This is a genomic window from Cobetia sp. 5-11-6-3 (genome assembly GCF_013374055.1).
GTDB classification, from domain to species: Bacteria; Pseudomonadota; Gammaproteobacteria; order Pseudomonadales; family Halomonadaceae; genus Cobetia; species Cobetia marina.
This window is the reverse complement of sequence record NZ_BLWJ01000002.1, coordinates 230169-287839: the sequence shown is the minus strand read 5'-3', so window position 1 is coordinate 287839 and position 57671 is coordinate 230169. Positions and strand designations below refer to the sequence as shown.

Below are 57671 nucleotides of genomic sequence, written 5' to 3'. Positions count from 1 at the left end.
CTTCAACCGTATCCCCCAGCCACTCACGGACCGTCTCGCGGGCACCGCCCAGGGTCTCGCGAGCGTGCCCGACATCCACCGCCAGCAGCTCGGCCATCGCCATGAAGTGGCTGCTGACATCGGGGTTATGGGCCTCGGCTGGCATGTCGGCGGCGAGCAGCTCCACCACCATCGCGCGCGCCGCGCCCGCCCGCTCAGAGCTGGTACTGCGCACCACCATGCCCGCGCGCGCCTCACGGATGCAGCTGGCAGCAAGGGTGCGCTCGCCGTCGATCTCGACCATGCAGGCGCGACAGTTGCCATCGCCGCGATAATCCGGCGCTTCGCTGTAGCAGAGGTGGGGAATCGTCTCGCCGGCACGCCTGGCGATCGTCCACAGCGTCTCGCCGGGATAGGCCGTCACCTCGGCACCATCCAGCGTGATGGTGAAGCCATCCTCGCGCAGCGGCTGATCATCCGAAGGCGAGTTGCCGAGTCCTGTCAGCGCGTTCATGCCTCACCTCCCGTGGCGTCAGCCGGATGGCTCGCCTGGCTCGTGGCGATCAAGCGCACCCCGCTGCTGGCGAGGGTCTCCCGGAAATCCTTGAGCAGGCCGAGCACCGGATTGGGCGCGGCCTGCCCCAGCCCGCAGATCGAGGCATCCATCATCACCTGCGACAAGCGCGTCAGCAGCGTCTCATCCCACTCATCGCCGCTCAGCGCCGCCAGCATCTGGCGCGTGCCGACGCGACACGGCGTGCACTGGCCGCAGGACTCGTCCATGAAGAAGCTCATCAGATTGCGTGCCACCGCCGCCAGGTCGTCCTTATCCGACAGCACCACCACCGCGGCCGAGCCGATGAAGCAGCCGTGGGCCTGCAGGGTGTCAAAGTCCAGCGGCAGGTCCGCCTTGCTGGCCGGCAGAATGCCGCCGGAGGCCCCGCCGGGCAGATAGGCACGCAGACGATGGCCGTCGGCCATGCCGCCGCCATATTCCTCGACCAGCTCGCTTAGCGTGATGCCAGCCGGTGCCAGATACATGCCCGGGCGTCTGACGCGCCCGGAGAGCGAGAAGCTGCGCAGTCCCTGACGTCCCTGACGCCCGGCCGCGACGTAGTGGTCATGGCCTTCACGATGGAGCCGCGCGATCCAATAGACCGTCTCGACGTTGTTGACCAGGGTCGGGCGGCCGAACAACCCGCACTGGGCCACGAAGGGCGGACGCTGACGCGGCTTGCCGGGCTTGCCTTCCAGCGACTCGATCAGCGCCGATTCCTCGCCACAGATATAGGCGCCAGCGCCACGCCGCAGCTGGATATAGCCCGGCGCGACGAGGCCTGCGGCTTCCAGCTCCGCGATGCACTCGCGCAGCACGGCATTCAGGGTCGGGTACTCGTCGCGCAGATAGAGGTAGAGCGCTTCGGCCTCGATGGCATGCGCACTGGCCAGCGCGCCCTCGAGGAAGGTGTGCGGCTCACGCTCCAGATAGCAGCGGTCCTTGAAGGTGCCGGGCTCGCCTTCATCGGCATTGATCACGCAATAGCGCGGCCCCGTCTCGGCGCGCACGAAGCCCCACTTGCGAAACGTCGGGAAGCCCGCTCCACCCAGGCCACGCAGACCGGCCTGTTCGATCATCTGCGCCAGGTCATCGATGCTGACCTCACCGCCCTCCAGCGCGGCGAGCAGCCCATAGCCGCCACTGGCGCGATATTCCGCCAGCCGCGGATAGTCGAGACTCGCGGCCGGCGCGGCATGCACATGGCCCTCGGCGATCGCCGCCGTGACACCTTCCACGCTGGCATGGCCGAGATGACAATGCCCGACCTCCGCCACCGGCGCACTGTCGCAGCGCCCCATGCAGGGTGCCCGCAGCACGCGCACCTGTTCGGGGTCCAGCCCGGAGGCGAGGCCTGCGCGCAGGGCCTCGGAGCCGGCCAGCTGACAGGACAGCGAATCACAGACGCGCACGGTCAGTGCCGCAGGCGGCATCTCGCCATCGCGCACCACGGTGAAATGGGCATAGAAGGTGGCCGTCTCGTAGACCTCGGCCATCGGCAGGCGCATCCACTCGGCCAGCGCACGCAGATGGGGCAGCGTCAGGTAGCCGACCTCATCATTGAGCACATGCAGATATTCGAGCAGAAGGTCACGCTGCGCCGGGGCATCACCCAGCAGGCGCTGCACCTCGGCCCAGGCCTCGGCATCCAGCGGGCGGCCGCGCAACTGGCTGCGCGAACGGCGACGAGCGACGGGGGTCGGCTCGGTCAGGGTCTCAGGCGTCATGGCGGCACCACATTGTTATCGTTATGAACTGGCGGATCGTGCGGTCGAGACAACGGCCTGGCTGGACCGTGGACGCGTCTGCGTGAAGGTGGGCGCTGTCCGGCAGGTCCGTCACGCCGGGCAGGTTCCTTCACTGTAGATCGCAATCTACAAAGCGGGCAGAGCCGCGACAACCGCCTCCCCCGCCGAATCGCCTCGCATGTCAGTCACGCACATGTCGGCGTCGTATCCAGCTAACTCACCCTCGCCCAGCCCTCACACAATCACCGAGGCCCGACGGCGACCTGTCCCGCAGTCAGACTCGACACCGCGCTCCGGCTTGCCACTCCACCCCCTTCCCTCATCGCAGCCACGGGAGACACCCGCGACAACGCCTCGACTCGCCCCACCCGCCCTGCTCGGATGGCGACACCAATAACAACATGAGGTCACCACATGTCATCGAATCCGTATGACACGGACTACGAGATCGGCCAGGACAATGTCCAGGTCATGGGTCTCGATGTGCATAACCCCGTCTTCGCGATCAGCGCCGTGCTGATCGTCAGCTTCATCCTGTTTGCCATCGTCTTCCCTGCGGGCGCGGAAAGTGCCCTGGGCGGCGCCAAGGCCTGGTCCATCGCACATGGCGACTGGCTGTTCATGCTGGCCGGCAACCTCTTCGTGCTGTTCTGCCTGCTGCTGATCGTGCATCCGGTGGGCAAGCTGCGCCTGGGCGGCCAGAAGGCGACTCCCGAGTTCTCGACGCATTCGTGGTTCGCGATGCTGTTCGCCGCCGGCATGGGCATCGGTCTGATGTTCTGGAGCGTCGCCGAGCCGGTGGCCTATTACACCGACTGGTACGGCACGCCGCTGAATGCGCCTGCCGGCACGCCGGAGGGCGCACGCGCCGCGCTGGGCGCCACCATGTATCACTGGGGCCTGCATCCCTGGGCCATCTACGCCGTGGTGGGTCTGTCGCTGGCCTTCTTCACCTACAACAAGGGCCTGCCGCTGACCATCCGCTCGGCGTTCTACCCGATACTCGGTGAGCGCACCTGGGGCTGGATGGGGCATGTCGTCGACATTCTGGCCGTGCTGGCGACCATCTTCGGGCTGGCGACGTCGCTGGGGCTGGGCTCCGCCCAGGCGGCCTCGGGGCTGGATTACCTGTTCGGCATCGGCGATGGCCTGCCGACCCAGATCGCGATCATCATCCTGGTGACCCTGGTCGCCATCTACTCGGTCAGTCGCGGCCTGGATGGCGGGGTGAAGCTGCTCTCCAACATCAACATGATCATCGCCGCCGTACTGATCATCTTCATCCTCATCTTCGGGCCGACGCTGGCCATCCTCACGGGACTTGGCACCACGACACTCAGCTATGTGCAATACCTGCTGCCGCTGTCCAACTGGATCGATCGCCCGGACGAGAGCTGGTTCCACGGCTGGACCGTCTTCTACTGGGCGTGGTGGATTTCCTGGTCGCCGTTCGTCGGCATGTTCATCGCGCGTGTCTCGCGCGGCCGCACGGTGCGCGAATTCGTCACCGCCGTGCTGCTGGTACCGACACTCGTCACCATCGTGTGGATGTCCGTCTTCGGGGGCACGGCGCTGGAACAGGCCATCAATGGGGTCGGCGCGCTGGCCAACGGCATCGATTCCGTGTCACTGGCCATGTTCCAGATGCTCGACAACCTGCCGCTATCCGGCGTGGCGTCCTTCATCGCCATCCTGCTGGTGCTGGTGTTCTTCGTCACGTCCTCGGATTCCGGCTCACTGGTGATCGACTCGATCACTGCCGGCGGCAAGGTGGATGCGCCGGTCAGCCAGCGAGTCTTCTGGGCGGCGATGGAGGGACTGATTGCCGGTGCCCTGCTGTACGGCGGGGGAAGTGCCGCACTCGGCTCATTGCAAGCCGGTGCCATCGCGACAGGCTTGCCGTTCACGCTGGTGCTGCTGGTGATGTGCTATTCGCTGTTCCGTGGTCTGATGCAGGAAAGGAAGGCGCAGGACGCGCTCGCCCGTCCGGTCACCGGTGCCTGACATGCGGCGCTGACGGATCATGAGCACAAAAAAACGCCGCCCCCGGCAACCGGGGGCGGCGTTTTCATTGGATGACCCGAACGTCATCCAGGCAAGATCAGGAGTTTTCCTGAGCCAGCTTCTGCACCTTCTTCATCAGGTCCGGGTTGTTCTGCACCGCTTGACCGATGGAGTTGAAGGTCGCGACTTCCAGACCGGAGTCCTCGACCGCGCTGACCATCTCGTCATTGGCTTCCTGACGGACGCTCTGCTTTTCGGTCTCGTCGTCAGCTTCCTGCAGCTTGCCAGCGAAATCCTGGGAAATGCGTGCGATCTCCTGAGAGGCGGCAGCGAACTGTTCCAACTGCGCATCGCTGAAGTCACCGGCCTGAGCCTGTGTCGCCTGAGCAGGAGCCTGACCCTGGGCCGGTGCGTCAGCAGCGAACGCCGGCGCAGACATCATGCCCGCAGAGATCAGGGCAGCCGTCATGTATGCAGTCATCCGTTTCATTGCAACCTCCAGTCATTCATTGATCATCAAAAAGTGATTACACCAACTCAGACGGACACCACGGCCGGATGTTCAATCTTTCGTGTAACTGTTTGAAAAACATTCAGATAACTCTGGATACAACTGTCGCAAACGAGCAACGCAAAGACCACCAAGCCCCGCATGGCAGGCCTCCTGCGAGCTGGACACCCATACAAGCATCGAGTTGCCCGAGAAAGATCATGCAGACACTTTCCCTCATCTGGCAGCCATCCTGTCAGACAGCAGGCGTCATGTCCGTGCAGCTACCGCTGATATATCGCCCCGTGCAGTACCACACAAACCGCCTGCACAAGGTCGGCAAACTGGTGCAGACTGACATAACCTGACATCAGGCCCCTGCGTTGCGGTCCCATGCCGGACTGTCCTGCATTCTTGCCCCACGCCGCCGGAGGACTGTCATGTCCCGATATACGCCGTCTTCGCCCTCGCGCCGCTCGTTGCCGCGCCACATCGCTGTCCGGGCAGCATTCGCCCGAGGAGTGAGTCTGTGCCTGCTGGCCGGACTGTTCACCAGTCTCCCCGCCCAGGCCCTCAGCCTGCTGGATGAGAATCCGGAGCTGAATGCGCCCGCCGAGACTTCCGCAGGTGCACCGCCACCGCCCTCTCCTCCAGACACGGTAGATACCACCATGACCGCCGCCAACGTCGACCCCGCCGCCAATCCGCTGCTGAGCGAGACCTGGAACCGTCGCTCGCTGGTACTGGTCGCGCCAGATGAACAGGACCGTGAGCTGGAACGCCAGCGCGATGAGCTGCGCGCTACGCGTGGCGAGATGCAGCAGCGCGATGTCACGCTCTATACGCTGATGGGCACGCGCGGCATCCATGATGGCGTACCGATGAGCTTCGAGGAGGTTCGTGCCCTGCGTGATGCCATGCAGCTGCGCGAGGGCGCGCCCTTCACCGTCATCCTGATCGGCAAGGACGGTGGCAAGAAGATGCAGCTGGAGGGGTTCGTCGCACCGGACCAGATCTATCAGGTGATCGACAGCATGCCGATGCGCCAGCGCGAAGCCGGCGAGGCCACCCGTCAGACCTCCTCGGGTAGCGAGGAACATACCTCGCCCGCGCCGTTGGATGACGAGGATTGGCAGTGGGATGAATGACACGCCTGAACGACGAAACGCCTCTGCCAGCCGAGCTGACAGGGGCGTTTTCATGTCTGCGCAGCTTCAGCGCAGCACGCCTTCCTCACGCAGCAGCTTGAGGATTTCCGCTGCGCCCTCCTCCGCACTCACGCCATCCAGACGCTTGCCGCTCCCCCCTTCGGCCTTGGCGGCCGCGGCCTTGAAGCGGTCCCGCGCGCTGGTCGCCTTGATGCGCTTCAAGCGCTTGGGTCGCTTGCGAGCCGGGGCCACGCCGAAGGCCTCGGCCACCGCGTCATGGGCAAGCTCACCGCTTGCCAGTGAGGCAAGTTCACCCCGCCGCGCCTGCGCGAAGGCCGACTGACGTGCCGCCGGCGCGGCGGCATCGACGCTGACAAGTGCCGGAAGCTTCACCCGCAGTCGCCGCCGCTGGCCACGCGGCAGGGCCTGCAAGGCGGTGAGATGCGCGCCATCGCAGCTCTCGATCGCAACGATACCCTCCACCAGCGGCCAGCCGAGGCTTTCCGCCAGCAGATGCGGCAGCAGGCCACTGCCCTCGCCGGTCTCACTCTGGCCACCGCACACCACCAGCTGCGGTGCCGCCTGCTTGAGGCGCGTCACCAGCAGCGGCCAGACATCGATGACCGGTTGATCGGCAGCCGCCGCCTGCGGATCGACAGCCGTGAGCGACGAATCGACAGCCTTGAGCGGTTCAGCTTGAAGAGAGTCAGGCGTCACCAGCGTCAACGACTCCAGCCCCATGCCCAGATAGCCACGCAGCGCCTGGTCCTGCTCGCTGCCAGGCGCGATCTTGCTGCCACTGGCGTGCCAGGCGCTGAGGCTGACGGCACCGGGTGCCGACTGGCGCTCCAATGCCAGACACAGCTCCAGGGCGCGGGCATCCTGCTCGGCGCGCCGCAGACGCCCCGAGACCGGGTGCTGCCCCAGCGATACCAGACTCACGACCTCAAGCGGTTCCGAGGCCTGCTGCGCAATGGACGAATGATCTGCCTTCATGTCCTTCTCCTTTCTCCTGTCGCAGGCGCGAGTTCAGGCCGCGTCGGCGGCAAGCGTGGCGGATGACGGGCTGGATGACGGGTTGGAGGACGGGTTGGAGGACATAGTGGGCGCAGTAGACGACTGACCCGCCGCCGAGGCACCACCTGCCGCCTGGGCGTCACCACCGGCACCGCGTTCGGCCTCGAGCTGCTGACAGAGACTGGCGAGGATCGCCCCGGCATCGCCGATCACCGACAGATCCGCGCGCTTGACCATGTCACAGCCGCCATCGAGATTGATCGCCACCACCTTGTCGCAGCGCTGGATGCCCTGCAGATGCTGGATGGCCCCCGAGATGCCCACCGCCACGTACACCCGCGCCGTCACCCAGGTACCGGTGGCGCCGACCTGACGGGCACGCGGCATGAAGCCGTCATCCACCGCCACCCGCGAGGCGCCTTCGGTGGCCCCCAGCAGGCTGGCGGCACGGTGGAAGCCATCCCAATCGCGAATGCCGTTGCCCGCCGAGAGAATGAATTCCGCCTCGCCCAGCGCGATTGCGGAGGGATCGACGGCCACCGGGCCCAGATCCTCGATCACGTCTGGTATGGCGCGCGCGGTGCTGTCCGCCTCCCACTCAAGCGGCAGCGCGGCGTGGCGCACATCTTCCACCGGCTCGGCGCATTCCGCCTCGCACAGCAGGATACGGGTCAGCGGACGGGTCAGGTCCTGCTGACCATTGCCGCTGCGCCCGGTGACGTTCACCTCGGCAAGCTCGCCACGCCCGATGGCGGCAAGCTCACCCTCGAGCTGATAGACATTGCCGCTGGGCCGCGCCAGCGCATCGCCCTGGCACAGCAGACGCGCCCCGAGACGCCGGCCGCGCTCACCGCCGCCAGTGCGGGATTCCGGCAGCAACCACAGCCGTGGTGCCAGGCGTGTATCAATGGCCTCAAGCTCCGCCAGCTGGGCCAGCGGCGCGTAACCATCGTGGACACTGTCGGCAAAGTGCAGCCAGCGATCGGCACCCGCCGCACCGAGTCCGACACTGTCGGCGGCGTCACCCTCCTCGCGCAAGGTGCCGAAGGTGACGGCCAACACCGCCCCCAGATGGGCGGGGTCGGCATCGGCGATCTGACGCGCCAGCCCCAGCACATCGCGGTCGTGGCTCGAGAGTCGCCCGCCGGTCATGTCCGGCACCACCGCGATCAGGAAGGCGGGTGATGCGATCTCGACCAGCGGCAGCACGCGCGCCTTGGCAACGACGGCGGCCTGACCGGCACCTGCCGCGGCAGGCCCGGAGCGGCCACTGCGGTCGATGCGTTTGCGGCCATTGGCGGCGATGAAGTGGCCGACGTGGGGATTGCGACGCATCACGCCCTTCGGGCCCATCCAGCGTTCCTGAGGAGTGGCCGCGCCTCGGCCCAGCGCCTGCAGCGCGCTGAGATGCTGCGGGTGCAGACGATTGCGTGCCTGCTGCTCCAGGCGCGGGTCACGGCGTGGCAGTGGCTCGCGCTCGGATGGGTGTGGATGCTCGGTTGCTTGTGGATCGACGGGGATTGTCATGCCGCCACCTCCGCGTCAGTGGGCTGCGTGGTCGACGCCGCCAAGCCTTGCGTGGACAAGCCCTGAGTGGACGCATCCGCTACCAGCGCCCGCGCCATCAGCTCCGCCAGATCCAGCACCTGGGGTTCGGCTTCACCCGCCGGCGCCACCACGCCTTCCAGCATCGCGGTGCACTGCGGGCAGCCCACCGCCACTACCTCGGCGCCGGTCTCGCGCACGTCGCCCATGCGCATGTCGGGGATACGCTGCTTGCCGGGAATGTCCGTCACCGGCGCGCCACCGCCGCCACCACAGCAGCGTGAGCGGAAGCCGGAGCGCTGCATCTCGCGCACTTCCAGTCCCAGTGCCGCCAGCAGGGTACGCGGCGCCTCGAATTCCCCGTTGTAGCGGCCCAGATAGCAGGGGTCATGCCAGGTGACCGAGCCGAGCGTGGCCAGTCTGGTGGCATCGAGACTCAGACGACCTGCCGCCAGCAGCTCGTTCATGTAGCTGGTGTGGTGATTGACGAGGTAGTCGCCACCGAAGGCGGCATATTCACGTCCCAGCACATGGAAGCTGTGCGGATCACAGGTGATGATGCGCGCGAAGCGGTACTTCGACAGGGTGGCGATATTGCGGGTGGCCAGCGACTGGAAGGTCGCCTCGTCACCCAGACGGCGTGCCACGTCGCCACTGTCACGCTCCTCGGCACCGAGGATGGCGAAATCGACCCTGGCCGCGCGCAGCACCTGCACGAAGGCGCGCAGCGTGCGCTGGTTGCGCATGTCGAAGGCACCATCGCCCAGCCACAGCAGCGCTTCCACCGGACGTGGATCACGCGCCGCTTCCCGAGCGGCCTGAACCTCGGCGATGCGCGGCAGGTCGAGATCCGCCGCCCAGTGCAGACGCGCCTCGAGCGCGAAACCGCCCGGATTGTCGGTGGCGATCAGATTGTCGAGCACCTCGACGCCCTTGCCTGGGGTCGCGCCCTGCTCCAGCGTCATGTGGCGCCGCATGTCGACGATGGCATCGACGTGCTCGATCATCATCGGGCACTCCTCGACGCAGGCACGACAGGTAGTGCAGGCCCACAGGGTTTCCGGCTCGACCAGTACCGTGAATTCGTGGATCAGCTTGTCGGCGTCTGCCGGCTTGCCCGCAGCGCCCGGGGCCGCCTTGATCTGGATCGGCCCAGAAGTCGCTGCCTGACCTGCCGGGCGAGCATGCGGAGAGGCCCCGACGATGACCTGTTGCGGGCCGCCGCCATGCTGGCCGGGCGCGCGCTTCGGCTCATCGCCCGGATAGGGTGAACCGGCGTAGGCGGCATCGCTGCCCCCCGCCATGCCCACCACCATGTCCTGAATCAGTTTCTTGGGATTGAGCGGCTGACCGGCCGCGAACGCCGGACACACCGCTTCACAGCGCCCGCATTGCACGCAGGCATCGAAGCCCAGCAGCTGACGCCAGTTGAAGTCGGACGGCTTGCCGACGCCCAGCGGTGCCTCGGGATTGGAAAGATCCAGCGGCAGCAGCGCGCTGTCGCGGATGCCGGCACTGTCACGGGTGCTGAAACGCGCCGGACGCCGATGGAAGGCCAGATGCAGCGCGCCCGCGAAGGCATGCTTCATCGGCCCGGTAATGCGCGAGCCACCGCCGGTCATGCCGACGATCATCTCGAGCAGCCCCCAGGCGATCCCCGCCACCAGCACCAGCCCGAGGATACCGCCGGAGATCATGCCGCCGACGCCTTCCGGCAGCACCAGTGACAGACTCATCACGAACAGGCTGGCAGAGAACACCAGCAGGCTTTTTGGCAGACGCATCCACGGACCACGCGACAGGCGCGCCGGCGGGTCGAGACGACGACGACGCACGAACAGCGCACCAGCGAACATCGCGCCACTGGCCAGCAGCAGCAAGACGCCCAGCCAGGCGGAGTCGATGCCGAAGCCGTAGACCACCACTATCAGCAGCGCCGCGGCCACGAAGCCACCTCCGGTGGCGACGTGGGTATTGGCCATGTAGCGGTCCCGCGCGACCACGTGGTGCAGGTCCACCCCGTAGCGGCGCGGCACCTTGGCCAGGCTCGCGATCAGCTCTCCCACGCTCATGGACGTGGCATCCGCCCGCCCCTGGCGCCACAGGCCGATGCGCTTGACCGCACCGATGGCGGCCAGCGCCAAGGCGGCGAAGATCAACACCGACAACACTGTTTCGTTCATAGCCAAACCTCCCACCGATGTGTCAGACGCGATCAGAAATCCTTGCACAGGCGCAGGGCGTCATAGATGGCGGCGTGGGTGTTGCGCGGTGCATTGCAGTCGCCGAGACGGAACAGCAGGTAATCATCCCCGTCGGTGGCCTGACTCAGGCACGGCTGCGGCTTGATGGCGTAGAGCGACTCGACGTCGATCTGGCCCTTGTTGAGCGAGCCGTCCTTGAAGGCGTAGTAGAGCGCTTCATCCGGGCGCACGCCGTTCTCGACCACGATCTGGTCGACGACGCGTTCTTCCAGCGTGCCGGTGTATTCATTCTCGAGCACCGCCACCAGCCCCTCGCCTTCGCGGTAGACCTCATGCAGCACCATGTCGGAGGTCATCACGACTTCCTTGGCATACAGGCTGCGGTAATAGGTCGGGAAGGTGGTACCGCCGACCGCCGCCCCCGGCTTGATGTCATCGGTGACGATCTCGACCCTGGCGCCCTTGGTGGCCAGATAATCGGCCACCGAGACACCGGAGAATTCGCAGATGCTGTCGTAGATCAGCACGTTGCTGCCCGGCGCGACACGCCCGTCCAGCACGTCCCAGGAAGAGACGATCAGGCTCTTGGCCGGGTCCTCGTCGTAGCCCCAGGATTCGAACTGCTCCATGAACGGACGGCCGCCCACCGCGAGGATCACCACGTCAGCACGCAGGTCACGGATGGTGGCCTCATCGGCGCGGGTGCCCAGGCGCAGGTCGACCTTCAGACGTGCCAGCTCCAGCTGATACCAGCGGGTGATACCGGCGATCTGGTCACGCTGCGGCGCCTTGGAAGCCGTGGTGATCTGGCCACCCAGCTCTTCCTTCGCCTCGAAGAGCGTCACGGCATGGCCACGCTCGGCACACACGCGGGCCGCTTCCATGCCGGCCGGACCGCCACCGACGATGACGACCTTGCGCACCGGGCCGCTGGTCTTCTCGATCTCGTGCGGCAGGCCCATGTATTCGCGTGACGTCGCGGCATTCTGGATGCACAGCACGTCCAGCCCCTGGTACTGGCGGTCGATGCAGTAGTTGGCGCCGACGCACTGCTTGATCTGGTCGAGCTGACCCATCTTGATCTTGGCAATGATGTGCGGGTCGGCGATGTGCGCGCGGGTCATGCCGACCATGTCGACATAGCCGCCTTCCAGGATGCGCTCGGCCTGATTGGGGTCCTTGATGTTCTGGGCGTGGATCACCGGAATCTTGACCACTTCCTTGATGCCGGAGGCCAGGTGCAGGAAGGGTTCCGGCGGGTAGGACATGTTGGGAATGACGTTGGCGAGGCTGTTGTGGGTATCGCAGCCGGAGCCGATCACGCCGAAGAAATCGAGCAGACCCGTGGCGTCGTAATAGGCCGCGATCTGCTTCATGTCGTCATGCGACAGGCCATCGGGATGGAATTCATCACCACAGATGCGCATGCCGACCACGAAGTCGTCGCCGACCTCGGCGCGCACCGCCTTGAGCACCTCGATACCGAACTTCATGCGACCCTCGAAGCTGCCGCCCCACTCATCGGTGCGCTTGTTGACGCGCGGGCTCCAGAACTGGTCGATCAGGTGCTGGTGCACGGCGGACAGCTCGACGCCGTCCAGGCCGCCTTCCTTGGCACGCCGCGCCGCCTGGGCGAAGTCGGCGATGATGCGCTGGATCTCCTCCACCTCGATGGTCTTGCAGGTGGAGCGGTGCACCGGCTCGCGGATACCGGACGGCGACATCAGCGAGGTCCAGTCGAAACCGTCCCAGCGTGAGCGACGGCCCATGTGGGTAATCTGGATCATGATCTTGCCGCCATGCTTGTGCACGGCATCGGCCAGATTCTGGAAATGCGGGATGATGCGGTCGGTCGACAGATTGACGGAGCTCCACCAGCCCTGCGGGCTGTCGATGGAGACCACCGAGGAGCCACCACAGATGCACAGGCCACACCCGCCCTTGGCCTTCTCTTCGTAGTAGCGCACGTAGCGCTCGGTGGTCATGCCGCCATCGGTGGCATACACCTCGGCATGGGCGGTACTGACGACGCGGTTGCGGATGGTCAGCTTGCCGATCTCGATCGGCTGGAAGAGTGCGTCGAATGCCATGGTGAAAGCTCCTCGCCGGGGAGAGCGCCGCCTTGTCACGCCGGCCTGGCCTGCCCGCCGCCTCGAGTCGGGGCTCGTGGCGGCGGGCGGCGTCAGGCGTCTTGCATGTCAGGAAAGGCGGCGCTCAGGCGTTGCGTTGTCGTTGTTGTGTATGTGGTGAGTGTCGTGACAGAGAGAGGATCGGGCAGCCGGTTTTTGCTTTTGCCTTTTGCCTTTTGCCTGGTCCGGACCTGGGCCGGGCCTGGGCCTTGACCCGAGCCATGGAATAGAGAGTGGCGGATCTGAAAACGTCACACTGTTCCGGGAGCGACCTCGAAATACCCCACATCACAGCCTTCCTCACCACCGCTCTGGGTCTGGACGGCGACGGTGCGCAGCTCGCTGCCACGCGCGGCCAGAATCTGGTCCATCGCGCCGGCGAACCAGCCGGTGAACATGTACTCAAGCTTTGTGCCGGTCTTGCCCTGCTGATAGACGAAGCAGGAGTGCTCCAGGCGTACCTTGCAGGTGCCGCGCTCCAGATCGATCTCCTCGGTGATGAACAGACCCCAGCCGCGCTGCGATAGACGCTTCATGTAGTGCTCGAAGACTTCCACGCCGACCAGGCCGTGCAGCTCGGCTTCCTTCTCGCACCAGTGCCAGGCGCTCTTGTAGCCGGCGTGATAGAGAATCTCGGCGTACTTCTCCACGCCCAGCGCCTCTTCCACCGCGACATGGTTGTTGATGAAGAAGTGACGCGGCACGTACAGCATCGGCAGTGCGTCGGAGGTCCAGACGCCGGTCTCGCTATCCACCTCGATCGGCAGTTCAGGGGCCATCTTGCTCATGTCGGTGTCCTCAAAAGGGGCTGAAAGGGAGATGCAAAAGAGAGTTCAAGAAAGAGATCAGGAGAGAGATCACGAAAGTGCGATCAAGAAAGAGCGAACCAGAAAAGGCCCAGGCAGGCAGACTCAGCCGCCCCAGACGTTTTCCAGCGTGCGCAGCCAGTTCTCGCCCATGATCTTGCGCACCTGGTGCTCGCTCATGCCGCGACGCAGCAGCGCCTCGGTCAGATTGGGGAACTCGCCGATGGTGCGGATGCCTTCCGGATTGACGATCTTGCCGAAGTTGGTCAGACGACGGGCGTAGCCCTTGTCGTGGGTCAGCCACTCGAAGAAGTCCTGACCGTGACCCTGGGTGAAATCGGTGCCGATGCCGATGGCATCCTCGCCGACCAGGTTCATCACGTATTCGATGGCCTCGACGTAGTCATCGACGGTGGCGTTGACGCCGGCCCGGAGGAAGGGGGTGAACATGGTGACGCCGACGAAGCCGCCGTGTTCGGCGATGAAGCGCAGCTCGGCATCGGACTTGTTGCGCGGGTGGTCCTTGAGACCGGCCGGCGCGCAGTGGGAGTAGCAGACAGGGACTTTCGATTCGAGGATGACTTCCTCGGAGGTCTTCGAGCCGACGTGGGACAGGTCACACATCACGCCGACGCGGTTCATCTCGGCGACCATCTCGCGCCCGAAGCCGGACAGGCCGCCATCGCGCTCGTAGCAGCCGGTACCGACCAGATTCTGGGTGTTGTAGCACATCTGCACGATGCCCACGCCGAGCTGCTTGAAGACATCGACATAGCCGATCTGGTCTTCATAGGCGTTGGCATTCTGGAAGCCGTAGATGATGCCGGTCTTGCCCGCGGCCTTGGCGGCGCGGATGTCGGCGGCGGTGCGCGCCACGCAGACCAGGTCACTGCTCTCGGCGATCAGCTGGTTGCTCTTGACGATGTTGTTGACGGTCGCCTGGAAGCCTTCCCAGACCGAGACGGTGCAGTTGGCCGCACTCAGACCGCCCTTGCGCATGTCCTCGAACAGCTCGCGCTGCCACTTGGCGATCACCAGACCATCGATGACGATGCTGTCATCGTGCAGGGCGCGGGCCGCATCGGACCCACCGAAGGAGGAGGAGAATTCGGACATCATGTCGCTCCGGCGCTGGGCAGGCGGCTCTGGAAGTCAGGTCACTGCCCGTACCCGGCGGACAGGGTCTGCCGGAACACGATCTCCAGCAGGCTGTGCCAGCATAGTCCTGCCCTCTTCCCCCTCTGACGCCAGATACGACGCGTGGCTACCGAATCGCGTCAGGACTGTCGTTTCTGAAACGACGACGCCCCGACTCGAGAGAGCCGGGGCGTCGTGGGACAGCCGATGGTGTACCGTCAAGCCGGTCAGTGCGCGGGGGACAGCTCCTTCAGCGAAGGCAGCAGGTCCCAGCTCAACCAGCCACGCGGCTGTTCCAGCCGCTTGAGATAGCCCATGCCGAGATTGTTCATCTGGCGCCGCGTCCAGCTGGCACGCCGCTGGATATAGGCCGAGGGCTTGCCGGCATTGAAGCGGATCGGATTGGGCAGTACCGCCGCCAGCAGGCTGGCCTGGTAGGCGGACAGGCTGGCGGCATCGGTATTGAAGTGATGTTCGGCCGCAGCCTCGACACCGAACACCCCCGGCCCCCACTCGGCGACGTTCAGATAGACCTCGAGAATGCGCTCCTTGGGCCAGATCACCTCGATCAGGATGGTGAACCAGACCTCCAGCCCCTTGCGCACCCAGCTGCGCCCGTTCCACAGGAAGACATTCTTGGCGGTCTGCTGGCTGATGGTACTGGCGCCACGCAGACGCTCACCGGCCAGGCGCGCATCGATGGCCTTGACGATCTGATCGACATCGAAGCCGTAGTGATCGGGAAATTTCTGGTCTTCCGAGGCGATCACCGCCAGCCGGGCATTGCGGGAAATCTCCTCCATCGGCACCCAGTCATGCTGGAGCGCCATCGGCGCCCCCGAGACCAGGCTGTAGCCCCACTTCTCCAGCATCACCATCGACACCGGCAATGGCACGAAGCGCAGCAACACCACCAGGCCGACACAGGCCACCATCCAGCAGGCGACGATCTTGAATGCCCACACCGCCAGCCAGCGCAGACGCTCCATCGGGCGCATCTTCACGGACCCCGCCGGCCTGCGTGTCGCGCCGCGGCGTGCCGATTGCCCATCGCGGGTCTTCTGCCCCTGTGTTCGTGCCATCCCTCGCCGTCCCCTGTCGCGCGTGTCGTGGCTGATCACGACGGGACATCCCGTCTCCCAGCCCTTGTTGTCAGCTACTGCCTCATGCAGCGCTCGAGTGTACCAGAGCCCGCCGATGGCTCCTGTGAAAACCAAGATGCCCCGGCCGAAGGGCAGGGGCATCGAGGGGTCATCCCGTCACGCAAGTGTATGGCGATCAGAGCCTGACGCTTGCGTAGGTTGGCTCGCCACGCGCATTGGCCAGCGCCAGGATCGCCGAGGATACCGGCGATTCGGCGGCGGTATGCAGCGGCGAGGAGGCAGTCGTCTGGCTCAGCGACTGATGGATGGCACCATGCAGTACGCCTTCCAGACTGGCCACGCCGTGCAGCTGATGATCGACATCGGCACGACACGGCACGTCAGACACGCCGGGCTGACGCTCACCACCGATACGCTCATCGCGCGGCGGCATGCCGAAGTACTCGCGGTAGCATTTGGAGAAGTGCGGCGTGGAGACGAAGCCACAGGCCGAGGCCACCTCGATGATCGACAGCGCCGTCTGCTTGAGCAGCTGACGCGCCCGCGTCAGGCGCAGCTTGAGGTAGTAGCGCGACGGTGAGCAGTGCAGATAGCGCTGGAACAGGCGCTCCAGCTGACGGCGCGAGACATCCACGTAGTGGGCCAGCTCGTCCAGACCGATGGGCTCCTCCAGATTGGCCTCCATCAGCGCGACGATTTCCAGAAGCTTGGGCTGGGTGGTGCCCAGCACGTGCTTGAGCGGGACACGCTGCTGGTCCTGCTCGCCGCGCACGCGGTCACAGATGAACATCTCGGAGATGCCCGCCGCCAGCTCGCGGCCATGCTCGCGAGCGATCATGGTCAATACCATGTCCATCGGCGCGGTGCCGCCCGAGGCGGTAGCACGCTGCTGGTCGATGGAGAACAGCCGCGTGGTCAGCGGTACGCGCGGGAAGGCCTCCTGCATGGCCGCCAGACACTCCCAGTGAATGCTGGTCTCGTGACCTTCCAGCAGCCCGGCCTGCGCCAGCGCCCAGCTGCCGGTACACACGGCGCCCAGCTGACGGCCAGCGCGCGCCTGGGCCTGCAGCCAGCTGACATGCGGGCGCTGCACCGCCCGCTGGATACCGACGCCGCCACAGACGATGGCCATGTCCAGCGCCGGACAGGTCTCGGCCGACACATCCGGCGTGACCTGCAGACCATCGCTGGCACGCACGGGCATGCCTTCCAGGGTCACGGTGTACCAGCGATACAGCTCACGTCCGGCCAGCTGATTGGCCATGCGCAGCGGTTCCACCGCCGAGGCCAGCGAGATGAGCGTGAAGCTGTCGAGCAGCAGGAAGCCGATGGTCTGCGGCTGGCGTGTCTCGCCGGCCTGAGGGCCCAGCGAGAGAGCCCCCGCCCGGCGGGAATCGGAGGAAAAGCCGGATGTCATGTGAGAGCGATCGTGCGGGCGATCAATGCGGCCACTGGTCAGTGCCATGGGGAACTCCTTCTTGCTATCTGCCTGAGTTGCAGACCGGAGCATGAATGCCCTCACCCGGATCAGTCGGCGATCAGGGGGCCCGCGATATTGTCGTTGTTGGCACTCAGCAGGGAATCGACCGGAAGGTTGGCGATTCCAGCAGTGATGACAGCCATCATCGTGATCTCTCGCTTGAGCGACTCGGGATACGACCCGAAGGAGTCCGATAACGTCAGGGGTGTCGTGAATCACTGCTTGGACGTCGTGCGTTGTCCACCTCTCGACAGTAAACCATCGCCCTGATACCGCGCAGCGATTAAATCGCCGCTGCACGGCAAATCATCGTTGCTGTACGGCACAGAATAACGCCGTGATTGGCTGACATCGATGCGATATAACCGCGAGCCACGAAAACCGCCCTTCATAGCGAAAGGTTCTGAAGGGTGGTGTCGCTCATGACGGAAAAACGACAACCCCGACATCCTGTGATGGATGCCGGGGCTGTCGTTTCTGTCTTTCACGCAGGTTCTCTGCTCGGGGAGCGATCCCCTGTGGCTGGCAATGTCACATCACAGCTCGAGGCTTCAGACTCACCTCAAGAAAGAAGGTGCTTCGCATGCCTTTTCATCTCTACCGGCCACCACACTCACACCTCAAAGGAGGTGTTTCGCATGGTAGGTCAGATGCTCATCGATGAAGCTGGCCATGAAGAAGTAGCTGTGATCGTAGCCGGGCTGGCGACGCAGGATCAGCGGGTGGTCCTGCTCGGCGCAGACCGCCTCCAGACGCTCCGGCTTGAGCTGCTCTTCCAGGAACTGGTCATTCTCGCCCTGCTCGACGAACAGCTCCTGACGCGCGGCACCGCTGTTGCCCGCCTGCTTGACCAGCTCGCAGGTATCCCACTGCGCCCACTGGGTGCGGTCATCGCCGAGATAGCCGCTGAAGGCCTTCTCGCCCCACGGGCAGGCCATCGGATTGGCGATCGGCGCGAAGGCGGAGACCGAGCGATAGCGCCCCGGATTCTTCAGCGCGCAGATCAGCGCGCCGTGGCCGCCCATGGAGTGACCGGAGATGGACTCGCGTTCGCCATCCACCGGGAAGTGACGCTTGACGAGCGCCGGCAACTCCTCGGTGACGTAGTCGTACATGCGGTAATGGCGCGCCCACGGCTCGCGGGTGGCATTGACGTAGAAGCCGGCACCGCTGCCGAAGTCATAGCTCTCGTCTTCGCCGGGCAGGTCCACGCCACGCGGGCTGGTGTCCGGGCAGATCAGGGCGATGCCCAGCTCGGCTGCCTTGCGCTGCGCGCCGGCCTTCTGCATGAAGTTCTCGTCAGTGCAGGTCAGCCCCGACAGCCACCACAGCATCGGCACCGGGCCCTGTTCGGCCTGCGGCGGCAGATAGATGGCGAACACCATGTCGCAATCCAGACTGCCGCTGCGGTGACGGTAACGCTTGAGCCAGCCACCATGCACCTTGTTGGCGCTGACCAGCTCGAGTTGTTCGGTCGCGGTCATCATGCTCTCCCTTGTGATATCGCCTCATGAAGACGGCGTCGGCAAGCCGACGCCGTTTCACGCTCCGAGCCCGCCCAGGCATCACGCTTGCCTGCCCGGCCCGGAGGCGTTTCAGCCAAAGATCGCTCGCGGATCAGAAGCTCAGCACGGTACGGATCGACTTGCCTTCATGCAGCAGGTCGAAGGCCTCGTTGATCTTCTCGAACGGCATCTGGTGGGTGACGAAGTCGTCGAGGTTGATCGCGCCATCCATGTAGCGCTCGACGTAGCCCGGAAGCTCGGTACGGCCCTTGACGCCACCGAAGGCGGAGCCTTTCCAGACGCGCCCGGTCACCAGCTGGAACGGACGGGTGGCGATCTCTTCACCGGCACCGGCGACGCCGATGATGATGGATTCGCCCCAGCCCTTGTGCGCGCACTCGAGCGCGGCACGCATGACCTTGACGTTGCCGATGCACTCGAAGGAGTAATCGACGCCGCCGTCGGTCATGTCGACGATGGCTTCCTGGACCGGCACGGACAGCTTGCTCGGGTTGACGAAGTCGGTGGCGCCGAACTTGCGGGCCAGATCGAACTTGTCCTCATTGATGTCGATGGCGATGATGCGCGACGCCTTGGCCATCACCGCGCCCTGGATGGCGGCCAGACCGATGGCACCGAGACCGAAGATGGCCACGGTGGCACCCGGCTCGACCTTGGCGGTGTTCATCACCGCACCGATACCGGTGGTGACGCCACAGCCCAGCAGGCAGATCTTGTCCAGCGGCGCTTCCTTGGACACCTTGGCCAGCGAGACTTCCGGCACCACGGTGTACTCGGAGAAGGTAGAGGTGCCCATGTAGTGGTGCAGCATCTTGCCATCGAGGGAGAAGCGCGAGGTGCCGTCCGGCATCAGGCCGCGACCCTGGGTGGCACGCACGGCGCTGCACAGGTTGGTCTTGCCGGAGAGGCAGAACTTGCACTTGCCACATTCGGCGGTATAGAGCGGGATGACGTGGTCGCCCGGCACCAGACCGGTGACGCCCTCGCCCACTTCCTCGACGATACCCGCGCCTTCATGGCCCAGCACGGACGGGAACAGGCCTTCGGGGTCTGCGCCGGACAGGGTGTAGGCATCGGTGTGGCAGACGGCGGTATTGACGATGCGTACCAACACCTCGCCGGCCTTAGGTCCTTCGACATCGATCTCGACCAGCTCCAGCGGCTTGCCGGCTTCCAGCGCAATCGCAGCACGTGATTTCATTAATATCTCCTCGGAGCAACAATGGCGGTAGACTGATCCGTGGCATTCTCCCGGCGAGCCTGTCGGTGACCCCTTGCTCACAAGGGGCTCACGCGGGGGGACAGGCAAGGAGCAATGCATTGCCGCAACGCGTGCGGTGCCATCAGTATGCAACACAGTCTACGCAGTGACCTTGGCGGGATTAAGCCGTCAGCACTCAGATGATTATTGTCACTCAACAACAATGATGAGGAGCGGGCATGCAGCGTTGGGACCGCATCGAAGCCTTTGTGGAAGTCGTCAGAATCGGCTCGTTTTCCGGTGCCGCCCGTCATCTCGGGGTCTCCAGCTCACATGTCAGTCGCCTGATCAGCCAGCTGGAAGCCCAGCTTGATACCCAGTTGCTCTATCGCACGACCCGTCAGACGCGTCTCACCGATGCCGGACAGGTGTATTACGAGCACTGCCATCACCTCTTCGATGGCTTCCGCGCCGCCGAACAGGCCATCGGCGACTTCCATGCCCGTCCCAGCGGCGTGCTCAAGCTGACCAGCGCCACCACCTTCGGTGAGCGCTACGTCGCGCCACTGGTCAACGACTTCCAGCTGATGCACCCGCAGCTGGAGGTGCAGATGCACTTCACCAATCGTCCGGTGGAATTGATCGACGAGGGCTTCGATGTCGCCATTCGCATGGGCGTGCTCAAGGACTCCTCGCTGATCGCGCGGCGACTGGTGGACCGCCAGGAGTATGTCGTCGCCTCGCACGACTACTTTCAGCGTGCGCCGCGCCCGCACACGCTGGCGGAGCTCTCCAGCCACCGCTGCCTGGCGGGCTCCAAGCGTGAATGGCTGTTCGAGGTCGAGGGCCAGCGACGCGAGGTGCGCATCTCCGGCAGCTGGCAGGCCAATTCCGGGCCGGCACTGCTGGACGCCACGCTCAAGGGCCTCGGGCTTGCCCAGATTCCCGACTATTACGTCGCGCCTCACCTGGCCAGTGGCCAGCTGATCTCGGTGCTGGATGAGTATCAGGTGCGCGATACCGGGGTGTGGATCGTCTATCCCCGCCACCGCCATCTCTCACCCAAGGTGCGCCAGTTCGTCGACTTCATGGTCGAGCGCTTCGAGGACGGCATCCCCGGCCTGGTGGGCTGACGGCCAGGGCGCGAATGCCTCAACCGGCCGTCACTTCCCCTTGCCACGACGACAGACGGGCTGCCGATGGGCAGCCCGTCTGTCGTTGCACGTTGCGTTGCGAGCTATCCGCCAGCGGCATCAGGCACGCTGTGCGCCGCCACCCGGTATCGCCTCCGGCAGGTGCACCGGAGGCGCCTTGACCAGCAGCTTGCTGGCCACGAAGTAGACCAGCGCCCCCAGCAGCGAGCCGGTGAACCAGCCGTAGTCGTAGAACCAGGAAAGCCCGGGCTGCGAGAAGCTGATCACCGTCAGCCCCACCGGCACGAAGAAGGCGATGAAGCCCGCTGGATTGAAGGCCGGGTAGGTGCTGCCATCCAGATAGAGCGCCGGCAGATCGAAGGACTGGCGACGGATCACGAAGTAGTCGACGATCATGATTCCCGCGATCGGCCCCAGCAGACTCGAATAGCCCAGCAGCCAGTTGGAATAGAGGCTCTCGAGGCTCACGTCGGAGACGATCCAGCCCATCTTCTTGATCAGCTCGAAGCCCATCAGCAGCACCCCGACCAGCCCGGTGAGCAGCACGCCGCGCGTCTGGTTGATGAATTTCGGCGCGATGTTCTGGAAATCATTGGTCGGCGAGACGATGTTGGCGGCGGTGTTGGTGGAGAGCGTCGCGATGATGATCAGCACCATGGCGATGGCGACCCAGCCGGGGCTGTCGATGCGACCGATCAGGTTGACCGGGTCGGAGATGGTCTCCCCCACCAGCGAGCTGGAAGCGGCCGTCAGCACCACGCCGAGCGCCGCGAAGAAGAACATCGTCAGCGGCAGGCCGATGATCTGACCGACGATCTGGTCCTTCTGGCTCTTCGCGTAACGACTGAAGTCCGGGATGTTCAGCGACAGCGTCGCCCAGAAGCCGACCATCGCGGTCAGGCCCGCCATGAAGTAGCTGGCCACGCCATCGCCTTCGGGACGATTCGGTGGCTGGGCCAGCAGTTCGCTGATCGAGGTATGCGGCAGCGCCCACACCATCAGGCCGACCCCCACCGCCAGCAGCAAGGGCGCGGAGAGCGTCTCCAGCCACTTGATGGATTCCGCGCCGCGAATCACCACGAACAGGTTGAGCGCCCAGAAGATGAAGAAGCCGATGACCTCGCCTACCCCGCCCAGTGCCTTCCAGTCGGCCGAGAGGCTCGACAGCAGCAGGTGAATCGCCAGGCCGCCGAACATCGTCTGGATACCGAACCAGCCACAGGCGACCACCGCCCGAATCATGCACGGCACGTTGGAGCCGATGATCCCGAACGATGAACGCAGCACTACCGGAAAGGGAATCCCGAAACGCGTGCCGGGGAAGGCGTTCAGCGTCAGTGGAATCAGTACCACCAGATTGGCGACCAGAATCGTGATCAGCGCCTCGCCGACACTCAATCCGAAGTAGGCAGTGAGCACGCCGCCCAGGGTATAGGTGGGTACGCAGATCGACATGCCGACCCACAGCGCGGCGATATTCCAGCGCGACCAGGTGCGCTCAGCGCTCCTGGTCGGCGCGATATCCTCGTTGTAGCGCGGGCTGCGGGCGACGTCCTGCGCCACCACCAGCTCGATCATTTCCTCATTGCTGCGCACCATGTGCGAGCGAGTCTGTGTCGGGGCCATGAGTCCTCACCTGTTCAGCTGTTGTTATTGTTGAGGGTGATGCACGTCGCTTGTCCTGGCTTTGCGCTCTGTGGCGCGTCTTGCCGTCTTTGAAGATCCGTCCCTTCCTTCACCCTCCTGATTCACTTTTCACCCTGTTTCAGCCAAGGGATGCTCGAATTACCCATCATCATGAAGCGGTACCTTTCATGGGCAAATCGCATGCCGATGGCGGCATTATTGCCGTCAAATCAAACCTGTCGCGCAAGACAACTTGAGAGGCAATGGCGCGGGTTTGACCGTCTGATGCCCATCAGGTGGCGACACGCCGTGTTCGCGCCAATTGTCAGTATGGTCAGGTTCCAAGCTGGTGCAAGGCGGTCTTGCACAGGGCGCATACAGACGATCACAAGCCACTGATGCGCATTGAGTTTCCCTTTGAAAATCGCGTGAACCACGCTGATTCTCCTGGCACCACAATGGTGAATTCATGCGAAATCTTGACCGAAAATCCTTTTATAACAACAAGATAAATTCACGAGACTTTATTTGACACTTCGTCTTGCCGAACGCGGGAACACTGTCTAATGTTCATTAAGCTGACTGGCGAGACAGGATTTGCATCGGACCTTCCCTGACCCACGATACCTGCCGCCGGCATGCAGACTTTCCGGACAGGCGGAGTGATTTTCCAGAACCCATTTCGCGCCATCCCGGTTCACCCGCTCTGCCCACCAGCACTCATTGAAGACAACAACAACCGGCGCCAAGCCGCCCGATGAGGATGACATGTCGAACGACTCCCGCATCTCCTATACCGAGGATGCCGGCAAGCTGCGCTGCGCCGTCATCCAGATGGGACTCAACGTCTCCACCGACCTCGAGCCCGCACAGATCCGCGATGCCATGAACGAGGCCCACCTGCCGCTGATCGACCAGGCCGGTGAGGCAGGCGTCAAGATCCTGTGCTTCCAGGAAGTCTTCAATCAGCCCTATTTCTGCCCGAGCCAGGATGCCAAGTGGTATGCCGCCGCCGAGCGCGTGCCCGACGGCCCCACCGTCACCCTGATGCAGCAGTACGCGAAGAAGCATCAGATGGTGATCATCGTGCCCCTCTACGAGGAAGTGCAGCCGGGGGTGTACTACAACACCGCCGCCGTCATCGATGCCGACGGCAGCTATCTGGGCAAGTATCACAAGACCCACATCCCGCAGGTGGCGGGCTTCTGGGAGAAATTCTTCTTCAAGCCCGGCAAGTCCGACTGGCCGGTCTTCGACACCGCCTACGGGCGCATCGGCGTCTACATCTGCTACGACCGCCACTTCCCGGAAGGCTGGCGCGCATTGGCGCTCAACGGCGCCGAGATCATCTTCAATCCCTCCGCCACCGTCGCCGGCCTCTCCCAGTATCTGTGGGAGCTGGAACAGCCCGCCTCCGCCGCCGCCAATGGCTGCTACATCGCCGCCATCAACCGTGTCGGCCATGAACAACCCTGGGATATCGGCGAGTTCTACGGTTCCTCCTACTTCGTGAATCCACGCGGCCAGATCGAAGCCCAGGCCAGTGCCACCGAGGACGAGCTGTTGATCCACGACCTCGACATGTCGATGGTGCGCGAGGTGCGCAACAACTGGCAGTTCTTCCGCGACCGCCGTCCGGACGCCTATACCCGCCTCACCGATGGTGAATGACGGCCAGCACGATAACGACAACGACAACACGACCTGACACTCAATGCCGGACAAGGCCGCGCGATGCGGCCGGGAGAGATTCATGGCAATCCTGATCAAGGGCGGCAGTATCCAGACCCACGAAGAGCGCTACACCGCCGATGTGCTGTGTGACGGCGAAACCATCACCGCCATCGGCACCGACCTCGAGGTACCGGACGACTGCGAGGTGATCGACGCCAGCGGCTGTCTGGTGATGCCCGGCGGCATCGACCCGCACACCCACATGCAGCTGCCCTTCATGGGCACCGTGGCCAGCGAGGATTTCCAGAGCGGCACCGCCGCGGCGCTGGCCGGCGGTACCACCATGATCATCGATTTCGTGATTCCCTCCCCCCAGCAACCGCTGATGGAGGCCTATCACACCTGGCGCGAGTGGGCCGAGAAGTCGTGCTGCGACTACAGCTTCCACGTCGCCGTCACCTGGTGGGACGAGAGCGTCAGCCAGGACATGCAGACGCTGGTCTCCGATTACGGGGTCAACAGCTTCAAGCACTTCATGGCCTACAAGAACGCCATCATGGCGCCAGACGACACCCTCGTCTCGAGCTTCGCGCGCTGTCTGGAGCTGGGCGCGATTCCCACCGTGCATGCCGAGAACGGCGAGCTGGTCTATCACCTGCAGCAGAAGCTGCTGGCCGATGGCATCACCGGGCCCGAGGCACATCCGCTGTCGCGTCCCCCGCAGGTCGAGGGCGAGGCCGCCAGCCGCGCCATCCGCATCGCCGGCACTCTGGGCACGCCGGTGTATCTGGTGCACGTCTCCACCGCCGATGCGCTGGAGGAGATCCGCTACGCCCGCGAGCACGGTCAGCCGGTCTACGGCGAGGTGCTGGCAGGCCATCTGCTGATCGATGAAGCGGTCTATCAGAACAAGAGCTGGGAATTCGCGGCAGGCCACGTGATGAGCCCGCCGTTCCGCTCGCTGGAACATCGTCAGGCGCTGTGGGGCGGCATCCAGTCCGGTGACCTGCAGACCACCGCCACCGATCACTGCTGCTTCTGCGCCGAGCAGAAGGAGATGGGCAAGGACGACTTCTCGAAGATTCCCAACGGCACCGCCGGGGTCGAGGATCGCATGGCGATGCTGTGGCACGAGGGCGTCAACACCGGGCGCTTCTCCGCCGAGGACTTCGTCGGCCTGACCTCCACCAACGCCGCCAAGATCTTCAATCTGTACCCGCGCAAGGGCGCGATCCGGGTCGGCAGCGACGCCGATATCGTGGTCTGGGACCCTAACGCCGAACGCACCATCTCGGCGAAGACTCACCACCAGAACATCGACTTCAACATCTTCGAAGGCCGCACCGTCAAGGGTATCCCGCGTCACACCATCAGCCGCGGCGACTGGGCATGGCGCGATGGCGAACTGCATGCCAAGCGCGGTCACGGCCAGTACGTCGAACGCCCGCCCTACCCCAGTGTCTTCGACCAGCTCAAGGCCCGCGCCGAGAGCAATGTCGTCACCGCCGTGGATCGAAGCTGACGGCTGACGAACGACTCGAACAAGACAAGACCGGCACGACTGAACGACACGACTGACCGACGGCCTGGCAGCGCACCTGACGCGCTGCCGGTCCCGAAGCGCTGCCAATCAAGGCGTTGCCAACCAAGCCGCGCAACCTGACTCGCCTGCAAGACCAACAACAACGACCCCGCGCCTGAGCGCGGGCAGGAGCCACACCGTGACGACATCCTCCACTCCTTCCCACTGGGCCCCGTCCGGGCTCGCGGAAGAGGCGCTGAGTGCGCGCTTCACTGATCTGCATCCGGCGCTCACCAAGCGTCAGGCCTTCATCGAGAGTTCGCGTTGCCTGTACTGCTATGACGCGCCCTGCATCAAGGCCTGCCCGACCAGCATCGACATCCCGACCTTCATCCGCCGTATCCACGATGACAATCTCGAAGGCGCCGCCAGCGAGATTCTCGATGCCAATATCCTCGGCGGCAGCTGCGCCCGCGTCTGCCCCACCGAGATCCTCTGCGAGCAGTCCTGCGTGCGCAATCAGGGCGATGAGTGCCAGCCGGTGCTGATCGGTCTGCTGCAGCGTCATGCACTGGACAACGCCCAGTTCGAGACCCACCCGTTCACGCGGGCAGCCAGCACCGGCCGGCGCATCGCCGTGGTCGGTGCCGGGCCTGCCGGGCTTTCCTGCGCCCACCGCCTGGCGCGTTTCGGCCACGACGTGGTGATCTTCGAGGCCGAGGAGAAAGCCGGTGGCCTGAATGAATACGGCATCGCCCGCTACAAGCTGACCGATGACTTCGCCGCCCGCGAAGTCGAATTCCTGCTCGAGATCGGCGGCATCGAGATCCGCCACGGCCAGCGCCTCGGCGACAACCTGGCACTGGCCGCCCTGACACGCGAGTTCGACAGCGTCTTCCTGGGCCTGGGCCTTGGCACCAGCCATGCCCTCGGCCTGACCGGCGAGGATGCCAGCGGCCTGATGGCGGCCACCGACTTCATCAAGGTGCTGCGTCAGAGTGGCGAACTGAACGCCCTGGCAGTACCGAGGCACGCGGTGGTGATCGGCGCGGGCAACACCGCCATCGACATCGCCGTGCAGGCCAAACGCCTCGGCGCGCAGACGGTGGACCTGGTCTATCGGCGTGGCGAGGAGCAGATGTCCGCCACCCATCACGAGCAGGAAATCGCGCGTGCCAATGGCGTGATGATCCACACCTGGGCGCGCCCGCTGGCCATCGATGTGGCAAGCGGCAGTGAGGGTGGTGATGCCGCGCTCAGTGCGATGCAGTTCGCGCGCACGCGGGTCGAGGATGGCCGACTCGTCGATACCGGCGAGACCTTCACCCTGGCCTGCGATGGGGTCTTCACCGCCATCGGCCAGGGCTTCGATGACGCGAGCCTGAGCGATGCGCATGCCGCGGGGCTGGCCCGCGAGGGGGCGAAGATAGAGGTGGACGAGATGCTGCGCACCAGTCTGCCGGGCGTCTATGCCGGGGGTGACTGCATCGCTCGCGGACAGGATCTCACCGTTCAAGCCGTCGCCCACGGCAAGCTGGCCGCCGAGGCCATCCATCACGATCTGATGCTCAAGGTGGAGGCCGCCTGATGACTATTCATACCCCGCTCAATGATGACAACGCGCGCCCGGCAGGCTCTGGTTCAAGTTCTGCAGCGGCTGACGATCACGTCGCCAGCTACAAGGCCGATCTGTCGGTCAACTTCGCCGGCATCCGTGCCCCCAACCCCTTCTGGCTGGCCAGCGCCCCGCCCACCGACAAGGCCTACAACGTGGTACGCGCCTTCGAAGCCGGCTGGGGAGGCGTGGTCTGGAAGACGCTGGGGGAAGACCCGGCGGCAGTGAACGTCTCCTCGCGCTATTCGGCGCACTATGGCCCGAATGGCGAGGTCAGCGGCTTCAACAACATCGAGCTGATCACCGACCGCTCGCTGGAGATCAACCTGCGCGAGATCACCCAGGTCAAGAAGGACTGGCCGGACCGCGCACTGATCGTCTCGCTGATGGTGCCGTGCGAGGAAGAGGCCTGGAAGACCATCCTGCCGCAGGTCGAGGCTACCGGCTGTGACGGCATCGAGCTCAACTTCGGCTGCCCCCACGGCATGCCGGAACGCGGCATGGGCGCGGCGGTGGGCCAGGTGCCGGAGTATGTCGAGCAGGTCACGCGCTGGTGCAAGACCTACAGCTCGCTGCCGGTGATCGTCAAGCTGACCCCCAACATCACCGACGTGCGCGAACCGGCCAAGGCGGCCTGGCGTGGCGGCGCGGATGCCGTCTCGCTGATCAACACCATCAACTCCATCACCCATCTGGACCTCGACCGCATGGTCGCGCATCCCATCGTCGGCGACCGCAGCACCCATGGCGGCTACTGCGGCAGCGCCGTGAAGCCCATCGCGCTGAACATGGTGGCCGAGATCGCGCGCACGCCGGAAACCGCCAACCTGCCGATCTCGGGTATCGGCGGCATCTCCAACTGGGAAGATGCCGCCGAATTCATCGCCCTCGGCGCGGGCAGCGTGCAGGTGTGCACCGCGGCGATGCTGCACGGCTTCCGTATCGTCGAGGAGATGAAGGACGGCCTGGGGCGCTGGATGGACAGCAAGGGCTATCAGCGGATCGAGGAGTTCTCCCGCGCGGCGGTGCCCAACACCACCGACTGGAAGCAGCTGGACATGAACTACCAGGTGATCGCGCGGATCGACCAGGACAAGTGCATCGGCTGCGGACGCTGCTACATCGCCTGCGAGGACACCTCGCACCAGGCCATCCTGCATCTGGCCAGGGACAACGGCACCGCCCGCTATGAGGTGAAGGACGCCGACTGCGTGGGCTGCAACCTGTGCGAGATCACCTGCCCGGTCGAGGACTGCATCACCATGGAAGTGCAGGACACCGGCAAGCCGTACATGAACTGGATGGAGGACCCGCGCAACCCGCATCGCGCGGCGTGACCCTGACGTTGCAGACAAGATCCGGATGATCCGCACAGATTCCAGCGCATGACACCACGTTCAGTGGCGTGAAAACAGAAAGGGGCTGCCAGCAATGGCAGCCCCTTTTCAATGGCTTCATGACCCATCAATGATGATCATTGTTAGCTTCAGGATAATTTGATCATGACATCACCTGCTGACTCAGGCGGACAAGCCAACGCCCTTCAGCAGCACCCGCGTCACGTTCTGCACCGCCTGCTCGAATTCGCGATCACTCAGCGCCTTGCCCTGATTGAGTACCGCGATCTGGTGGTCGAAGTCGGCGTAGTGCTGGGTGCTGGCCCAGATCATGTACAGGTAGGCGGAAGCATCGACGTTGTCGATGCGCCCCTCGCTGATCCACTGGCGCAGGCGTGACTTCTTCATCTCGGCCCACTCGTCGAGCCACACCGTCAGCTCCTCGCCCAGCACCGGCGCGCCCTGCATGATCTCGCTGGCCCATACCTTGGAGCCATACGGACGCTGGCGCGAGTGCATCATCTTGGCGCGAATGTAGGTGGAGAGCACCAGCTGCGGGTCGTCATAGGCCTCGAAGCACAGCGCATCTTCCTTCCACAGCGCCAGCAGACCATCGAGGACCGCGCGATACAGCGATTCCTTGGTGCTGAAGTAGTAATGCAGATTGGACTTGGGCAGCTCTACCTCGGCGGCAATATCGACCATGCTGGCGCCGACATAGCCCTTGAGAGCGAAGATCTTTTCGGCGGCAAGCAGGATGCGGCCGACATTATCCTTGCGAATCTGAGACTTGCGAGTGGTCATGCGATCCCCTGACGCGGTGCTGGCAGTGGGATGAGAATATCATAACCGCACTGCCAACATGCCTGAGCCGACAGGTTTCGCGCTCGCGGGCGTCTCTTCTCTACCCCCTCACCCCTCACCTCTCGCCTCTTGACTCGCTTCCCACTGCTCACCCCTCGGCTTGTCGCCTCACGCTTCAGCGCGCGCCAGCGGTGTCATTCGAAGACCGCCCCATCGATGAAGCCATCCGCCGGCATCGGCACCTGCCCTGCCTCGCCGCTCAGCCACCAGGGCGCCGGATGCGTGCCTTCGCTGCGCTCATCCGCCACCGGCACCACCATGCCCAGCTTGCGGGCTGCGCTGCGGTAGAGGTCCGGGCGTACGCAGCGTGCCAGGGTCGCTTCGAGGTCATTGTCGCTGACTCCCTCGAGATGCCCCCAGCGCTGCATCTGGGCAGCATACCAGCGGGTCTGCGAGCGCCACGGGAAGTTGGCCGCGTAGCGATGGAAGATGGTCCAGCCGGGATTTTCCCGCTGGAACGCCTCCACCGACTGCTCGACATCCACGTCGCGCAGTCCACGCGCCACCACCGAAAGCGGCACTTCCTGCATGCCTTCATCATGCAGCCACTGCGCGGCCTGCTCACGGTTGCCCGGGCGGTCCAGCCAGGCACAGGCCTTGAGCAGCGCGCGAATCAGCGCCTGATGCGCCAGCGGGTGCTGCTCCGCCCAGTCCTCGCGCACGCCCAGCACCTTTTCCTGCCCGAAGCGCCAGATATCATGACTGCCCGCCACCACCTGCCCCATGCCCTGCACGGCGGCCAGACTGTTCCAGGGTTCTCCGACACAGAAGCCGTCCAGCGCGCCACTTGCCAGCTGCGCGGCCATCAACGGCGGGGCCACCGCACGCATCTCGATGTCGCGATTCGGGTCGATCCCGCCGGCCGCCAGCCAGTAACGCAACAGATAGCGGTGAGAGGAGAAGGGATGCACGCTGGCAAGCTTGAGCGCCGCCTCCCCACGCTCGCGGCGCTTCTGCACGTGCGCCGCCAGCGCCCGAGACACCGCCAGCGGAGAGCCCAGGTCATGCCCCTCCTCGGCCAGCGCCGCCATCAGGGCCCGCGACAGGGTGATGGAGTTGCCGCCCAGATTGAGCGTCATCGCGCTGATCACCGGTGTGGCGCGGCCATCCAGCCCCAGGGTCGAGGTCAGCGGCATCAGCGCCAGCATCTGCGCGCCCTGCAACACGCCGGTCTGCAGGTCATCGCGCAGTGCCGCCCACGACGGCTGCCACTTGAGCGTCACGGCCAGCCCCTCCTCACGGAAGAACCCCTGACGCTCCGCCACCACCAGAGGAGCCGCGTCATTGAGCGGCATCAACCCCAGCGTCAACTGATGACCATTGAGAAGAGAATCACTGAGCATCACATCCACCTTTTGAACGATCGAAAGAGAAGGACATCACGAGACTCGGCTCAGTGCCGACGCGACGCCTTGAGCAGCTCATCGGCCAGCTCGTGCAATGCCAGACGCCGATTCATCGCGGTCTTGCGCAGGTATTGGTAGGCCGCATCCTCCCCCAGTCCGCGACTCTCCATCACCAGCGCCTTGGCGCGATCCACGCTGCGCCGCTGTATCAGAGTGGTCTGGGTGCGATTGAGCTCGCCCTTGAGGGCACGGTGAGCCTCGAAGCTGGTGATGGCCACCTCGACCATGCTGCGCACCATCGCCGGCATGACGTGATCCACCACGTAGGCGGACACGCCGGCGCCAGCCGCCTGGCGCACCAGGTCCGGCGCGTCCTCACTGGCCAGCATGATCATCGGCTTGGGATAGTGACGCCCCAGCTGGCCGAGGTGCTCGAGGGTGTCACGGCTGGGCAGGTCGGCGTCGATGATCACGGCATCCGGCTGATGGTGCTGCACCAGCGCATGCAGGTCCTCGTGTTCATCGACCCGCAGCGCCACCTCGAAGCCGGCGCTCAACAGCGCCTGCTCCAGAGCGGCGGAACGCTCGCTGCGCACATCGACGATCAACACGGTCACGGGCATATCAGGCTTCCTTGGCAGTGTGTCAGGCGGTGGTGCCGGGGTGTCAGGCGACGCCTCGAGCGATCAGGCACCGACGTCCGAGATCAACGACGACGGCGTCTTCGCAAGCGGGAGTCAGGATGGCGTCACGCCTCTGACACTGCAGGATTCATGCCACAAACTGGTGCAGCGCTGGCCTTAAAGGCCTTCCGCAGTGCGCAAGGGCGCGCCCGGCTGCACAGCAATGATGCATGGCGTGATCTGGCGATCTCTCGCCCGCCACGTGCGCCAGACTGGATCATCCTCACCCCGCCGCGCACCGCCACTGGGCATCGCCCTGCTTACTCCCCACTGCTGTCTTGCCCGACATGATGATTCCAAGCCCTTGATATGACGGGGGTTGGACGCACAACACCCCCGCAAGTGGCGCGCTACTTGCTTTGAGTCAGGCAATGGCAGACAAGCGTGCCATGCATCATCCATGACGTGGACCAGGCTCCCGGGAGTACGAGTGCGTCGAACCAGGCCCCTCAATGACGAGGCGCCCCGCTGTCGTTCACAGCTGTTCGACCACCCGTCGTGCGCCGAGACCCTGGCGTCCGGCACCGACGCTGTACCAGGAGCCCACTCATGGATATTCGCAACAAGGCCAGCCGTATCCGGCTGTTCAGCTTCAATACCCCGCAGATGCGCGCCTTCCACATGTCGTGGTTCGCCTTCCACGTCTGCTTCTTCGGCTGGTTCGGCATCGCGCCCTTGATGGCCGTGGTGCGCGATGACCTCGGCCTGACCAAGACCCAGATCGGCAACACCATCATCGCCTCCGTCGCCATCACGGTGATCGTGCGACTTGCCATCGGCGTGCTGTGTGATCGCATCGGGCCACGCAAGGCCTACACCTGGCTGCTGTGCCTCGGCTCTCTGCCGGTGATGTGCATCGGCTTCGCCGACAGCTTCGAATCCTTCTTCCTCGCCCGTCTGGCCATCGGTGCCATCGGCGCGTCCTTCGTCATCACCCAGTACCATACCTCCGTGATGTTCGGCCCCAACGTGGTCGGCACCGCCAATGCCACCACCGCCGGCTGGGGCAACCTGGGCGGCGGCACCACCCAGATGCTGATGCCGCTGGTGATGGCCGGCCTGCTGATGCTGGGCGTCGAGCAGACCCTGGGCTGGCGTCTGGCGATGGTCGTGCCGGGCATCGTGCTGTTCCTCACCGGGATCGCCTACTACTTCTTCACCCAGGATGCGCCGGACGGCAACTTCAGCGAGCTGCGTGAGCGTGGTGAGCTGCCCAAGGCCGAGAAGGAATACAGCATGCGCGCCACCTTCGGCGCGGCGGCACGCGACATCCGTGTCTGGGCCTTGTTCCTCGTCTACGGCGCCTGCTTCGGGGTCGAGCTGACCATCAACAACGTCGCCGCCATCTACTTCTTCGATCACTTCGATCTCGACCTCGCCACCGCCGGCCTCATCGCGGGACTGTTCGGCCTGATGAACCTGTTCGCGCGCACCCTGGGCGGCGTCTTCTCCGACCTGTTCGCCCGTCAGTCCGGCCTCAAGGGTCGCGTGCGCTGGCTGTTCATCGCGCTGCTGTGTGAAGGCGTGGCGCTGGTCGGCTTCGCCCAGATGGAAACCCTCGCGGTGGCCATCGGCATCATGCTGGTGTTCAGCCTGTTCGTGCAGATGGCGGAAGGCGCCACCTTCGGGATCGTGCCCTTCGTCAATCGCAAGGCACTGGGCGCGGTGGCCGGTATCGTCGGCGCGGGTGGCAACGCGGGGGCTGTCGCCGCGGGCTTCCTGTTCCGCAGTGAAGAACTGACCTACCAGGAAGGCCTGATGTATCTGGGCATGGGCGTGATCGTGATCTCGCTGTTCGCCCTGCTGGTGCGCTTCAGCGCCGCCACCGAGGCCGAGGAAGGCCGCGCCTATGACGCCGCCGTCGCGGAACGCAAGCAGCAGAGCGACCAGCAGCCCGTGTCTGTCTGAGCCTGTCTCTTCCTGAGACTTTCTCAAACCTCTGACACATGCAGCCCTGATATACGGAGCCCTGATACACGGAGCCCTGACATGCAAAGGCCCCGCCTCTTGAGAGGCGGGGCCTTTGTGCATTCACACCTTGCGGTTCGCCGTGCTCGCGAGCGAGTCACGGCCAGCCATCAGCTGTCGGTAGCGTTCTCGACGCTGTCACCGGCGTCTTCCACGGCGTTGTCCATCTTCTCGCCAGCCTTCTCCATCGGGCCCTCGTCCTCGCAACCGGCGAGTGACAGGCCACCGAGACCCAGCATGGCAATCATCAGCGAACTACCCAGAGTCTTGAGCTTCATGATGTCTCTCCTTGAATCATCGGTCGGGATAACGCCCCGGCCTGCACACCAGTACAGACAACAGCGCGGGGATACACAGGACATGGAGCGGGTGTCGCGCGGTTTCAAGGGTGGCGCAACGCCGAGTTGCAAGGGGATGACCGAGTGACGAGGCACACCACAGGGCAAACCCCTTCGAGGAGCCCGGCTCAGAGCGCGAATCTGCGCTCGAGTCAGAGGCCCAGGTCAGAGAAACCATGGTCGAAGAGCACCTCGCCTCCCAGCCCCGCCAGATAGTCCGGCACCAGCTCGATGGCCACGAAGGCGCCAGGCACATCCTCGTGATGGCAATAAAGGCCGTAATGGCGCGCCGGATGAAAGCCCAGATGTGCATAGAATTCGGCATGACCCGCCGCCACCACGGCGCCCGCTCCCAGCAGACGACAACGCTTGACCGCCGAGATCACCAGCCGCTTGCCGATGCCATGACGCTGGTGCTGGGGCAACACCGCCAGAGGCGCCAATGCCATCAGCACGCGCCCCGGACAGCCGGAGAGTTCCACGCGCGAGGCCATCACATGCCCCAGCAGCCCTCCTTCGCCTTCACTGAGGTGACGCCCGCTTTCCGGGTCAGAGAAGCGCTCGGCCACCAGCGAGATCTGCGCCAGATCACTGCGACGCAGTCTGTCGCCCAGGCGAGCCTCCCGGTGGCCGGCAAACACGGATTCATGGATGCGGTAGATGCGCTCATGATCGATGAGACGTTCTTCACGGATGCGAAGATTATCGGCGGGATTGTCAGTCATCACGAGTTACCGGTTCAGCGCCCTGTCGATCAGGGCCGTCACCCCCAAGCTTAGCCACCGCCGTCATGGCCCGCGAGAGTCAATCTACTGCTCAAAAAGCACGATGCCCGCCGAAGTGGCGGGCATCGAATGACGTGATGACAAGGTCGTGATCCAGATGAGAGACGTGGGACCTGCCATGTCACTCCTCTGCTGATTTCCACGCCATCAGGCGGGCGCTCCTGTCAGCTCTTGAGGCGACGCGCGCGGAAGGAACGGCCCTTGAGCTTGCCGTTCATCAACTGGGTCAGCGCGGCCTTGGCGACATCGCGCTCCACCGCCACGTAGGTGGTGCGGGCCAGTACCTTGATCTTGCCGATCTGGCTGCCCGGCAGGCCGCCATCGCCCGTCAGGGCACCGAGGATGTCGCCGGGACGCAGCTTGTCCTTCTTGCCGCCATCGATCTGCAGCGTCGCCATGCGCGCGCGGAAGGGTTCACGGGTCAGCATGCTCTTCGCCGGCAGCGGCTCGGCTTCCAGCGTCTGCTCGAGGAAATCTCCCAGCTTGGCCAGGCGATAGTCTTCCTTCTCGGTATATAGCGTACAGGCGATACCGGAGCTGCCCGCGCGACCGGTACGCCCGACACGGTGGACATGGGCATCGAGGTCCCGGGCGATCTGGTAATTGAAGACCGCATCCAGCGCGTCGATATCCAGCCCGCGTGCCGCGACGTCCGTGGCCACCAGAATCGAGGTGCTCTTGTTGGCGAACATCACCAGCGTCTGATCACGCTCGCGCTGCTCCAGATCACCGTGCAGGGCCATGGCACTGAAACCGTGCTCATTGAGGGCATCGCTGACCTCCTGTGCCTCGCGCTTGGTGTTGCAGAACACCACGCTGGTGTCAGGACGATACTTGAGCAGCAGAATACGCAGCGCCTCGAAACGCGCCTCTTCATCCGCTACCCGGTGAAACAGCTGACGGATGCTGCTGTCATCGTGGGTGGAGGCGACCTCGATGCTGACCGGCTCCCGCAGGATGCGCTCGGCGATCGGGCGCACGCCATCGGCGAAGGTCGCGCTGAACAGCAGCGTCTGACGCGCTTCCGGGGTCTCGGCGATGATGGCATCCAGCACCTCGGCGAAGCCCATGTCGAGCATGCGGTCGGCCTCGTCCAGCACCAGGGTATTGAGCTCGGCAAGGCTCAGGCTGCCCTTGCGCAGGTGCTCGTCCACACGGCCCGGCGTGCCGACGATGATATGCGCGCCGTGTTCCAGCGAGCCCAGCTGCGGGCCGAAGGGCGCACCGCCACACAGCGTCAGCACCTTGACGTTGTGCAGACCGCGCGCCAGACGGCGAATCTCGCCGGCGACCTGATCGGCCAGCTCACGCGTAGGGCACAGCACCAGCGACTGGACACGAAAGCGCGAGACCTTGAGGCGCGACAACAGGCCGAGGCCGAAGGCGGCGGTCTTGCCGGAGCCCGTCTGGCCCTGGGCGATGACATCGCGCCCTTCCAGCATCGGCGGCAGGCTCTGCGCCTGAATCGGCGTCATGGTGTGATAGTCGAGCGTCTCCAGATTGGTGAGCAGCTCGGGCGCCAGCGCCAGAGAGGCAAAGGCAGGGGTGGCGGTGGCGTCAGTCACGAGGACATTCCTTCAGTCGATGAACAGGCACGAGCCGAACAGGCATGCGTGCGGGCGCAGAGCATAACAGAGCCAGCGCTCGCTCGCCTGCACGCCTCCACCTGCGAATTCACATGTCTGCCGGTTCCTGCCAGCGCGCCGGCCGCGTTCACGTTTGCCATCCTTTCCAACGACACGACAGCTGATCGACTGCTGGTTGTCAGTCCCTTCCTCGCACCAGTCGATAATCCCCTCGCATGAGGCAAACGATATCGCATTAATGGCAATGAATGATTTTCGTCATCAGCCGTTTTCAATCCTGATTCAGGTCATTTATTAATCCTGCCAGATTCACCAGAATACCTGTTGACGTTCCTGTCATTTCCCACGTCTTGCGCCACGCCACGAGTGATCGTGCGCGTGTGAGAATTGATTGTCATCGATACCTATCACCATGCCTCAAGCGTTGCATCAAGGGTGCGGACATCAACGAAAAAGGGACGCACCGGTATCGAGTCTCGTCACTGATCATCGTCTGCATCATCCGTGCAACACCCATGTCCCGTCATGAGAGCATCACCACATCATCACGCCCATTACTCCGCTATCTTGTTGATTAAATTGATATCAATGAGAAATATCAATGCCTTTTCATGAAGGCATGACAGCCCGAACACGCTCATACCCTCCGCGTGGGCCAGGGCCGACGACGCCAATGACGCCTTCACGAGCCAGCACAGACTGGCGCTGAATGGCCACGATCTTCTTGAGGAACAGGGGCTCCACTGGTCAGGAGAAACACCCCGTCATCAAGACAGTTTCAGGACGCAGCGAACCACAAAGGGAGCAGAACCTGATGAAGGATATTTCACGAATCACCGCCTACGGATGTGTCGTGGCCGGTGTTGGCCCAGCGGGCATGGGGTTTCTATTCAATGCCTTGAAAACCGGAAAACTGGCGCAACTCGCACGCCATGGTCTGCTGATACTGGATGCCGGAGGCATTCATCGGGATGCGCCTCTGGGGGCCGGACGGCTGGGCGAATATCGCATCACGGCCAACTCGGTGGGGGACGTCTTTCTCGATTGCCTGAGAGACCCGGCCCTCGCGGAGGTCTTCGCTCCGCTGGAAGGCGATCCGTGCCTGGAGAACATCCGCTCCCAGGCCTTCACCGCCCCGGCGCTCAGCGAAGTGGGCGCCCTGCTGGAAGCGGCGTCCCGGCTGGTGCTGGAACACGCCACCCGCCTTGCCGGCGTGGAGCTGTGGTGCGGCACGAGTCTCGATGAGGTTGAGCGTATCGAGGATGACAATCTGCTGACGCTGACTCACACGCCGGAACACGCGTCACGTCCGACACGGATTCGCACCTCCAACCTGGTGCTCAATCTCGGCGGCTATCAATGCCCGGAACACCTGACCCAGGACCTCTCGCGCCAGGGACTGTCCCTGTCACCGCGTGCGCGCATCTACAGCGGTGATGAACTGCTGCGCATGCCGGAAGGTCAGCTGCGCAGCCTCTTGCTGCCGCGCCTGCGGCGTGGTGGGCGTGTCTGCGTGGTGGGTGGCTCCCACAGCGCCTTCTCGATGCTGGATCTGCTCGCCAGCGCATTCCACAAGACGCGCATCGACGAGATCACCCTGCTCCACCGCTCGCCTGTCCGGCTGTTCTTCGAGAACGCCGAAGAGGCCAAGGCCGCGGGCTACCCCTATGATGCCGAGCGCGATGTCTGCCCCATCAGCGGACGCATCAATCGCTCCGGTGGGCTGCGCTACCGTGCCCTGAGCATCGGCCAGCAAGTGCTCTCCAGCGGCCGGATAGCAGACTGCGACATGCAGGTCAGGCTCATCCAGACCGGCCCCGGCCCTCAGCAACGCCTGCTCGCGGCCAGCGAAGCACTGGCCGACGCGCCGGTAGTGGTGCAGTGCAACGGCTATCAGCCGATTCTGCCGCGCCTGCTGGATGCGACGCGTCAGCCGCTGCCGCTCAGCCAGGTGAAGGGCGGACTGGATTCCGATGCCACCGGCAATCCCCGAGACCTCTCAGGCAACCTCCTTGAGGGCCTCTACCTGTTCGGACTCGGCGCCGGACTGGCGGCAGACCCCACCCTGGGCAGTGAAGCCGCCTTCGATGGCCGCATCTACGGCGTCTGGCAATTCCACAACAACGCAAGCCTGCCAGCGCTGGAGACCATCCTCACACGCCTGGAAACGCAGCATGTGGCAGCACCGGTGACGGACCCGCTGTCCGCCGCCACCCAGCTGGCCGAGCAGGCAGCGCCATCCTCTGGCGCACAACGCGTGAAGGAGGCCGAACGCGAGCTGACCACGGCGCTGAACACGCTGAGCGAGACTCTGTCCTCGCCACTGCGCTCCAGCATCGCCTGACCTGCATCGCCTGACATGCATCGCCTGACATTCATCGACAAGGCATGCACCGACAAGGCATGAGGGCCCATGCCACGCCTTGCGTCAGATCTTACGTAATGATCTGGCGTCGTTATGAATACGTCAACAAGGCGCTACCAACCTCAACAACGTCATCATGATTATCACAAAGATAACAATAACGAGAAATGACACTCTGATACACTAGGCGAAAGACACACACGACACCCTGCAGCAAGCACATGAAAGGCCCGGCCATGCATCGCATGACCGGGCCTTTTGGCTACTGGCGCTTGCTGTCAGCGCACAGGCAACGGGTGACTCACGAACCCGAGATTCAGCCGGCCTGGGTCTGTGCTTGCGCGAGACGTGCCTGCTTGCCGCCGAGGGTGAAGCAGGTATCGATTTCCCGCAGCAGGAACAGCGCCACACAGGCGGCCAGCATCGGCCAGGCGGCGAAGAACAGCAGGTGCTCCCACGGCGCGAGATACTGATTGAAGGCGGACAGCGTGGAACCGGCATGCAGCACCAGCACCAGCCCATAGGTGAGGGTCTTCTTCACGCCTGCCAGGAACATCAGCAACAGCACCATCTCGATGGCGGCGATCACGATGACGATGCCTTCGCCGACACCGCCGATGGAATAGAACTTCTCGAAGATGGCCGCGGCGTGACCGGGATTGAAGAACTTGTCCAACGTCCACATGGTCATCACGAGGAAGACCCCGAGGCGCAGCAGCAGCAGGGAAATGCGGATTCGATCGGCGTACTTCGTCATGTCAATTCTCTCCAGAGGAAATGGGCCTGTCAGGCAGTCAGCGCCGCCTCGTGCCGGGCACGTCTTCCTGTGTACGCACACCATTGAGGTCTGGTTGCATCCAGATCGACTTTTTTCTCGCGAAATGAACCACTTGGCAGTCCATCACGCGATTGCGCTCTTCAGCGCAAGTCACTGCTGCGTCAGCGGTGATGCCGCCTCATCTCTGCTCTCCTGCCGCGACTGACAACGCTTGAATGCCTGTCCATCCTCAAGACACCTGTAGCACTGGCGCTTGCACACTGGAGTTATCCACATGGCCTCTCAACCAGACACGCCGACATCCGGCGCACCGCTGCGCCGCTGGCAGGCACCCCGCGACGCTTCTGCCCACCCGCCGTGCACATCTCCCTCCCACCTGCCGCCCGCGATAGCCCAGGCACGCTTTCCCGCCCTGAGCGCAAGGCTGCTGGAGCATGCCGCGCGCATACAGGCCGAGCGTGAACGCGGCGAGATACTGGACGCCGCCTGCGCCATGAGCGCCGTGCCGACCGTGATGCAGGAGATCTGGTCTACCAGTGGGGAGCTTGAGACATTCGCATTACATCACGCCATGCAGATCGAGACGCTTACGGAGCTGCTGGGCGAGCACACCAGAGCCCTCAGCCCTGATGATTCGCCAGCGGTAGCCCCGCGTGACACCTTTGACTGGCTGCATCTGGCACTGGAATGCCTGCTGAGAACACATGAGGATAACCAACGTTTACACTCGAACTGATGTAACCCGGGCCCAAAACTCGTATGGTGAAGTGACGGGCCCGGTTGACGACAGTCCATGTCTCGCCGCCGCCCTCGTGGCAGATGCACGCGCACGACGATCAGGAGCACGTCTGGAACGGACTTCCGGTACGAGAAACAACGCAAGACATCAAGCACAGCAAGCGGAGCAGAACATCACGATCGATCATTGAAACGACCAGCCGAGGAGGTTCACATGAAGGTCTACAAACCTGAATGGCGCTGCACGCTCGACGTGACGGAAGGCCCCGACCCCACCGCCCGCTGGAAAACACGGCTTGCCTGGCGCCTGCGCGCCCTCGCCGACCGCTTTGATGGCGGTAGTCGTACGATGAAGATTGACTGCAATGTCACCCCGGCGCTCAGTCGCGAAGAGGTCGACACCTGTCTGGGCAAGGGCTTCGCCCTCAGCCAGAATCTGATGCTGCAACTGGCCAACCACAGCGCCTGCGAAGATGTCCTCCGCGACGCCAAGGCCGAGCTCTACGAAGAAGAGCAACACCCGATGTAAGACGATGATCTCAGTAGAAACCCGCAGATCATCCATCGGTGAACGTAGTCCGCAAGACGCATGAAAAAGCCCTCCCGGCGATGCCGGGAGGGCTTTTTTGATTAAAATCACATCCCCTAGACTGAGTACAACTTGGAAATCTTAACAATTCATCCTAATATAATAAAGGATAACAATAACTACCACAAAAACATAAATCCTACAAATTAATTTATAACATCAGCAATCAAAAAATCTTATGATGGAGAACTACATGAGTATTGAAAAAGCAAAGTTCCAAGAATTAGAAAATTTGTGCTCGGAACCAGGTTTTCTACATGTATATTCATACTTGTGTCGTAAAGAGCATGTGACTGAATTCCAAGGCAATCTTACAAGCGAGTCTCTAAATTACATGTACTCCAAGGAGAAACTAATCCGGACTGAGACATCAACAGTACATGGCCTAATGTTGAAGAACGGTTACGATAGTACTCTTATCGCCCCCTCAAAAATATATTCATTATATGAAAGCACAAAGAAATTGTTATCAGAACTACATGATTCACTAAAAGAATCTGGATACAAACAATTTTCACGTGATAATCTTAAACTTCCGATGCAAGAGTTCTTCTCAAATTCAGAAATGATACGAGAGTATATATTTTATAGTGCAGAACAAGCATTTGATTTCCAGTTTTTGGAGTTTGCGAAAGAACGATACAAAAAGGATTCGGATTGGCTTATAAACAACTTTGGATTTGATATCAATGATGCTTACGAAATATGTAAATCAATAAACATAGAAATGAATGAAAATTTAGAAACCTCTCTAAATTCAGGAAGTAATTTGCTAGCAATTACAACTAAATCTTATTTAAATTTATATGAAATCTCACCAACTATAATATCTCTAAACTCAGGCCAGCCTGAAGAAAGAATAATGAAGTTCTTGGAAATCTTTAGCACAGAGTCTAGTGTTGGAAATGCAAGCTTTAACAACATTAGCGAATTTAATATAATAAACGCTAGACCCATTATAAAACAAGAAGAAAAATACTATCTATTCAATATAGCCAGCCTAGCCCAAGCATTATATGAAAGCCCAATATTTTGGATGAGAGAAGATAAAAAATATCGTAACCGTTCTGAAGAGCATAGAGGTCAATTCACTGAAGAATTTGCATTCGAAAAGCTTGAAAAGATTTTCGGAAAAAATAATGTTCTAACCAATATAGATATATTTAAAAGCTCATCTGAGAAAATAGGAGAGATAGATGTACTTGTTCTTTTTGGCAACAAAGCATTAGTCATACAAGCAAAGTCTAAAGGATTAACTATACCTTCTCGTAAAGGCCAAGTAGAGATAATCAAAGACGATTTCATTAAAGGGTTTCAGAATGCCTACGACCAGGCTTTAGAGTGCGCTGACGCCTTAATAAATGGCACCAACTTAACATTAAAAAAACCTAATGGAGAATTGATAGTAATTAAAGACAAGCTTGTAACTTGTTATCCAATATGTTTAACATCTGAAAGCTATCCTGCACTGAGCTTCCAGTGTCAAATATATTTAGATATAAAGAAAAAGAAAAAATTTGCGCCGCCTATAGTAATGGATGTTTTCTTTCTGGATATTTTAACGGAATTTCTTGAGACACCATTACATCTGTTTAGCTATATTAACATTAGATGCAACCTCTCTAACAGAATCATGGGTAGCACTGAAATAGTATTGCTTTCTATGCATTTAAAAAATAATCTATGGCAATACAAAGACAATCTTGACTTTATTAGCCTGCATGATGATATAGCATCTGAATTAGATGTCGCATTAATGGTTAGAAGACTTGGATTACCAGGAAAAAAGACTCCTAATGGTATACTAACAAGAAATAAAGCTAGCTTTACTAGTGAGCTTATCAGAAAAATTTCTCAAAATAATTCTGATAAACTAATTGATCTAGGGTTATCTTTATTAAAATCAAGCAATAAAAATTTAGATCAACTAGATGACGCTGTAATAAAAATACGCGAACTAGCTGCAAAAGATAATTCCTTGCATGACTTTTCCTATCAAATGTATCAAGAAGATGTCGGGTTAACCATCCATACTCTTGTAGGTGATGAAGAGTATAGACGTAACAAATTGCGGAATCATGTAGAGATGCGAAAATACGTTACCAAATCTAGATCTTGGGCAGGTATAGTTACAGACCCTCTAACAGGAACAATAATTGAATTATTCATTATAGATTCAGAATGGAAGCAAAGTGATGCAATGGATAACGCAGTAAAGAAAATCGTGGAGTTCAACAACAATACATTAAACCAAACACTAAATGGGAAAAAATACAAAAAAAGTTTGGGCAGAAATGATAAATGTAGGTGTGGTAGTGGGAAAAAGTATAAAAAATGCTGCCTTAAATGACCCAGTCCATATGAAAGATTAACATCTTAATAACCTCTGCGAACTTAATACATACAATTTAATAAAATATATTAAAGCAGCACCTCAAGCAGCAGTACACCATAGTCGGGAGCTTATTTCATATGCTGTAAACTAGAGAGCAAGTAATGACACTATGGCTTAGCCCAGCAGCATAGTGGAATATAACTTCAACCTGGGGAAAATGAATCATTAGAAAGATAAATAAATGCTATTAAGTCGGTAGACTTCAAACTCAAGATGAGCTGATATCTGTACAATAGCCGCTCCTCCCAATCTTAGGCCTTCCATGTCAATTTCCGCCCGCCCCTCCAAGCTGAGCCTGCCGCAGATCAATCCCGGCGTGGCGACGGTGCTGGAATATCTGCTGCAGAAGTTTCCGGCCATCGATGAGGCCACCTGGCGCGAGCGGATGTCCGAGGGCAAGGCGCATCGCGATAAGGGCATGTAAATCATTCCATCGGTGAACGTAGTCCGCAAGACGCATGAAAAAAGCCCTTCCGGCGATGCCGGGAGGGCTTTTTTCATTGTCAGTCCTTACCTGCTCTTACCCACAGCTTGGCTCACACTGGCGTGATGCCTGATTGGCAGTGCTGCGGGTGGCGCCACACACCGGGGCGGGGATGACGGCGTCGGGGTCCAGCAGTGCGGCGACGACGGATTTCACCTGGCGGTAGCCGGTGCGCATCAGGAAGGTGGGTGCGCGACCGTAGCTCTTGATGCCGAGGATATAGAGGCCGGGTTCCGCGTGGGTCAGTTCGGCGGCGCCGTGTTCCGGCACGGAGCCACAGCTGTGCTGGTTGGGGTCGATCAGCGGCGCGAGGCGCGCCGGGCTCTGGGTGGCGGGGTCGAGCGAGACACGCAGCTCCGATAGCAGCGCGAGATCCGGGCGGAAGCCGGTGGCGGCGATGATGCGGTCTACCGCCGATAGGCGCTGGCCACCGCTTTCCACCACGAGGCGAGCACCCTGCTCTCCCTGTGGATGAATCGCCTCGATGGCAAGATTGGTCACGACCTCGAATCTGCCGTCTTCCAACCATTGCTGGATACGCACTTCCAGTGCCCGGCGCTCCTGCAGCTCATCGTCCTTGGGTGAGCGGATGACGTTGTGCAGCGTGGCGGAGCGCACGCCCCACAGGATGCGCGTGTCCGGATTCTGCTCGGCCAGGCTGACCAGATCCTGCAGCGCGTTGAAGGCCGAATGCCCACCCCCGACCACCAGCACCGTCTTGCCGGCATAGTCATCCCGCGCCTTGCCGGTGATATCCGGCACGCCGTAGGCGATCCGCTCTGCCGCCGCGAGTTCCCCCAGTGCGGGAATGCCATGCGCCCCGATGCCATTGGGGCACTGGAAGGTGCCGGAGGCATCGATCACCGACCGTGCCAGCACGTCGCGCTCGCCATCCGGCCCCGAGACACGCAGCACGAAAGGTGCCTCCTCTCGCCCATTGGAGCGCAGCACATCATGCTGCAGGCGACTGACATGCGTGACCCGTGTCGCGGTATGCAGGCGGGAGGCAATCTCCGGCAGCGCGGCCAGCGGCTGAAGGTAGTCGGCGAGCAGCTCCGCGCCGGTGGGGAAGGCATCCGCTCGTGGCGCCTGCCAGCCGGTGGGCGTGAGCCATTCGGCTGCCACGGGGTCCACGTTGTAGGACCACGGCGAGAACATGCGCACATGCCCCCAGCGAGCCAGATGCTCCCCGACCTGCTCGCCTGATTCGAAGATGATGGGCTCCAGGCCCGCTGCCAGCAGATTGACCGCAGCGCTCAGCCCTATCGGGCCTGCCCCGATGATGGCAATCGGCAGGTGGCTGTTGGCATCTTGCATCGCGTCTTCGCTCCAGTCGTGGGGGTGGGGATGAAAGCCTCGTCATGCGTGGCTTTCAGCGTAAGACGACAAAGGTTATTTGGCTATTTTCTTCTAAAGATAACCTGCATATCCACAGCCAACACCGCCACTCGCAGGCCGCGCTGGTCACCTCGGCAAGCCTCTCGCACGCATCGCTCCACTCCCGCACCAACCTCTCGCAAGGCCATCTGCCCCGACAGCCATGCGTCGCTCGGTTACACTGGGCCATCGCCATGAGGGTGAGGCTTGCTCGCCCCACGCTCGCCCTTTCTTCTCGCCACCGTGATGCCTTCCATGTCCATTTCCGCCCGCCCCTCCAAGCTGAGCCTGCCGCAGATCAACCCCGGCGTGGCGACGGTACTGGAATATCTGCTGCAGAAGTTTCCGGCCATCGATGAGGCCACCTGGCGCGAGCGCATGGCCACCGGCAAGGTGCATCGCGAGGATGGCGCATTGATCACCCCGCAGACGCCCTACCAGCCACATCTGCGCGTCTTCTATTACCGCGAGGTAGCGCGCGAGCCGAGCATCCCCTTCGCGGAGCGGATTCTCCATCAGGACGAGCACATCCTGGTGGCCTACAAGCCACACTTTCTGCCGGTGACACCCGGTGGCCTGTACGTGAACGAGTGCCTGCAGCAGCGCCTGCGCGACAGTACCGGAATAGAGGCGCTGCAGGCGGTGCATCGCCTGGACAGGGCCACCGCCGGGCTGGTGCTATGCTCACTGAATCCCGAATCGCGCCACCGCTATCATGAGCTGTTCAAGTCGCGGAATATCCACAAGGCCTATCAGGCCATTGCCGAAACCCACAGCGAGGAGACCCTGGTGGGCCAGCAGTGGGAGGTGAAGAATCGCCTTGAACAGGCCGAGCAACGCTTTCGCTTTCAGGTCTCCGAAGGCGAGCCCAACAGCCACTCGTTGATCCGCTGTGTCGCGCAACGCGGTAGTCGGGCGCTGTTCGATCTGCACCCCATCACCGGGCGTCGCCATCAACTGCGGGTGCACATGCAGTCACTGGGCTGGCCGATCCTGAATGACCGCTATTACCCCGAGCTGCAACCGCTCTCGCCGGATGACTACGCGCGCCCATTGCAGCTGCTCTCCAAGGGATTCGAGTTCATTGATCCCGTCAGCGGCGAGGAAAGGTGCTTCATGTATAGCCAAAGCCTGAAAGTAGACTAGCCAGCTACAGATATACTGACAAACCTCAGTTTATCAAGATGCATCAGAAGAAATGAATCCTCTCTCACCCAGAAAGATGCTTTGAACACCCACGCTCAAAATCTTAACCATATTCATACAGTGCTATTGAAGAAAAACATTTCATGATGTTAATATAAGCAAGACTGTATAAGGTAGTCAAAAATTCATTTAATCTAAAAAGACTTACAATGCAACAGAAATGTAGTAGCTGCAACACCCCCTCAAGCCATTTTTCATTATATGACAAGATATGCCCTGAATGCAGAAAAGAAAAAGGCATTAATAAAGTTATTTGGCTAAAACGTGCTTATAAACATAATTCCGGATGGTTTATTATTTGGCTCCTATTGTTATTATCTCCTTTAGCCATCGCGTTCTATTTACCAAAAGAATCTGATGCTAGTTTCATGCTCTTTTTTAGCTCTATGATGCTGTTCACAGGCTCGATCATGATACTACCACCTATATATATGGTGAGGTTTATCATAGCGAGAAGAAGGATAAATAAATTATTAGCGCTTGTATTGATGTTCCCAGCAGGGATAATAGTTACATCACTGTCTCTTATAGGTAGTGGAGGTCAAGAAAATAACGGGCCTCTAGGCTTAAGTAGCATTGCATTATTATTTCTAGCTTATGGGATACTGAGAATTCCAAATATAGACACAACAATAAAACCGCACGATAACAAAGCAAAATAACAAGTACAAAAACTCAAAAACGTTATAGCTCTTCTGAAAACTACCGGGAGAGCTATAACTACATATGCATCAATAACACTTACCGTCAATCAAACTAGCTCTGACACATAATTCATATCAACTATTATAACAATACTTTTACCGCCGGATGACTACGCGCGCCCCTTGCAGCTGCTCTCCAAGGGATTCGAGTTCATTGATCCCGTCAGCGGCGAGGTAAGGTGCTTCGAACACGACGGTGATCTGACGCTGACGTGAGGCGCGAGATAGCCAGTGGCTGTCGTCGCCAGCCGACGCGCAGCCCACGGCATGTGCACAAAGAATTCATCTGGCGAAGGCTTCCTGCTCGACGTCAGGCGGGCTAAGGTTTTCTTCCTGTCCCCGGAAAATAGGCCCATCGATGTCCCGACGTCTCGCAGTGACCGGAGGAGCCGCGCTGGCCGCGCTCCTGTCCTTCCCCGTCCTTGCACAACAAGGGCACGACGGGCCGCCGCCCGATCACGATGGCCCGCCGCCGATGTCAGCGGAAGACCAGGCCCTGAGCGAGGCGCTGCGCGCGCGCATGGGCGATACCAGCACCCAGATGCAGAGCGTGCCTATCCCCGAGAGCGCCGCCGAGTGCGGCGACACGCCAGGTTATGAGCGCATGCTGTGCCTGATTGATCTGCTCAAGGCCGATATCTCCGACGATGACATCCTCAAGAACCTGCAGCATGACTACTCCCTCGCAGAGGCCGAGAACTGGAGCAACCTGCCCGCTGGCGCCTTCCCGAAACGCCCCGGCGTGCTGCTGGGCGAGCTGAACATCAAGCAGCGCGGCCTCGTCAAGGCGATCATGCTGGAAGCCACCGGCCACGCGCCGGATGAAGGCTTCGACGAGATGATTCAGACGCTCAATGCCGATGACTACATCAACACCGTCAGCACCGACTACAAGGCCGGTTACTCCTCCTACAACACCAAGTTCGCCTTCCTCGGCACGCCGGGTGAGAGCGGCACCTGGGAGCTGTACTACGGCGGCCACCACATGGCCTTCGCCAACACCTACACCGACGGCAAGCTGGCCGGTGCCACGCCCTCCTTCCGTGGCGTGGAACCCTTCCCGTATTTCGAGATGAACGGGCGCGTCAACGAGCCGCTGACCCAGGAACGCGATGCCTTCTCCACCCTGCTCAGCTCGCTTTCCGAGGATCAAAAGGCCGAAGCGACACTGGAAGGCACCTACCGTGACATCCTCGCTGGCCCCCAGGCCGACGATGCCATCCCCGAAAGCTATGAAGGCATTCCCGTCTCCAAGCTGGATGATGACCAGCAAGCGCTGCTGCTCACCGCCATCGAGACCTACGTGGACGACATCTCCGCGCCGGAGGCCAAGGCCTACATGGCGAAGTACACCGCAGAGCTGCCGGACACCTACCTCGGCTTCTCCGGCACGCCCCAGGTCAGCGCCGAGAACGATTACGTGCGTATCCACGGCCCCTCGCTGTGGATCGAATTCTCGTTGCAGTCGAACAAGTCCACCGACAAGGTCGGCAACCACCCGCACTCGGTATGGCGGGATCGCACCGACGACTACGGCGGCCAGACCGAATGAGCCGGCGCGTTTCCTGGCGCACCGCCCTGCTCGCCCTTGCCGTGATCTCCCTCGGCAATGGGGCCAGCGGGGCGGGAGGCGGCCTCATCGAGACGGCTCACGCCCACGCCCTGCCGGGCAGCGTGCTGACATTCGAGCAGCAACCGAAGGACACGCTGCACCTCACGCTCCAGTTCCCGCGTGAAGACCTGCTGATCGCCGCGCCGGAACTGACAGCCCTTGGTGAGCAGGCACCAGGCCAGCCTCTGCCGCAGCCACTGGTGGATCAACTCGGCGACTACCTCCGTCACCACCTCGCCTTGTCAGCGAATCACACGCCACTGACGCTGCAACTTGTGGGAGCGCGCCTCGCATCCACCTATCAGCCACAACTCGGCGACTATGTGCTGGTCATCACGCAATGGAACGTGAAGACCGAAAAACCCGAACCGGACTCACTGCTGCTGCAATACGACGCCGTGATGCACGAAGTCCGCAACCACCGCGCCGATGTCTACTGGCAAACGCCCGACGGTGCCACCCGCCCACTGGCCGGTTTCGGCTTCTTCCACTCCGCCCACGGCGTCCGGCTGAACCTGCAGAAAGCCAGGCAAGGGCCTGCCAAGTAGGAGTGATTCGAACTGCAGTAAACAAGGCGGTAAGCGTTCCCTGAATCGCGTCCACAAAAAAAGCCCTTCCGGCCAATGGCCAGAAGGGCTTTTTATTTGTTTTTCATACACAACTTAAAAGTTATAAACTCTTCCCAAAGGTTATACAACGAGAAATAACCTCATCAGATAAGGATCAAATCATGGGTTCAAACCTACAGCAAAAATAATAATCAAGTCGACCGAGAAGTCAGTTCAGCACCGACGTAACAATAAAAAGCACTAGAAAACACTCGCGACCTAAAACCCACAAAATCCTCAAGCAAACAACTAGTTACAATACCGACCCAAAGTATATGGTAGTGCCATTTATTCTATACTCTACACCATATCTCTTACCCCTTATAAGTCAAAAGACAAATCTAAAACTATATTATTCAGGCAGCCTTTAAATATGAAAATCAATGTGTATCAAAAGATAATAGCTGACCACATTCACCCACATCATTCAGTTAACATAAGCTTTACCTTAAGAAAAGAAAGTTTGATGTCATCGCTTTTGCTGAACTTGAACTTACCGTTAGTCAAAGCATTAAACCTTTCAAAATAGTACTCGAGTAGTGGGTCGTATCTGCCACCGTGGACCCAAATGTAAAACTTACCAAGTTCATATTGCAACACTTTATCAAGGCCAGATCTTATTCTCAATTTACTATCGGCCCCTAGATCACTGATGTTCATTTTTTGAAGATTCGTCTTAATCTCTTCAATCAGAGGCAAGAGGGATTGCTTATATCTATCAGCCAATGGCACAAGATCAGCATCGGTCACATCCGCTTCAAATATCATAATCAGATCGTTAATCTCTCCGTTATAGTAATCGTTATCTAACCGGCCTTCTGACTCAGAGCGAAGAATATAGAGTTGTTCTAAAGGGTCTTGTTTAGTCTCAATCTTTTCTTTTGATAGTCTGCATTGATACTCAACAAACAGTGCTTCAATTCTATTAGCAATAATATCAAGATACTCATAACGAATTTTAAGAAACTTTAACAGTTCATTGATATTGAGGTTTAACGTTAAGTCTTCTTTACCCACATCTCGACTGTACAAATGAACACTTAAATCCCCAGTGTTGAAATGACTTGGAAATGGCCAACTTGCGAAACGTTTTGAATTATCTTGTTTAAGATTTACGGGGTGAGCACCGAAACACGCCCTGATAGTTTTGAAATAATTATTATCATCTTCATCAGCGAAGAGACGATCTTTAAAACATATCTTATCACCAGAAAACGGATCTTTATTATCAGCTATAAACACTCGATGAAGTTGTTTTATTGACTCAAAAACGAGGTCTATTGAAGAGATTAGAGAGTAGACCTGCATACATTTGCTATCTATATTTTTGTCAAACTCTGGCGCATTTTCTAAGTGCCTAATAGAGACAGAGATCCAATCCATAGCAGAGCAAACTAGGTTAAAAAGATTTTTACCACCTTTATCTTTGTAGATTTGATATACAAAGCTAGAATTTGAGTTAACCAAATCTCTAAAGTTATTAATTTTATCGTCACTAACAACGTTTCGCATTCGCCAATCCCCTTTCTAACTCACCAAAGATATTACAAAGAATAAAAAAGATCATAATGGTAACCCTTCAATACTTCAACTTTTTATTAACTTGATGTGTAGTGATACGCTGAGTTTAGTCATTTAGTTAGATTTGACCGATGACGACCTCTAGCTACTTTCATTACTAGACATTATCCGAAAAAAATAGAAGAACTAAATCTCTGAGGAAGCATTTTCCAATAAATAAGCTATATTTTTACCATAGATCTGGCATATATATGAGCCGGTGCACCACTACCGGCCTGTGTGCTTTATAACTACATGCATCGGCCAAACGGGCAGCGTCTCATTTTTTCGATTTTATCGACCGATTTCGTCATGTCTTTGTAGGCATACCCAGCCAATCTGTTATGGAACATAGCCTCTTTTACAGCGATAACTTCTATCTTAGGATCATGTCTTCTGTTGGCAGCACCTTGCTCACAAATGAAGGCCACAATCACTGCCGAATCAGAATAGATACAAAAAAGCCCTTCCGGCCAATGGCCAGAAGGGCTTTTTGCTTGCTGCATTCTCGTCTCGATCAGCTCGACAGAACGCTGCCTCAGCTCAGCGAGGGGTGATCGTCAGGCGATCATTCCCACTCGATGGTGGCCGGCGGCTTGCTGCTGACGTCATAGGTGACGCGCGAGACGTGCTCCAGCTCGTTGATGATGCGGTTGGAGACCTTCTCCAGCAGCTCATACGGCAGGTGCGCCCAGCGGGCCGTCATGAAGTCGACGGTCTCGACGGCACGGATACCGATGACCCACTCGTAACGACGGCCATCGCCGACGACGCCGACGGACTTGACCGGCAGGAAGACGGCGAACGCCTGGCTGGTCTTGTGGTACCAGTCGAAGTTGTGCAGTTCTTCGATGAAGATGGCGTCGGCTTCACGCAGGATGTCCGCGTATTCCTTCTTCACTTCACCGAGGATACGCACGCCCAGACCCGGCCCCGGGAAGGGGTGACGGTAGACCATGTCGTACGGCAGGCCGAGTTCGAGGCCGACCTTGCGGACTTCGTCCTTGAACAGTTCGCGCAGCGGCTCGACCAGTTCCATCTTCATGTCGTCCGGCAGGCCGCCGACATTGTGGTGGGACTTGATGACGTGGGACTTGCCGGTCTTGCTGGCAGCGGATTCGATCACGTCCGGGTAGATGGTGCCCTGGGCGAGGAAGTCGACGTCCTTGAGCTTGGCGGCTTCGGCATCGAACACTTCGATGAAGGTGTTGCCGATGGCCTTGCGCTTGGCTTCCGGGTCACTGACACCCTTGAGCTTGCCGAGGAAGAGGTCTTCGGCGTCTACACGGATGACCTTGACGCCCATGTGGCGAGAGAAGGTTTCCATGACCTGGTCGCCTTCGTTCTTGCGCAGCAGGCCGTTGTCGACGAAGACGCAGGTCAGCTGGTCACCGATGGCCTTGTGCAGCAGCGCCGCGACCACGGAGGAGTCGACGCCGCCAGACAGGCCGAGCAGCACCTTGCGGTCACCGACCTGGGCGCGAACGCGATCGGTCAGGTCTTCGATGATCTTGGCCGGGGTCCACAGGCGCTCGGACTGGCAGATCTCGATCACGAAGTGCTCGAGGATGCGCTGACCCTGCAGGGTGTGGGTGACTTCCGGGTGGAACTGCACGCCGTAGAACTGCTTCTCTTCCCACGCCATGGCGGCGATCGGGCAGCTCGGGGTGGAGGCGGTGACGGTGAAGGTCTCCGGGACCTTCGCGACCTTGTCACCGTGACTCATCCAGACGTCGAGCAGCGGGCGGCCTTCGTCGTCCAGGTGGTCCTTGATGTCCTTGAACAGCGCGGACTCACCATCGACACGAATCTGGGCATAGCCGAATTCGCGCACGTTGGAGCCTTCGACCTTGCCGCCGAGCTGCTCGGCCATGGTCTGCATGCCGTAGCAGATGCCGAACACCGGCAGACCCATCTCGAACACGCACTGCGGCGCACGCGGCGAGTCCAGCTCGGTCACGGATTCCGGGCCACCGGCCAGGATGATGCCGTTGGGGTTGTACTCGCGGATCTCTTCCTCGGTGATGTCAAAGGCACGCACCTCGGAGAACACGCCCAGCTCACGCACGCGACGTGCGATCAGCTGAGTGTACTGGGAGCCGAAATCGAGGATCAGGATCTTGTGGGAATGGATGTCTTGCATCTTCAGTCTCTCATTGGGGAGTCATGTGACCCGCTTCGGAGCTGCGAGGGAGCGCGGGGTCGACACAATCTGGCGCCGAGAATAGCCGAGACCAGAAGTTTCTTCGACCTAAGCAAAGCGGGAACCCGTGTAGGGCTCCCGCTTTGCATCGCGCTTCGCTATGTCTCAGTCGCGCCGATAGTTGGGCGCTTCCTTGGTGATCTGCACGTCGTGGACGTGGGATTCGGCGAAGCCGGCACCGGTGATCTGCACGAATTGCGGCTTGGTGCGCATCTCTTCGATGGTCTGGCTGCCGGTGTAGCCCATGGAGGCACGCAGGCCGCCCATCAGCTGGTGCACGATGGCGCTCATCATGCCCTTGTAGGGCACGCGGCCTTCGATGCCTTCCGGTACCAGCTTCTCGACGCCGGCGTTCTTGTCCTGGAAGTAACGATCGCTGGAACCCTGGGTCTGGGACATGGCGCCCATGGAACCCATGCCGCGATACGCCTTGTAGGTACGGCCCTGGAACAGCTCGACTTCACCCGGCGCTTCCTCGGTACCGGCGAGCAGGCCGCCGATCATGACGATGCTGGCGCCTGCGGCGATGGCCTTGGCGATGTCACCGGAGAAGCGGATACCGCCATCGGCGATGACCGGCACGTCATACTTGGCCATGGCGGCCGCGACGTTGGCGACGGCGCTCATCTGCGGCACGCCGACACCGGCGACGATGCGCGTGGTGCAGATGGAACCCGGGCCGATGCCGACCTTGACGCCGTCCGCGCCGGCTTCTGCCAGGGCGATGGCGGCTTCGGCGGTCGCGATGTTGCCACCGATGACCTGAATCTTCGGATGATGCTCCTTCACCCAGGCGACGCGGTCGATCACGCCCTTGGAGTGACCGTGAGCGGTGTCGACGACAATGACGTCAACGCCGGCTTCGGCGAGAGCCGCGACGCGGTCCGGGGTTTCCGGGCCGGTGCCGACGGCGGCGCCGACCAGCAGGCTGCCGTTGCTGTCCTTCGCCGCGTTCGGGTAGGTCTTGACCTTCTCGATGTCGCGAACGGTGACGAGACCGCGCAGGCGGAATTCGTCATCGACGATTGGCATCTTCTCGATGCGGCTTTCCTGCAGCTTGGCCTTGATCTGTTCCAGCGGCGTGCCTTCCAGCACGGTGACCAGCTTGTCGCGGCCGGTCATGATGCCGGCGACGGTATCGCTGAAGTCAGGCTGGAAGCGCATGTCGCGACCGGTCACGATGCCGACCAGGTATTCACCCTCGACCACCGGGAAGCCGGAGTAGCCATGCTCCTCGGACATCGCCAGCAGATCCTGGATCTTGGCCTTCGGGCTGACAGTGACCGGGTCACGCACGATGACGCTCTCGTGCTTCTTGACCTTGCGGACTTCCGCGGCCTGCTGGGCAATGCTCATGCTCTTGTGGATGATGCCGACACCACCTTCCTGCGCCATGGCGATGGCCAGGCGAGCTTCGGTGACGGTATCCATCGCAGAGGAGATGAGCGGGATATTGACGCTGATGTCGCGTGTGAGACGTGATCTCAGGCTGACGTCCTTGGGGAGGACCTCGGAGTAGCCGGGGACGAGAAGAACGTCATCAAACGTCAGAGCTTCTTGCGCTATACGTAGCATGTCGAACGCCCAGTAGCAGTTTATGAGGGATGCGCGAAAGCCGCAGTGCAGGGCCCGATGGACGGGCGCCATGACTACGGTTCTAGCGGTTGCTGCGAGGTAATCACCCATGATAACCCATTCGCCCCACTCGAGACAAACGTCGCAGGCTATCAATCTCGCGATTTCGCTCCCCCCTGACACTAACCATCTGGTCAACTAGAGCCCCGTACGACGTGGCCTGCGGCGGGATGCGCCGGCGGATGCGCTTGCGTCAGGGGGTCGGCGTACCGCCGGAGTAGGCATCGAACCAGCGGTCGAGAAAATCGTGACGACGCGCCGTGTCCAGCATGCTCAGAATCGAGGCGTCCAGAGGCTGCGGGTAGAGCCGCTGGCCGACCTGATCCCGCAGCGACTGGGCGGTGTAGGGGCCGGTGATATCCGTGCGGATGCTGTAGAGCGGTGTCTCGCCCGCCAGCACATGCTGCCCTTGCCGTCCGATGAGGAAATCCATGAAGGTTCGCGCAGCCTCCGGATGCGGAGCATCGCGGTGGATGAAGGCGGTGCGCATGGAGATCAGCGCATAGTCAGTGGGCATCTGCACGATGACCTCAGGGTGGGACTGTGCCCAGCGGATGGCGTAGGACCCCAGCAGGTTGTACCCCAGCCAGTAGCGGCCGTCGCTCAGGCCTTCCAGCATGCGCTGCGTGCTGGTCTCGAGAGTGGTGTCGACCTGTCCGAGCGCCGCGACCAGTTTCCAGAAGCGTCCTGAATAGTAGGAATCCTGAAGATGGAGCGCGTATCCCAGTGCGCTCTTCGAGGGCGAATAGGCCACGACTCGCCCCGTCAGTGTCTCGGCATGCTCCGTCAGCAGGTTCAGTACGTCGGCATGCGAGGATGGCGGCATCATTCTGGTCGCGAGATCCAGCCGGTAGGCCATCACGATGGGCTCGAAGGTGAAGGCGAAGATTTCATCGCGCCACTTGGCCCACTCGGGCCATTGCCTTGCAGCCTCGCTGTCCAGTCGCTGAGCCAGTCCTTGATTGACCAGCGCCACCTGCCAGGGCATCGCCGAGCTGATGATGATATCGGCCCCCGCGTCGTCCTGAACGGCCAGTGCATTGAGCGTCATCGTCGTGCGATCGTGATAGACGATCTCGATGGCGGGATACTGGCGCGCGAAGGCCGCCAGCAAGGGCGCCGCGACCTGGCGATCCATTGCCGCTTCAATGACCAGGCGGTCCTGTGCCGCCATGACTGGCCTGGCAGCCAGGAAAGTGGCGAGACCTGCCCACAGGGCCAGCACCAGGCAACTCGTGACTCGGCGGGCCCATGGGGTGTCGCGCAGCCTGTCAGACATGAGGTTCATGACGGCCACCTCGGAAAGCGGATGCGAATGCACAGCCCTCCCACATCGCGATTGGTGACCTGCAAGTCAGCCTGATGGCGCAGAGCAATCGTCTCGACGATCGCCAGCCCAAGACCCGAACCGTCGGTGTCCTGACGCCCTGCGCGCTCGAAGGGCTGACAGAGTCGTTCCAGCATCTCCTTCGGCACACCGGGGCCGTTGTCCTCGATGCTGAGCAGCACGCTATCGTCATGGGCAGCAAGGCGCAGGGTGATCTCGCTGCCGGGCGGGGTGTAGCGCAACGCATTCTCGATCAGATTGCCGATCAGTTCGCGCAGCGCCCACGACTCGCCAATCACGCAGACCGGCGGTGCAGGCAGTTCGGCCAGCCCCAGGTCATGCAGGCGCGCGAGATCGTGATCCACCCACTCCAGCACCACGCCGCGAAGCAGTTCACCGAGATCCAGCGCATCCTGCTCGGTGGGCAATGCCAGGTGACGCAGCCGCGTCAGGTTCAACAACTGCCCCGCCAGGCGACTGGTGCGTGCAGCGCTGGCGTGGATATCCCCGAGCGCTGCGCGCCATTCGTCAGGTGATGAGCTCGTCAGCGCGAACTCCGCCAGATTCTGCACTCCCGCCAGCGGCGTGCGCAGCTGGTGGCTGGCATCGGCGGTAAAACGCAGCAACGCATCGCGGGATTCTCCCTGGCGGTGGAAAAGCTGCTCCAGCGTCTCGACCAGCTCGCGCATCTCTTCCGGCATGGTGCCCTCCAGCGGCGTGGCATCCTGCGGCTGACGCCGACGCAACTGATGCCGCAGACGCTTGAGCGGTGTCAGCGCCAGCCTCAGCGTGATCAGGATCATCACCACCGCCAGCACCCCCATGATGAGCATGCGGCCCGTGGCTCGAATCATCAGCTCGCGCGCCAGCTGCCGGCGCCCTTCGGTGGTATGTCCGACCCAGAGCTGCACACGAAATTGTCGCTCCCAGCCTGCGGAACGCACGCTGCGCGCGTGCAGCCGCCACGTGACGCCCTGATAACGGATGTCCTGCCAGACATCCCTTTCTCCAGCCTCGCGCAGCATCTGCGGGGTTAGCGGGATCTCGAGGTTGCTGGCCAGTACTTGCCCCTGATCATCCAGCAGGCGGTAGAAGACACGTTCCTGATGTCGTGTGGAGAGAATCTTGAGGGCAGCCGGCGGCATCATGATGCGCGGCTTGTCATCCTGCCACTGGATGGCTTCTGACATGGCCAGCAGCGCATCCTCGAGCTGATTGTCGAAGGCGCGCTGGGCCGAGCGCTGACTGGTGACCCAGGCATCGATCAACACGAGCCCGCCGACGATGAGCATCATGCTCAGCATCCACCCCAGCAGGCGATTGCGCAGCTTGCCGTGGATGATCATCCAGCGTCTGTCATCTCGAGACGATAGCCCAGCCCACGCAGGGTACGGATCTGTATCTCACTGCCTGCCAGGCGCTTGCGCAGCCGACTGATGTAGACCTCCAACGCATTCGAGCCCACCTCGCCATAGCCGAATACCTTGCCTTCGATCACCTCCCGCGACACCACCTTGCC

General features: G+C 61.2%; 45 protein-coding genes (2 of these 45 cut by a window edge). 16 read left to right on the top strand and 29 right to left on the bottom strand.

Annotated features, from left to right (window positions below; translation table 11 throughout):
• Together HXS66_RS05180 and HXS66_RS05175 are read right to left on the bottom strand one after the other, a co-directional pair.
• Positions 1 to 493 carry the 5' end (the start) of a molybdopterin-dependent oxidoreductase gene (locus HXS66_RS05180; protein WP_176503006.1) on the bottom strand. 2540 nt of this gene lie to the left of the window's left edge, so only the first 493 of its 3033 coding nucleotides appear in the window; it begins with the start codon at positions 491 to 493; the stop codon falls past the left edge of the window.
• Positions 490 to 2262, bottom strand: coding sequence for an NADH-ubiquinone oxidoreductase-F iron-sulfur binding region domain-containing protein (locus HXS66_RS05175; RefSeq protein WP_176503005.1), 1773 nt, complete (start codon positions 2260 to 2262; stop codon positions 490 to 492). Before HXS66_RS05175 ends, HXS66_RS05180 begins: the two co-directional genes overlap by 4 nt.
• 435 nt (positions 2263 to 2697) lie before the next feature.
• On the opposite strand from HXS66_RS05175, the gene HXS66_RS05170 reads away from it, so the two are divergent.
• Complete coding sequence (locus tag HXS66_RS05170) at positions 2698 to 4287, top strand: BCCT family transporter (protein ID WP_077379063.1); 1590 nt, start codon at positions 2698 to 2700, stop codon at positions 4285 to 4287.
• Between the two features lie 97 nt (positions 4288 to 4384).
• On the opposite strand, the gene HXS66_RS05165 is transcribed toward HXS66_RS05170, so the two are convergent.
• On the bottom strand, positions 4385 to 4777 hold the full coding sequence (locus HXS66_RS05165) for a DUF4168 domain-containing protein (protein WP_077379061.1): 393 nt from the start codon (positions 4775 to 4777) through the stop codon (positions 4385 to 4387).
• A gap of 440 nt (positions 4778 to 5217) precedes the next feature.
• On the opposite strand from HXS66_RS05165, the gene HXS66_RS05160 reads away from it, so the two are divergent.
• Positions 5218 to 5925: a DUF4174 domain-containing protein gene (locus tag HXS66_RS05160; RefSeq protein WP_176503004.1), complete on the top strand. Its 708-nt coding sequence runs from the start codon at positions 5218 to 5220 to the stop codon at positions 5923 to 5925.
• 66 nt (positions 5926 to 5991) lie between these two features.
• Here HXS66_RS05160 and HXS66_RS05155 read toward each other — a convergent pair whose 3' ends face one another.
• From HXS66_RS05155 to HXS66_RS05110, 10 genes are all read right to left on the bottom strand, one after another.
• Complete coding sequence (locus tag HXS66_RS05155; RefSeq protein WP_176503003.1) at positions 5992 to 6921, bottom strand: electron transfer flavoprotein subunit beta; 930 nt, start codon at positions 6919 to 6921, stop codon at positions 5992 to 5994.
• A 33-nt stretch (positions 6922 to 6954) separates the two neighbouring features.
• The gene (locus tag HXS66_RS05150; RefSeq protein ID WP_176503002.1) at positions 6955 to 8469 is read right to left on the bottom strand and encodes an electron transfer flavoprotein subunit alpha/FixB family protein; all 1515 of its coding nucleotides are present in this window, start codon (positions 8467 to 8469) and stop codon (positions 6955 to 6957) included.
• Positions 8466 to 10670, bottom strand: a complete 2205-nt coding sequence (locus HXS66_RS05145; protein ID WP_176503001.1) for a (Fe-S)-binding protein — start codon at positions 10668 to 10670, stop codon at positions 8466 to 8468. The genes HXS66_RS05150 and HXS66_RS05145 overlap by 4 nt, the downstream gene beginning before the upstream one ends.
• Positions 10671 to 10702: 32 nt before the next feature.
• On the bottom strand, positions 10703 to 12781 hold the full coding sequence (gene dgcA, locus HXS66_RS05140; protein ID WP_077379051.1) for a dimethylglycine demethylation protein DgcA: 2079 nt from the start codon (positions 12779 to 12781) through the stop codon (positions 10703 to 10705).
• 290 nt (positions 12782 to 13071) lie between these two features.
• Entirely contained in the window at positions 13072 to 13608 is a 537-nt protein-coding gene (locus tag HXS66_RS05135) for a DUF5943 domain-containing protein (RefSeq protein WP_043333737.1), read from the bottom strand.
• Between the two features lie 123 nt (positions 13609 to 13731).
• Entirely contained in the window at positions 13732 to 14742 is a 1011-nt protein-coding gene (locus tag HXS66_RS05130; RefSeq protein ID WP_077379049.1) for a dipeptidase, read from the bottom strand.
• 248 nt (positions 14743 to 14990) lie between these two features.
• Positions 14991 to 15752 (bottom strand): monofunctional biosynthetic peptidoglycan transglycosylase, encoded by a 762-nt coding sequence (gene mtgA, locus HXS66_RS05125; protein ID WP_077379047.1) that lies wholly within the window; start codon positions 15750 to 15752, stop codon positions 14991 to 14993.
• A gap of 289 nt (positions 15753 to 16041) precedes the next feature.
• Positions 16042 to 17331 (bottom strand): GlxA family transcriptional regulator, encoded by a 1290-nt coding sequence (locus HXS66_RS05120; protein WP_255303103.1) that lies wholly within the window; start codon positions 17329 to 17331, stop codon positions 16042 to 16044.
• A gap of 635 nt (positions 17332 to 17966) precedes the next feature.
• A complete protein-coding gene (gene fghA, locus HXS66_RS05115; protein ID WP_084209355.1) occupies positions 17967 to 18830 on the bottom strand; it encodes an S-formylglutathione hydrolase in 864 nt (287 codons plus the stop codon).
• A 133-nt stretch (positions 18831 to 18963) separates the two neighbouring features.
• On the bottom strand, positions 18964 to 20073 hold the full coding sequence (locus HXS66_RS05110; protein ID WP_077379043.1) for an S-(hydroxymethyl)glutathione dehydrogenase/class III alcohol dehydrogenase: 1110 nt from the start codon (positions 20071 to 20073) through the stop codon (positions 18964 to 18966).
• Between the two features lie 239 nt (positions 20074 to 20312).
• Between HXS66_RS05110 and HXS66_RS05105 the strand changes: the two genes are divergently transcribed.
• Complete coding sequence (locus tag HXS66_RS05105) at positions 20313 to 21206, top strand: LysR family transcriptional regulator (RefSeq protein WP_084209356.1); 894 nt, start codon at positions 20313 to 20315, stop codon at positions 21204 to 21206.
• 120 nt (positions 21207 to 21326) lie between these two features.
• On the opposite strand, the gene HXS66_RS05100 is transcribed toward HXS66_RS05105, so the two are convergent.
• On the bottom strand, positions 21327 to 22853 hold the full coding sequence (locus HXS66_RS05100) for an NCS1 family nucleobase:cation symporter-1 (protein WP_170877479.1): 1527 nt from the start codon (positions 22851 to 22853) through the stop codon (positions 21327 to 21329).
• Between the two features lie 834 nt (positions 22854 to 23687).
• Here HXS66_RS05100 and HXS66_RS05095 point away from each other — a divergent pair.
• From HXS66_RS05095 to preA, 4 genes are all read left to right on the top strand, one after another.
• On the top strand, positions 23688 to 24524 hold the full coding sequence (locus tag HXS66_RS05095; protein WP_373996120.1) for a nitrilase-related carbon-nitrogen hydrolase: 837 nt from the start codon (positions 23688 to 23690) through the stop codon (positions 24522 to 24524).
• An 82-nt stretch (positions 24525 to 24606) separates the two neighbouring features.
• On the top strand, positions 24607 to 26049 hold the full coding sequence (gene hydA, locus HXS66_RS05090; RefSeq protein ID WP_077379037.1) for a dihydropyrimidinase: 1443 nt from the start codon (positions 24607 to 24609) through the stop codon (positions 26047 to 26049).
• Between the two features lie 199 nt (positions 26050 to 26248).
• Entirely contained in the window at positions 26249 to 27637 is a 1389-nt protein-coding gene (locus HXS66_RS05085; protein WP_176503000.1) for an NAD(P)-dependent oxidoreductase, read from the top strand.
• Positions 27637 to 29001, top strand: a complete 1365-nt coding sequence (gene preA, locus HXS66_RS05080) for an NAD-dependent dihydropyrimidine dehydrogenase subunit PreA (RefSeq protein WP_077379032.1) — start codon at positions 27637 to 27639, stop codon at positions 28999 to 29001. Before HXS66_RS05085 ends, preA begins: the two co-directional genes overlap by 1 nt.
• A gap of 183 nt (positions 29002 to 29184) precedes the next feature.
• Here the strand turns inward: preA and HXS66_RS05075 are convergent, their stop codons facing one another.
• From HXS66_RS05075 to HXS66_RS05065, 3 genes are all read right to left on the bottom strand, one after another.
• Positions 29185 to 29805: a TetR/AcrR family transcriptional regulator gene (locus HXS66_RS05075; RefSeq protein ID WP_176502999.1), complete on the bottom strand. Its 621-nt coding sequence runs from the start codon at positions 29803 to 29805 to the stop codon at positions 29185 to 29187.
• 194 nt (positions 29806 to 29999) lie between these two features.
• Positions 30000 to 31208, bottom strand: coding sequence for a CmpA/NrtA family ABC transporter substrate-binding protein (locus tag HXS66_RS05070; RefSeq protein ID WP_077379028.1), 1209 nt, complete (start codon positions 31206 to 31208; stop codon positions 30000 to 30002).
• Between the two features lie 50 nt (positions 31209 to 31258).
• The gene (locus tag HXS66_RS05065) at positions 31259 to 31834 is read right to left on the bottom strand and encodes an ANTAR domain-containing response regulator (protein ID WP_077379026.1); all 576 of its coding nucleotides are present in this window, start codon (positions 31832 to 31834) and stop codon (positions 31259 to 31261) included.
• Between the two features lie 609 nt (positions 31835 to 32443).
• Here HXS66_RS05065 and HXS66_RS05060 point away from each other — a divergent pair.
• On the top strand, positions 32444 to 33802 hold the full coding sequence (locus HXS66_RS05060) for a NarK family nitrate/nitrite MFS transporter (RefSeq protein WP_176502998.1): 1359 nt from the start codon (positions 32444 to 32446) through the stop codon (positions 33800 to 33802).
• A gap of 170 nt (positions 33803 to 33972) precedes the next feature.
• Here the strand turns inward: HXS66_RS05060 and HXS66_RS05055 are convergent, their stop codons facing one another.
• The 3 genes from HXS66_RS05055 to dbpA all read right to left on the bottom strand — a co-directional run bounded on the left by HXS66_RS05055 (position 33973) and on the right by dbpA (position 36550).
• Positions 33973 to 34140: a hypothetical protein gene (locus HXS66_RS05055; protein WP_164850377.1), complete on the bottom strand. Its 168-nt coding sequence runs from the start codon at positions 34138 to 34140 to the stop codon at positions 33973 to 33975.
• A 212-nt stretch (positions 34141 to 34352) separates the two neighbouring features.
• Complete coding sequence (locus HXS66_RS05050) at positions 34353 to 34925, bottom strand: GNAT family N-acetyltransferase (protein ID WP_077379022.1); 573 nt, start codon at positions 34923 to 34925, stop codon at positions 34353 to 34355.
• Positions 34926 to 35149: 224 nt separating this feature from the next.
• Complete coding sequence (gene dbpA / locus HXS66_RS05045; RefSeq protein WP_077379020.1) at positions 35150 to 36550, bottom strand: ATP-dependent RNA helicase DbpA; 1401 nt, start codon at positions 36548 to 36550, stop codon at positions 35150 to 35152.
• Positions 36551 to 37385: 835 nt separating this feature from the next.
• Here dbpA and HXS66_RS05040 point away from each other — a divergent pair.
• Positions 37386 to 38915 (top strand): hypothetical protein, encoded by a 1530-nt coding sequence (locus tag HXS66_RS05040; RefSeq protein WP_218015142.1) that lies wholly within the window; start codon positions 37386 to 37388, stop codon positions 38913 to 38915.
• Positions 38916 to 39252: 337 nt separating this feature from the next.
• On the opposite strand, the gene HXS66_RS05035 is transcribed toward HXS66_RS05040, so the two are convergent.
• Positions 39253 to 39693 (bottom strand): hypothetical protein, encoded by a 441-nt coding sequence (locus HXS66_RS05035; RefSeq protein ID WP_077379019.1) that lies wholly within the window; start codon positions 39691 to 39693, stop codon positions 39253 to 39255.
• Positions 39694 to 39988: 295 nt separating this feature from the next.
• Between HXS66_RS05035 and HXS66_RS05030 the strand changes: the two genes are divergently transcribed.
• From HXS66_RS05030 to HXS66_RS05015, 4 genes are all read left to right on the top strand, one after another.
• Positions 39989 to 40450 (top strand): hypothetical protein, encoded by a 462-nt coding sequence (locus HXS66_RS05030; RefSeq protein ID WP_176502997.1) that lies wholly within the window; start codon positions 39989 to 39991, stop codon positions 40448 to 40450.
• A 216-nt stretch (positions 40451 to 40666) separates the two neighbouring features.
• Complete coding sequence (locus HXS66_RS05025) at positions 40667 to 40981, top strand: hypothetical protein (protein WP_077379015.1); 315 nt, start codon at positions 40667 to 40669, stop codon at positions 40979 to 40981.
• A 253-nt stretch (positions 40982 to 41234) separates the two neighbouring features.
• The gene (locus HXS66_RS05020; RefSeq protein WP_176502996.1) at positions 41235 to 43391 is read left to right on the top strand and encodes an NERD domain-containing protein; all 2157 of its coding nucleotides are present in this window, start codon (positions 41235 to 41237) and stop codon (positions 43389 to 43391) included.
• Between the two features lie 307 nt (positions 43392 to 43698).
• On the top strand, positions 43699 to 43860 hold the full coding sequence (locus HXS66_RS05015; protein WP_176502995.1) for a hypothetical protein: 162 nt from the start codon (positions 43699 to 43701) through the stop codon (positions 43858 to 43860).
• A gap of 96 nt (positions 43861 to 43956) precedes the next feature.
• Here HXS66_RS05015 and HXS66_RS05010 read toward each other — a convergent pair whose 3' ends face one another.
• Entirely contained in the window at positions 43957 to 45237 is a 1281-nt protein-coding gene (locus HXS66_RS05010; RefSeq protein ID WP_176502994.1) for an NAD(P)-binding domain-containing protein, read from the bottom strand.
• A 315-nt stretch (positions 45238 to 45552) separates the two neighbouring features.
• On the opposite strand from HXS66_RS05010, the gene HXS66_RS05005 reads away from it, so the two are divergent.
• From HXS66_RS05005 to HXS66_RS04995, 3 genes are all read left to right on the top strand, one after another.
• Positions 45553 to 46443: a pseudouridine synthase gene (locus HXS66_RS05005; RefSeq protein ID WP_176502993.1), complete on the top strand. Its 891-nt coding sequence runs from the start codon at positions 45553 to 45555 to the stop codon at positions 46441 to 46443.
• 1239 nt (positions 46444 to 47682) lie between these two features.
• Complete coding sequence (locus HXS66_RS05000) at positions 47683 to 48759, top strand: DUF3500 domain-containing protein (RefSeq protein ID WP_218015141.1); 1077 nt, start codon at positions 47683 to 47685, stop codon at positions 48757 to 48759.
• Entirely contained in the window at positions 48756 to 49367 is a 612-nt protein-coding gene (locus tag HXS66_RS04995; RefSeq protein ID WP_176502992.1) for a hypothetical protein, read from the top strand. The genes HXS66_RS05000 and HXS66_RS04995 overlap by 4 nt, the downstream gene beginning before the upstream one ends.
• A gap of 483 nt (positions 49368 to 49850) precedes the next feature.
• Here HXS66_RS04995 and HXS66_RS04990 read toward each other — a convergent pair whose 3' ends face one another.
• The 7 genes from HXS66_RS04990 to HXS66_RS04960 form a co-directional block, all read right to left on the bottom strand.
• A complete protein-coding gene (locus HXS66_RS04990; protein ID WP_176502991.1) occupies positions 49851 to 50939 on the bottom strand; it encodes a hypothetical protein in 1089 nt (362 codons plus the stop codon).
• Between the two features lie 299 nt (positions 50940 to 51238).
• On the bottom strand, positions 51239 to 51493 hold the full coding sequence (locus HXS66_RS04985) for a hypothetical protein (RefSeq protein ID WP_176502990.1): 255 nt from the start codon (positions 51491 to 51493) through the stop codon (positions 51239 to 51241).
• Positions 51494 to 51555: 62 nt separating this feature from the next.
• Positions 51556 to 53130, bottom strand: coding sequence for a glutamine-hydrolyzing GMP synthase (gene guaA / locus HXS66_RS04980; protein WP_077379004.1), 1575 nt, complete (start codon positions 53128 to 53130; stop codon positions 51556 to 51558).
• A gap of 165 nt (positions 53131 to 53295) precedes the next feature.
• Entirely contained in the window at positions 53296 to 54765 is a 1470-nt protein-coding gene (guaB, locus tag HXS66_RS04975; RefSeq protein WP_077379374.1) for an IMP dehydrogenase, read from the bottom strand.
• Between the two features lie 253 nt (positions 54766 to 55018).
• The gene (locus HXS66_RS04970) at positions 55019 to 56113 is read right to left on the bottom strand and encodes an ABC transporter substrate-binding protein (RefSeq protein ID WP_255303101.1); all 1095 of its coding nucleotides are present in this window, start codon (positions 56111 to 56113) and stop codon (positions 55019 to 55021) included.
• Positions 56110 to 57498 (bottom strand): sensor histidine kinase, encoded by a 1389-nt coding sequence (locus HXS66_RS04965; RefSeq protein WP_176502989.1) that lies wholly within the window; start codon positions 57496 to 57498, stop codon positions 56110 to 56112. The genes HXS66_RS04970 and HXS66_RS04965 overlap by 4 nt, the downstream gene beginning before the upstream one ends.
• On the bottom strand, positions 57495 to 57671 hold the 3' portion of the coding sequence (locus tag HXS66_RS04960; RefSeq protein ID WP_077378999.1) for a response regulator. Its footprint extends 495 nt past the window's final position; only the last 177 of its 672 coding nucleotides appear in the window; its start codon lies beyond the right edge, outside the window; the stop codon is at positions 57495 to 57497. Before HXS66_RS04960 ends, HXS66_RS04965 begins: the two co-directional genes overlap by 4 nt.

Bases quoted from the DNA above. Each gene is read 5' to 3' on its own strand.
- HXS66_RS05145 (WP_176503001.1), bottom strand. From the start codon at position 10,670: ATGAACGAAACAGTGTTGTCGGTGTTGATCTTCGCCGCCTTGGCGCTG.
- HXS66_RS05070 (WP_077379028.1), bottom strand. From the start codon at position 31,208: ATGCTCAGTGATTCTCTTCTCAATGGTCATCAGTTGACGCTGGGGTTG.
- HXS66_RS05060 (WP_176502998.1), top strand. From the start codon at position 32,444: ATGGATATTCGCAACAAGGCCAGCCGTATCCGGCTGTTCAGCTTCAAT.
- HXS66_RS04985 (WP_176502990.1), bottom strand. From the start codon at position 51,493: ATGCAGCAAGCAAAAAGCCCTTCTGGCCATTGGCCGGAAGGGCTTTTT.
- HXS66_RS05055 (WP_164850377.1), bottom strand. From the start codon at position 34,140: ATGAAGCTCAAGACTCTGGGTAGTTCGCTGATGATTGCCATGCTGGGT.
- HXS66_RS05165 (WP_077379061.1), bottom strand. From the start codon at position 4,777: ATGAAACGGATGACTGCATACATGACGGCTGCCCTGATCTCTGCGGGC.
- HXS66_RS05175 (WP_176503005.1), bottom strand. From the start codon at position 2,262: ATGACGCCTGAGACCCTGACCGAGCCGACCCCCGTCGCTCGTCGCCGT.
- HXS66_RS05170 (WP_077379063.1), top strand. From the start codon at position 2,698: ATGTCATCGAATCCGTATGACACGGACTACGAGATCGGCCAGGACAAT.
- HXS66_RS05150 (WP_176503002.1), bottom strand. From the start codon at position 8,469: ATGACAATCCCCGTCGATCCACAAGCAACCGAGCATCCACACCCATCC.
- HXS66_RS05160 (WP_176503004.1), top strand. From the start codon at position 5,218: ATGTCCCGATATACGCCGTCTTCGCCCTCGCGCCGCTCGTTGCCGCGC.
- HXS66_RS05030 (WP_176502997.1), top strand. From the start codon at position 39,989: ATGGCCTCTCAACCAGACACGCCGACATCCGGCGCACCGCTGCGCCGC.
- HXS66_RS05120 (WP_255303103.1), bottom strand. From the start codon at position 17,331: ATGGCACTGACCAGTGGCCGCATTGATCGCCCGCACGATCGCTCTCAC.
- fghA (WP_084209355.1), bottom strand. From the start codon at position 18,830: ATGACCGCGACCGAACAACTCGAGCTGGTCAGCGCCAACAAGGTGCAT.
- HXS66_RS05020 (WP_176502996.1), top strand. From the start codon at position 41,235: ATGAGTATTGAAAAAGCAAAGTTCCAAGAATTAGAAAATTTGTGCTCG.
- HXS66_RS05015 (WP_176502995.1), top strand. From the start codon at position 43,699: ATGTCAATTTCCGCCCGCCCCTCCAAGCTGAGCCTGCCGCAGATCAAT.
- HXS66_RS05155 (WP_176503003.1), bottom strand. From the start codon at position 6,921: ATGAAGGCAGATCATTCGTCCATTGCGCAGCAGGCCTCGGAACCGCTT.
- dgcA (WP_077379051.1), bottom strand. From the start codon at position 12,781: ATGGCATTCGACGCACTCTTCCAGCCGATCGAGATCGGCAAGCTGACC.
- HXS66_RS04965 (WP_176502989.1), bottom strand. From the start codon at position 57,498: ATGATCATCCACGGCAAGCTGCGCAATCGCCTGCTGGGGTGGATGCTG.
- HXS66_RS05100 (WP_170877479.1), bottom strand. From the start codon at position 22,853: ATGGCCCCGACACAGACTCGCTCGCACATGGTGCGCAGCAATGAGGAA.
- HXS66_RS05000 (WP_218015141.1), top strand. From the start codon at position 47,683: ATGTCAGCGGAAGACCAGGCCCTGAGCGAGGCGCTGCGCGCGCGCATG.
- HXS66_RS04990 (WP_176502991.1), bottom strand. From the start codon at position 50,939: ATGCGAAACGTTGTTAGTGACGATAAAATTAATAACTTTAGAGATTTG.
- HXS66_RS05005 (WP_176502993.1), top strand. From the start codon at position 45,553: ATGTCCATTTCCGCCCGCCCCTCCAAGCTGAGCCTGCCGCAGATCAAC.
- HXS66_RS05110 (WP_077379043.1), bottom strand. From the start codon at position 20,073: ATGAAATCACGTGCTGCGATTGCGCTGGAAGCCGGCAAGCCGCTGGAG.
- preA (WP_077379032.1), top strand. From the start codon at position 27,637: ATGACTATTCATACCCCGCTCAATGATGACAACGCGCGCCCGGCAGGC.
- HXS66_RS05075 (WP_176502999.1), bottom strand. From the start codon at position 29,805: ATGACCACTCGCAAGTCTCAGATTCGCAAGGATAATGTCGGCCGCATC.
- HXS66_RS05135 (WP_043333737.1), bottom strand. From the start codon at position 13,608: ATGAGCAAGATGGCCCCTGAACTGCCGATCGAGGTGGATAGCGAGACC.
- HXS66_RS05050 (WP_077379022.1), bottom strand. From the start codon at position 34,925: ATGACTGACAATCCCGCCGATAATCTTCGCATCCGTGAAGAACGTCTC.
- HXS66_RS04970 (WP_255303101.1), bottom strand. From the start codon at position 56,113: ATGAACCTCATGTCTGACAGGCTGCGCGACACCCCATGGGCCCGCCGA.
- HXS66_RS05130 (WP_077379049.1), bottom strand. From the start codon at position 14,742: ATGTCCGAATTCTCCTCCTCCTTCGGTGGGTCCGATGCGGCCCGCGCC.
- HXS66_RS05065 (WP_077379026.1), bottom strand. From the start codon at position 31,834: ATGCCCGTGACCGTGTTGATCGTCGATGTGCGCAGCGAGCGTTCCGCC.
- hydA (WP_077379037.1), top strand. From the start codon at position 24,607: ATGGCAATCCTGATCAAGGGCGGCAGTATCCAGACCCACGAAGAGCGC.
- HXS66_RS05040 (WP_218015142.1), top strand. From the start codon at position 37,386: ATGAAGGATATTTCACGAATCACCGCCTACGGATGTGTCGTGGCCGGT.
- HXS66_RS04995 (WP_176502992.1), top strand. From the start codon at position 48,756: ATGAGCCGGCGCGTTTCCTGGCGCACCGCCCTGCTCGCCCTTGCCGTG.
- HXS66_RS05105 (WP_084209356.1), top strand. From the start codon at position 20,313: ATGCAGCGTTGGGACCGCATCGAAGCCTTTGTGGAAGTCGTCAGAATC.
- mtgA (WP_077379047.1), bottom strand. From the start codon at position 15,752: ATGGAGCGTCTGCGCTGGCTGGCGGTGTGGGCATTCAAGATCGTCGCC.
- HXS66_RS05035 (WP_077379019.1), bottom strand. From the start codon at position 39,693: ATGACGAAGTACGCCGATCGAATCCGCATTTCCCTGCTGCTGCTGCGC.
- HXS66_RS05095 (WP_373996120.1), top strand. From the start codon at position 23,688: ATGGGACTCAACGTCTCCACCGACCTCGAGCCCGCACAGATCCGCGAT.
- guaA (WP_077379004.1), bottom strand. From the start codon at position 53,130: ATGCAAGACATCCATTCCCACAAGATCCTGATCCTCGATTTCGGCTCC.
- HXS66_RS05010 (WP_176502994.1), bottom strand. From the start codon at position 45,237: ATGCAAGATGCCAACAGCCACCTGCCGATTGCCATCATCGGGGCAGGC.
- HXS66_RS05025 (WP_077379015.1), top strand. From the start codon at position 40,667: ATGAAGGTCTACAAACCTGAATGGCGCTGCACGCTCGACGTGACGGAA.
- guaB (WP_077379374.1), bottom strand. From the start codon at position 54,765: ATGCTACGTATAGCGCAAGAAGCTCTGACGTTTGATGACGTTCTTCTC.